Origin of the sequence: Chitinophaga sp. (genome assembly GCF_039596155.1) — a bacterium.
GTDB lineage: Bacteria > Bacteroidota > Bacteroidia > Chitinophagales > Chitinophagaceae > Chitinophaga.
In genome coordinates this window covers 1-57,671 of record NZ_JBCNKF010000032.1, presented here as the reverse complement: position 1 = coordinate 57,671, position 57,671 = coordinate 1, and the positions used below count along the sequence as shown (strand labels likewise).

At 46.0% G+C, this 57,671-nt stretch carries 41 protein-coding genes (1 of these 41 running past the window's edge); 13 read left to right on the top strand and 28 right to left on the bottom strand.

The window, feature by feature from the left end; genetic code table 11:
- The 5 genes from ABDW33_RS25380 to ABDW33_RS25360 all read right to left on the bottom strand — a co-directional run.
- Window positions 1–915: the 5' portion of a FecR domain-containing protein gene (locus tag ABDW33_RS25380; RefSeq protein WP_343692907.1), read on the bottom strand. The gene continues 240 nt to the left of window position 1, outside the view; the window shows 915 of its 1,155 coding nt (coding positions 1–915); the start codon lies at window positions 913–915; its stop codon lies beyond the left edge, outside the window.
- Window positions 916–991: 76 nt separating this feature from the next.
- Complete coding sequence (locus ABDW33_RS25375) at window positions 992–1,582, bottom strand: sigma-70 family RNA polymerase sigma factor (RefSeq protein WP_343692906.1); 591 nt, start codon at window positions 1,580–1,582, stop codon at window positions 992–994.
- Window positions 1,583–1,758: 176 nt separating this feature from the next.
- Window positions 1,759–2,295 (bottom strand): carboxymuconolactone decarboxylase family protein, encoded by a 537-nt coding sequence (locus ABDW33_RS25370; protein WP_343692905.1) that lies wholly within the window; start codon window positions 2,293–2,295, stop codon window positions 1,759–1,761.
- A gap of 110 nt (window positions 2,296–2,405) precedes the next feature.
- Entirely contained in the window at window positions 2,406–3,257 is an 852-nt protein-coding gene (locus ABDW33_RS25365; protein WP_343692904.1) for a helix-turn-helix domain-containing protein, read from the bottom strand.
- 50 nt (window positions 3,258–3,307) lie between these two features.
- Window positions 3,308–4,237 (bottom strand): hypothetical protein, encoded by a 930-nt coding sequence (locus ABDW33_RS25360; protein ID WP_343692903.1) that lies wholly within the window; start codon window positions 4,235–4,237, stop codon window positions 3,308–3,310.
- Window positions 4,238–4,382: 145 nt separating this feature from the next.
- Here ABDW33_RS25360 and ABDW33_RS25355 point away from each other — a divergent pair, with 145 nt between their 5' ends.
- From ABDW33_RS25355 to ABDW33_RS25345, 3 genes are all read left to right on the top strand, one after another.
- Entirely contained in the window at window positions 4,383–4,817 is a 435-nt protein-coding gene (locus ABDW33_RS25355; RefSeq protein WP_343692902.1) for a hypothetical protein, read from the top strand.
- A 156-nt stretch (window positions 4,818–4,973) separates the two neighbouring features.
- Entirely contained in the window at window positions 4,974–5,996 is a 1,023-nt protein-coding gene (locus ABDW33_RS25350) for an LLM class flavin-dependent oxidoreductase (protein WP_343692935.1), read from the top strand.
- Window positions 5,997–6,189: 193 nt separating this feature from the next.
- Entirely contained in the window at window positions 6,190–7,368 is a 1,179-nt protein-coding gene (locus ABDW33_RS25345; RefSeq protein WP_343692901.1) for a heparan-alpha-glucosaminide N-acetyltransferase domain-containing protein, read from the top strand.
- Window positions 7,369–7,404: 36 nt separating this feature from the next.
- Here the strand turns inward: ABDW33_RS25345 and ABDW33_RS25340 are convergent, their stop codons facing one another.
- The 9 genes from ABDW33_RS25340 to ABDW33_RS25300 are packed head-to-tail and all read right to left on the bottom strand — an operon-like array spanning window position 7,405 to window position 22,746.
- Window positions 7,405–9,273, bottom strand: coding sequence for a hypothetical protein (locus ABDW33_RS25340; RefSeq protein WP_343692900.1), 1,869 nt, complete (start codon window positions 9,271–9,273; stop codon window positions 7,405–7,407).
- Window positions 9,270–10,049, bottom strand: a complete 780-nt coding sequence (locus ABDW33_RS25335) for an SDR family oxidoreductase (protein WP_343692899.1) — start codon at window positions 10,047–10,049, stop codon at window positions 9,270–9,272. Before ABDW33_RS25335 ends, ABDW33_RS25340 begins: the two co-directional genes overlap by 4 nt.
- Before the next feature lie 5 nt (window positions 10,050–10,054).
- A complete protein-coding gene (locus ABDW33_RS25330) occupies window positions 10,055–11,632 on the bottom strand; it encodes a sodium:solute symporter (RefSeq protein ID WP_343692898.1) in 1,578 nt (525 codons plus the stop codon).
- A complete protein-coding gene (locus ABDW33_RS25325; protein WP_343692897.1) occupies window positions 11,629–12,852 on the bottom strand; it encodes an enolase C-terminal domain-like protein in 1,224 nt (407 codons plus the stop codon). The genes ABDW33_RS25330 and ABDW33_RS25325 overlap by 4 nt, the downstream gene beginning before the upstream one ends.
- A gap of 3 nt (window positions 12,853–12,855) precedes the next feature.
- Window positions 12,856–15,147 carry a glycoside hydrolase family 95 protein gene (locus ABDW33_RS25320; RefSeq protein WP_343692896.1) on the bottom strand — a complete coding sequence of 764 codons (2,292 nt, stop codon included), beginning with the start codon at window positions 15,145–15,147 and terminating at the stop codon, window positions 12,856–12,858.
- Between the two features lie 6 nt (window positions 15,148–15,153).
- On the bottom strand, window positions 15,154–16,350 hold the full coding sequence (locus ABDW33_RS25315) for a DUF4998 domain-containing protein (RefSeq protein WP_343692895.1): 1,197 nt from the start codon (window positions 16,348–16,350) through the stop codon (window positions 15,154–15,156).
- 18 nt (window positions 16,351–16,368) lie between these two features.
- A complete protein-coding gene (locus ABDW33_RS25310) occupies window positions 16,369–17,601 on the bottom strand; it encodes a DUF4959 domain-containing protein (RefSeq protein WP_343692894.1) in 1,233 nt (410 codons plus the stop codon).
- An 11-nt stretch (window positions 17,602–17,612) separates the two neighbouring features.
- Window positions 17,613–19,511: a RagB/SusD family nutrient uptake outer membrane protein gene (locus ABDW33_RS25305; protein ID WP_343692893.1), complete on the bottom strand. Its 1,899-nt coding sequence runs from the start codon at window positions 19,509–19,511 to the stop codon at window positions 17,613–17,615.
- 10 nt (window positions 19,512–19,521) lie between these two features.
- Window positions 19,522–22,746 carry a TonB-dependent receptor gene (locus tag ABDW33_RS25300; protein ID WP_343692892.1) on the bottom strand — a complete coding sequence of 1,075 codons (3,225 nt, stop codon included), beginning with the start codon at window positions 22,744–22,746 and terminating at the stop codon, window positions 19,522–19,524.
- Window positions 22,747–22,899: 153 nt separating this feature from the next.
- Here ABDW33_RS25300 and ABDW33_RS25295 point away from each other — a divergent pair, with 153 nt between their 5' ends.
- Window positions 22,900–23,802 carry an AraC family transcriptional regulator gene (locus tag ABDW33_RS25295; protein WP_343692891.1) on the top strand — a complete coding sequence of 301 codons (903 nt, stop codon included), beginning with the start codon at window positions 22,900–22,902 and terminating at the stop codon, window positions 23,800–23,802.
- 9 nt (window positions 23,803–23,811) lie between these two features.
- Window positions 23,812–24,237 carry a hypothetical protein gene (locus ABDW33_RS25290; RefSeq protein WP_343692890.1) on the top strand — a complete coding sequence of 142 codons (426 nt, stop codon included), beginning with the start codon at window positions 23,812–23,814 and terminating at the stop codon, window positions 24,235–24,237.
- 173 nt (window positions 24,238–24,410) lie between these two features.
- Here the strand turns inward: ABDW33_RS25290 and ABDW33_RS25285 are convergent, their stop codons facing one another.
- The 4 genes from ABDW33_RS25285 to ABDW33_RS25270 form a co-directional block, all read right to left on the bottom strand.
- Window positions 24,411–26,207: an OmpA family protein gene (locus tag ABDW33_RS25285; protein WP_343692889.1), complete on the bottom strand. Its 1,797-nt coding sequence runs from the start codon at window positions 26,205–26,207 to the stop codon at window positions 24,411–24,413.
- Between the two features lie 11 nt (window positions 26,208–26,218).
- A complete protein-coding gene (locus ABDW33_RS25280) occupies window positions 26,219–27,208 on the bottom strand; it encodes a type IX secretion system membrane protein PorP/SprF (protein WP_343692888.1) in 990 nt (329 codons plus the stop codon).
- Window positions 27,209–27,210: 2 nt separating this feature from the next.
- Window positions 27,211–30,801 (bottom strand): gliding motility-associated C-terminal domain-containing protein, encoded by a 3,591-nt coding sequence (locus ABDW33_RS25275; RefSeq protein ID WP_343692887.1) that lies wholly within the window; start codon window positions 30,799–30,801, stop codon window positions 27,211–27,213.
- 203 nt (window positions 30,802–31,004) lie between these two features.
- Window positions 31,005–40,997 carry a T9SS type A sorting domain-containing protein gene (locus ABDW33_RS25270; RefSeq protein WP_343692886.1) on the bottom strand — a complete coding sequence of 3,331 codons (9,993 nt, stop codon included), beginning with the start codon at window positions 40,995–40,997 and terminating at the stop codon, window positions 31,005–31,007.
- Between the two features lie 517 nt (window positions 40,998–41,514).
- Here ABDW33_RS25270 and ABDW33_RS25265 point away from each other — a divergent pair.
- Window positions 41,515–42,486 (top strand): NADP-dependent oxidoreductase, encoded by a 972-nt coding sequence (locus tag ABDW33_RS25265; RefSeq protein ID WP_343692885.1) that lies wholly within the window; start codon window positions 41,515–41,517, stop codon window positions 42,484–42,486.
- Window positions 42,486–43,409 carry a helix-turn-helix transcriptional regulator gene (locus ABDW33_RS25260; protein ID WP_343692884.1) on the top strand — a complete coding sequence of 308 codons (924 nt, stop codon included), beginning with the start codon at window positions 42,486–42,488 and terminating at the stop codon, window positions 43,407–43,409. Before ABDW33_RS25265 ends, ABDW33_RS25260 begins: the two co-directional genes overlap by 1 nt.
- A 3-nt stretch (window positions 43,410–43,412) precedes the next feature.
- Here the strand turns inward: ABDW33_RS25260 and ABDW33_RS25255 are convergent, their stop codons facing one another.
- Entirely contained in the window at window positions 43,413–43,952 is a 540-nt protein-coding gene (locus tag ABDW33_RS25255; protein ID WP_343692883.1) for a hypothetical protein, read from the bottom strand.
- Between the two features lie 278 nt (window positions 43,953–44,230).
- Between ABDW33_RS25255 and ABDW33_RS25250 the strand changes: the two genes are divergently transcribed.
- The gene (locus ABDW33_RS25250) at window positions 44,231–44,770 is read left to right on the top strand and encodes a hypothetical protein (RefSeq protein ID WP_343692882.1); all 540 of its coding nucleotides are present in this window, start codon (window positions 44,231–44,233) and stop codon (window positions 44,768–44,770) included.
- 77 nt (window positions 44,771–44,847) lie between these two features.
- Here ABDW33_RS25250 and ABDW33_RS25245 read toward each other — a convergent pair whose 3' ends face one another.
- Window positions 44,848–45,192, bottom strand: coding sequence for an EthD domain-containing protein (locus tag ABDW33_RS25245; protein ID WP_343692881.1), 345 nt, complete (start codon window positions 45,190–45,192; stop codon window positions 44,848–44,850).
- 107 nt (window positions 45,193–45,299) lie between these two features.
- On the opposite strand from ABDW33_RS25245, the gene ABDW33_RS25240 reads away from it, so the two are divergent.
- Complete coding sequence (locus ABDW33_RS25240) at window positions 45,300–45,671, top strand: helix-turn-helix domain-containing protein (RefSeq protein ID WP_343692880.1); 372 nt, start codon at window positions 45,300–45,302, stop codon at window positions 45,669–45,671.
- A 38-nt stretch (window positions 45,672–45,709) separates the two neighbouring features.
- Entirely contained in the window at window positions 45,710–47,569 is a 1,860-nt protein-coding gene (locus tag ABDW33_RS25235; RefSeq protein WP_343692879.1) for a M1 family metallopeptidase, read from the top strand.
- 106 nt (window positions 47,570–47,675) lie between these two features.
- Here ABDW33_RS25235 and ABDW33_RS25230 read toward each other — a convergent pair whose 3' ends face one another.
- From ABDW33_RS25230 to ABDW33_RS25205, 6 genes are all read right to left on the bottom strand, one after another.
- A complete protein-coding gene (locus tag ABDW33_RS25230) occupies window positions 47,676–48,941 on the bottom strand; it encodes a tetratricopeptide repeat protein (protein WP_343692878.1) in 1,266 nt (421 codons plus the stop codon).
- A gap of 135 nt (window positions 48,942–49,076) precedes the next feature.
- Window positions 49,077–49,670 carry a pentapeptide repeat-containing protein gene (locus ABDW33_RS25225; protein ID WP_343692877.1) on the bottom strand — a complete coding sequence of 198 codons (594 nt, stop codon included), beginning with the start codon at window positions 49,668–49,670 and terminating at the stop codon, window positions 49,077–49,079.
- A gap of 400 nt (window positions 49,671–50,070) precedes the next feature.
- A complete protein-coding gene (locus tag ABDW33_RS25220; RefSeq protein ID WP_343692876.1) occupies window positions 50,071–50,817 on the bottom strand; it encodes an SDR family oxidoreductase in 747 nt (248 codons plus the stop codon).
- A gap of 92 nt (window positions 50,818–50,909) precedes the next feature.
- Window positions 50,910–51,488, bottom strand: a complete 579-nt coding sequence (locus tag ABDW33_RS25215) for a TetR/AcrR family transcriptional regulator (protein WP_343692875.1) — start codon at window positions 51,486–51,488, stop codon at window positions 50,910–50,912.
- A gap of 153 nt (window positions 51,489–51,641) precedes the next feature.
- Window positions 51,642–52,304, bottom strand: a complete 663-nt coding sequence (locus ABDW33_RS25210; RefSeq protein WP_343692874.1) for a LytTR family DNA-binding domain-containing protein — start codon at window positions 52,302–52,304, stop codon at window positions 51,642–51,644.
- Window positions 52,297–53,463, bottom strand: a complete 1,167-nt coding sequence (locus tag ABDW33_RS25205) for a histidine kinase (protein WP_343692873.1) — start codon at window positions 53,461–53,463, stop codon at window positions 52,297–52,299. Before ABDW33_RS25205 ends, ABDW33_RS25210 begins: the two co-directional genes overlap by 8 nt.
- On the opposite strand from ABDW33_RS25205, the gene ABDW33_RS25200 reads away from it, so the two are divergent.
- Complete coding sequence (locus tag ABDW33_RS25200; protein WP_343692872.1) at window positions 53,454–54,083, top strand: DUF4395 domain-containing protein; 630 nt, start codon at window positions 53,454–53,456, stop codon at window positions 54,081–54,083. The genes ABDW33_RS25205 and ABDW33_RS25200 overlap by 10 nt on opposite strands.
- Complete coding sequence (locus tag ABDW33_RS25195; protein WP_343692871.1) at window positions 54,058–55,461, top strand: aminotransferase class V-fold PLP-dependent enzyme; 1,404 nt, start codon at window positions 54,058–54,060, stop codon at window positions 55,459–55,461. The genes ABDW33_RS25200 and ABDW33_RS25195 overlap by 26 nt, the downstream gene beginning before the upstream one ends.
- Window positions 55,462–55,596: 135 nt before the next feature.
- Here ABDW33_RS25195 and ABDW33_RS25190 read toward each other — a convergent pair whose 3' ends face one another.
- Both ABDW33_RS25190 and ABDW33_RS25185 read right to left on the bottom strand, forming a co-directional pair.
- A complete protein-coding gene (locus ABDW33_RS25190) occupies window positions 55,597–56,385 on the bottom strand; it encodes a type II CAAX endopeptidase family protein (protein ID WP_343692870.1) in 789 nt (262 codons plus the stop codon).
- Window positions 56,386–56,455: 70 nt separating this feature from the next.
- Complete coding sequence (locus tag ABDW33_RS25185) at window positions 56,456–56,743, bottom strand: putative quinol monooxygenase (protein WP_343692869.1); 288 nt, start codon at window positions 56,741–56,743, stop codon at window positions 56,456–56,458.
- A gap of 161 nt (window positions 56,744–56,904) precedes the next feature.
- On the opposite strand from ABDW33_RS25185, the gene modA reads away from it, so the two are divergent.
- Complete coding sequence (modA, locus tag ABDW33_RS25180) at window positions 56,905–57,666, top strand: molybdate ABC transporter substrate-binding protein (RefSeq protein ID WP_343692868.1); 762 nt, start codon at window positions 56,905–56,907, stop codon at window positions 57,664–57,666.
- The last annotated feature ends 5 nt before the right edge of the window (window positions 57,667–57,671 follow it).

Sequence of the window (57,671 nt, the reverse complement as noted above, 5' to 3'; positions counted from 1 at the left end):
TGAAACGTCGACGGCTGCTACGTTAAATGTTGTATTATTCAGTACAGCCTGCTCCCCGGGATGTAATTCCGTCGTCTGAACGGCGCCCCTGCTGTCAAGGCGAACACTGCCGGTGGCCAGGGTAGTCACCGTCCCGCTTTCATCATTATAACAGTTTACATTGAAACTGGTGCCCAGCACCTTCACATCCTCATCTGGTGTATGTACGATAAATGGCTGCGAAGCGTTGTGCGCTACTTCGAAATACGCTTCACCCTTCAGTGTTACACTCCGCTCCTTTCCTGTGAACGCAGTCGGGTATGACAGTGAAGATGCTGCATTCAGCCAGACCCTCGTACCATCACTTAATGTAACCCGGTATTGCCCCCCTCTCGGAATGTTTAATGTTACATGCTGAACGGAATCTTTTACAGGCAGGATATCACCATCTTTGTAATGAATACTTCCCTTGTCTACCACAATTTCCTCCTTCGCTCCATTCAACTGATAGACCGTTCCATTGGATGCGACCAGGGTCGCACGGTTAGTACCAGGCGGAATATCCAGATTTGCATACTGGGAACCGGATGAACGGGAAAATTCTCTGTAAAAATAAAATCCGCATGACAATACCAGCAGTACGCCTGCCGCTGCTGCAACCCCTTTCCACCAATACATTCTCCTATATTTTGGTGCAGGTCGCATGCCCAGTTGCTGCTCAATACCCTTCCAGGCTGCGTCTTTCACAATCACCGCTCTGGCAGCCAGTGATGGTGACGCGACTGCTTCCTCCGAAAAATAAGCGGTGAGCAAGGCATCCAGTTCTTCCTGATTTTCGTTAAGCTGGAAAAATTCATAGAGCTGCGACAATTCCTTTTCAGTAATTGTCTCCTCATTATACTTTTTAAATAATTCTTCTATTTTAATGTTTTCCATCTTAGCAAACAGTCCTGTTTATGCCTAATTACAGATATATACACACGAGAAATAAAAAATAGCACCCCCAAAACAATTATTTTTCAAAAAAAATAGGGATTAATACCGCAAATAGATAAATGTAATTAGATCTTAATATATTTCTTAATTGCTTATTAGCCTCTTGTATGTGGTGATTGATAGCGGATGCACTAATATTTAACCGGCTGCTTATTTCCTGATAGCTGAGGCCATCTATCTTATGCATAATATATACTTCCCGTTGCCTGGGGGTAAGTTTGTTTAATGCAGCGTCCAGTAATTGTTTGGCTTCTGATTGGTCCAGGGATTCTTCTATGGGGTTATGACTTTGATCAGTATTGATCTCCTTCCGCATTAACTGATCATATACATTTCTTCTATATACGTTCTTCGAGAGATTGGCCGCCATCTTATATAATAATGCGCCAAAGCTTAGATCCGGGTTGATGGTATGACGGACCTCCCATATCTTAATAAACAGGTCCTGCAGAATATCCTCCGCTATTTCTTCCGACCGCAGCAATTGTAATAGTCGCGCAGCCAGCCGCGGGGCATAGATGTCGTAAAGGTCTTTAAAAGCAAACTCATCCCCATCCCGCAACCTGCGCAATAGCTCCTTCTCATCCGTGATGTGTAGAATGTTCACTTACCTGAATAATATTTCTGTTGAAATTATAAAAAGTAAAAAATAAAACGTAAAATATTTATAAAGATGCTAAAGAAAGATGGATTTTTTTTGAAATTACATGAGCATATATGCTATTTCCCCCGACTGAGCGATCCCCGCGGCAGCACCAGCCGCCACGGGGAATAAGGAATGTATTAATTCAACGCCGGCGCCAGGGGCCAGTCAACAGGAACCTCCGTTAAAGCATGGAGGTAATTAGTAATGATCTTATCACCTATCACAAGCACTGTATCTATCAGATTGGCTGCTGTGTAGCCGGCAGCAAAAAATGCTTCCAGTACGTCCGTCGTCACCTGCCCCCGGTTTTCTGTAGTCGCCTTCACCAACTTCGCCAACGCGGCTAATTTAGGATCAAAATCAATATCCGCCCTGCGGATAGCCAGTATCTGCTCGTCCGTAAACCCATTCATTTTGGCAAATTGGGTATGTGCACTCAGGCAATAGCTACAGTTATTTACCTGGCTTACAACCAGGTTGATGACCTCACGCTCCTTTGCACGGATGGAAGATTTTCCGTTCTGAAAGCTGAGGTAATTTCCCAGCGCATTTTCTGAATGCGCGAAAATAGCATACAGGTTCGGTACAAAACCAACCATACCTTTCAGGTTATCAAATATTGCCTGGTTAGCTGGTGATACTTGTTCTCTGGTTGGAATTGGGAAAGTTTTCATGGCTGTAATTTTTTATTTTGTATTGTTTGTATTGAACAGTACAAAGGTGCGACAGCTGGCGCGGCCCGCGAATAGAGAGAATTCCCGGCGGCTTGTAATTATTTCCCTGGTCAGGTCGGTAAGGTAGATTTTCTGAAATCGCCTGGGGATAACCCTGTTTGCTTTTTAAAGAAGTTGCTGAAATAAGCGGCATCCTCATACCCCAGGTCATAAGCGATCTCCTTGGCAGATTTATCTGTATACCTCAGCAACCGTTTACTTTCTAATATGATGCGTTCCTGTATCACCGTCAGCGGAGACTTATTGTTATACATCGCAAAGTAATTTGCGAGCGTTTTAGGAGACTTGTTTAACTGATCGGCGTAAAATTGTACAGTATGCTCTTTCCGGTAATTATGCTCCACCATGATATTAAACTTTCTCAGAATATCCAGTTTATCATGGGTGAGCACCTCGTTGTGTAAATATTGTTTCTTAGCCAGCCGGGTAACAATGATAATCAACCGCTTTAATATCATTTGCAACATATCGCGCTGAATCACGTCCTGATCTGCAAATTCGTCGATAAATACCTGCAATAACAGGTTTAATTTCCGCTGCTGCTCTTCGTCCAGCAGAATGAACATCGTATCAGCTGATCCATAAAAAAGAAAGCCGACACAACTCACTTCTTTATCATGATCCAGGATGCAATAAAAATTCCGGTTATACTGCCAGGCTACAATCTGATCCGGTTTTTCAAAAGTAAAGCTTTGATTGACCATCAAAGGCAACACCGACTGCGAAGGGAATGTACTGGCAATTCCGTCGATTGTTACGGTTTGATCCTGCCCGTTATTCCAGGCAATTGTTAAAAATTTATCACTGCGGTCGCGATAAAAAAACAACCGGTCAAAACTACTTTCATGCACCACCAGGTGTAACTCACCACCAGAAAAAGGATCGATATATTGAAGCTTCATGTATTCCACGATGTTAATAGGTTCAAATATACGGTAACACGCCCTGCCACCTATTGCCAGTTGTTCACTGAAGATATAAGGCTCCGCATATCCTGGGCAACTGTTCTGACACTCGCCTGCAACTCATTGTGCATATCTGACAAATGTTGAATATCCTCCTCTGAAAAATACCCACCCTTACCAAAGTAAAGTTGCTCCTCTTTCGGATCAATCTTACCGTCAAAAACAAAAAGCAACCATCTCTTCTTTAATGTCTGAATAAGCGACAACTTCCCTTCATTACTAAAAGTCTTATCCGTCATCATTTGCCACAAAGCAGGAGGAAATGCATTATCTGCATTCTGCTCATGCCACACGTTACTCAACAAACTCCTGTAAATTGGTAACTTCAATTGCCTGCCTTTCGGATTGAGCAACATAAAACCCAATGCAGTTCCCGTAATACCACCGCCGATATTAATCCCCTTATTTAAATCATCATTCTTAATAAGTGCTGTAGATAATGTGATGGCTGCAGCAGCCACTATAGAAGCGACTGTTAACCGTGTATTTCTTTTGCTGTTCTTTGCAGCTAAATACCGGGCCAGTTGGTCATACCGCTCGCCATTGCAATCAAGTTCAGCTACCACCGCCTCAATCTCTGTATTTAGCAGTAATATCCTGTCCGTTATCTTTTGTTTGGCTGCCAGCTGCGCTGTTGGCGTCACACTCCGGAGATATTGGGCAAGCAGGGGCACTAAACCAAGATCTGCCGCTAATGTATAATCATGGGCACTCAGATGACGGGCAACTAACGTATCTGTATCCTTATTCGGCTGAATGAAAGCATCCTGCCTATAGGCAATACCCGGGGCACAGTAATCATTACTCAAGGCCGTCAACCTGGAACTCTCCAGTACCGGCGCGCATGAAAACAATGATCCTGCCAGTGATAATACCAGCAGGTAATGCCATCGCGATGCCCATTTTCTTCTGTGCATTATAATTTTTTGTATTTACTGTAATTACAAAAACCTGTTCTGCAAATTTGTCGAATAATAATTACTTTAAAAATAGTGCCCCCCAGATCTTCATGCTGCCACAAAATATTTTCCCCTTCTCAAAAAACCACCTTACCTTAAAGGTATGATAGTACCTCAGGAAACCCAGCAACAAGTCCGAACCCTGTTGTCACAAAACAAAAAAGTAAAAGCGGTCGCTTTAGTAAAGCAGGCCACAAAATGCTCATTACGGGAAGCCAAAGACTACGTTGACCAACTGGACCAACTGCATCCACCTAAAACAGCCCTTGCCGGGAATATAGACGACCAGTTACGCGCACTATTATTCCAGGGCAACAAAATTCAGGCGATCAAGATATACAAGGATCATTCCGGGGCCAACCTTGCAGACAGCAAACGGTATGTTGAAAGCTTAGAAAAAAACGACGGTAAATACACCCACTCCAGCATAGACAGACTATTGCAGGAACAGCCAAAACCCAAACCCAATTACACCTGGATGATTATATTGCTGATAGCTGCCGCCATCATCGCCTGGGCACTCCTCCGCAATCAATAACCAGCATACACACAAAGGTTCCCCCGCTACAGAAACCTGAAAAGCTCACCTGATCTCCTCCATTCAACTAAGCAGGCACGTCGTTTCCTCTGGTATACTGCTCGATATATCCCGAACACCACGGGAATGTCTATCTTTGCACCCGAAAAGAGACGTATGAAGAAAATAGGATTTTTATCGTTCGGACACTGGTCCAACCATCCTGCCTATCAAGCCCGTACTGCTGCCGATACCCTCCTTCAATCTATTGATCTGGCGGTCGCTGCAGAAGAAATCGGCCTGGATGGCGCATATTTTCGGGTCCATCATTTCGCTGCCCAATTAGCCTCTCCTTTTCCTTTGCTCTCTGCTATCGGCGCCAAAACGAGCAAAATTGAGATCGGAACAGGTGTCATTGACATGCGCTATGAAAATCCCCTCTATATGGTGGAAGACGCGGGCGCTGCCGACCTGATTTCAGGCGGACGACTACAATTGGGTATCAGCAGAGGCTCGCCGGAACAAGTGATTGACGGCTGGCGTTATTTTGGATACGAACCCGGCGAGGGAGAAACTGACGCAGACATGGGCCGTAAAAAAGCGCTACAGTTCCTCGAACAGTTAAAAGGCGTCGGATTCGCTCAACCCAATCCGTACCCGATGTTTCCTAACCCACCAGGGTTATTAAGACTGGAACCTTACTCCAAAGGACTACGGGAACGCATCTGGTGGGGAGCCTCTTCCAATGCGACCGCTATCTGGGCTGCTGAAAACGGCATGTTCCTACAAAGCTCCACCCTGAAAGAAGACGAAAGTGGTAAACCCTTTCATATTCAACAGGCTGAACAGATCAGACTGTACAAAGATGCCTGGAAAAAAGCAGGTCACAAACGCGAACCCAGGGTTTCTGTCAGCCGGTCTATCTTTGCACTCATGAATGACCAGGACAGGGCTTACTTTGGACGGGATACCAACGGAGGCGACAAAATTGGTAATATCGAAAAAAATAAACGCGCCATCTTCGGCAGAAGCTATGCAGGCGAACCTGATCAACTCATCAAAGAATTAGCGAAGGACGAAGCTATCCAGGAAGCCGATACCCTCCTCCTCACAATACCTAATACCCTGGGAGTTGATTACAATATTCACGTCCTCTCATCTATACTGGAGCACGTTGCCCCTGGTTTAGGCTGGCGTTAACGAATACTTTAATCACTTTAAAAGCCTTCAGATCTTTTCGACCTGAAGGCTTTTATGTAAATAATCGATGCAAGACAACTTCAGAAATCATACCTTCCACAGATCCCCGAAAAAAGAATAATTTTACCTCCCACCACCAGGACCACTTTTACCTGCAACCAGATTTAAAATAGCAACGCGCAAATACGCACTAATGGAAATCAACAAACCTACACGTATAGTATCCATCGATCTCGTACGCGGCATCATCATCATTCTGATGGCCTTAGATCATACCAGGGACTACTTCCACCAGTATTCCTACCTGCATGATCCTACCGACCTCGCCTATACATCCGTTCCTATCTTTTTTACCAGGTGGATCACTCACTTCTGTGCACCCGCATTTATGTTCCTTTCAGGTATCTCTGCATTTCTATACCAGACTAAAAACGGTAAAAGTGCGCTTTCAACATTTTTAATTACCAGGGGCATCTGGCTCCTCTTCCTGGAGTTATTCTATGTGAGCCTGATGTGGACATTCAATCCCACTTATCCCGCTTTCTTCCTGCAAGCCATCTGGGGATTTGGTGCCAGCATGATCACTTTAGCAATACTGATACACCTGCCCAAACCAGTGCTGACCTCCATTGGTTTAATACTGGTGCTGGGGCATAATATGCTGGATCCTGTCAGGAACACATCCTTTATCTGGTCTTTACTGCACCAGCCCAATTTCTCCGACTTCCATTTCGGTCATTCACAGTTCTTCATAGCCTACCCGGTTATTCCCTACATCGGCATTATCGTTCTGGGATATTCAATCGGGAATATTTACCTGCCCACAGTAACACCGGAACAAAGAAAGAAATGGCTCCGAAATTTTGGCCTGGCTGCTATGCTGCTCTTTATTATGCTAAGGGGAATAAATGTTTACGGAGATCCTGCTCCCTGGGGCAAACAGCCAGGCGGATGGCTGACCCTCCTTTCCTTTCTTAATACCACCAAATATCCACCCTCCTTGTTATACACATTAATGACACTTGGCCCGATCTTACTGTTACTTGCTTACCTGGAACGTCCCCTCAACAGCATCACAGCCAGGATCATTGTCTTCGGCCGCGTGCCCATGTTCTTCTACCTGGTACATATTCCTTTTATTCATGGCCTGGGTATTATAGCTGCCATGCTATCAGGCTACCCCGCCGCTGTAATGGTCAACCTGAAGGTATGGGTTACATCCAATGCGCAACTAAAAGGATATGGATTCTCTTTACCAGTCGTTTACGGTATATGGATGCTGGTAATACTTATATTATACCCTGTATGTAAGTGGTTTGGTAAATACAAGCAAACACACCAGCAGGAACAAAAATGGCTCAGTTATATCTGACAAAGAAGCCCGTGCTGTTTCACAGCACGGGCTTCTTTAACGTCCTTCCCGCCTGTATATCACCGCACTTCCCGCCGCTACCCGCACCTCCAGCGTATCCTTCACCATCTTCACCTCCTTACTGAACAACTCTACCATTCTTCCCCCTTTCACCAACGGCACGCTATACATCGCGTCTTTGTCATCATAATTAAAGATGGCAATATATTGATCCCCTTTCATAAACACCCTGTTTCCATCCACTGGCCGGAAACTCTTCCCGCTTTTCGCAATCGCCAGTAAATCGGGGTCCTGCAACAACGATAATGCTACCTCCCGCCAGGGGCCTACCTCGCCATAATCATCCCCCGTCACTACACTCCCCGTCACCAAAGCCGATGCCAACCGTGCCTGGTTAGCATGCAAAGACGCATCCTTAAACACCACATGATCTGCATCCATATACCCATACATCAACGATTGCCACCAACCATAAGCCGTACTGTTCAGGGTATACTCTGTATGCGCTACTGTATTAAAAGCATCACATGCTATACGACGCATATGTACATATCGTGACGTAGCCAGGTTGGGCGAAATAGCCGCATACAGCAGCATCTTATCACCCGCTGTACTATCTATCCACTCCATACCTTTCCGGAAAGCCTGCATGCCCGTCGTCACGCCAGGATCATAAAAATGATCGCCCTCGATCGCGCCATGCGACAGGAAATCGATCTTCACCATCTCATATCCCCATTCTTTAAACAATCCGAAAAAATGCACTATCCGCTCCCGCGTTGCAGGATGCGTAGGATCCATGGCTCGTCCGCCGTCGGTATCTGCATACCGGCCATCCTGTGTGGTCCAGGTTGCTTTATAACTGTATTTACTCCCTTCCACAGCACGGTCATATTTCCCCCAGTCTACAAAAGGTGCCCAGTAAATACCCGGCTTAAAACCCTTCTCTTTACAATAGGCAGCAAACGCTTTCAGCTGCGCAGGACTCATATTGTCCCAATAAGAATCGAGGTCTATGTACAGGGTATGATCCGCTGTACGGAACTCCGTACAGGAATCATGAAAAAAATCCACTACTCCTTTCGCCCTGGTAAAATCCACCTTTGTCTGCATGACGCCCCAGCTATTCCAGCAAAAGGGTGTACTGCCTTTCCACTTAGCTACATGTGCAGGATGAAACGACATATTCGTCTGTGCATATGTTTCCATCGCCTGCCGCCAATCTTTATCATACCCGACAAAAACAGGCGCTGAACTGCAATACCCATCTACCGGCTGTACCATGCCATGCGATTTCCCATCATGCGTACGCAGGGAATCGGTATATCCGCAAAATACTTTCAATGCCTGATCCTTTACCTGCACACCCGTCTTCCACACATCCTGCTCCAGCGATCCAACCACAACCCCACCTTTTTCATTGTAAATAGCCGTCACCTCACTCCCTGTAAAATCCGCCTTATCAAATACCGGCGCATCATACCTGAACCACATATCATTGTCAAAAGGTACATTCAACGCCCTTCCCGCTGTAGCGATATGCCCTGTATTCATGGGTGCAATATAATTACACGCCATCCCGGCCACTTTTACTGCGATCACACAGTATTCCCTGCCGGGGTATGTATAGAACAACTGTTGCAAACCACCACTGCTGACAATATACACCATCGACGTACCTGTTCTCTTCACCGCATATCCCCGCTTCACGTCTGCCCGTGAATCCAGTTGCTGCCCCACGGCATATACATTTTCAAAAACGACCTGACCATTCAGCGTCACGTTATATGTGCCTTTCTTCAGGTCGTATACGATCCTGTTGTTTTTCCCGAAAGGTATGTTCACCTGTGCATAACTACACAACTGCAATAGCAACACACCCAGTAATATCTTTAATTGTTTCATGCCTGATAGTTAAGCGCTCTGTAACCTAATTCCGCACCGCCACTCACGTGCATTACATGACCTGTTATAAAGCGGGCTTTCTCCGATATCAGGAACACACATGCGTCCGCAATCACATCACCCTCCGGGCAATATCCCAATGGATGAATCGCGTTCATGTAGGCAGATATCCCCTTTCCTTCGTTCTGATACTTTCCCCACTCACGTAACATCGGCGTCCATACACCCGCTGGCGCCACTGCATTCACCCGGATGTGATAAGGCGCATAATCCAGCGCCATTGATTTCGTCAATGCATTCACAGCACCCTTTGTAGCGGTATATGCCGCATGATTCTCCTGCCCGATCTCGCCTACCAGGCTGCTTGTATTGACTATACATCCCCTGCTATCCTTGAGTGCTGCTATACCATAACGTGTGGTCAGATAGAGACTCTTCAGGTTCACATTCATCAGGTCATCCCACTCTGTTTCCGACGTTTCATGTAATGGCTTCGAGGGATGGGCAATTGCCGCATTGTTATGAATCACATCTATTCTTCCAAATTTCTCCAGCGTCTCTGCGATGATACGTTGCACATCTGCTGCCTGCGAAATATCTGCAAAGATGCTGTAATGAGGTGCACCCAATGTTTGAATCGCCGTCGTCAATGTAGCCTGATCATTCGATACGATCACGACAACAGCGCCCGCTTCGGCATATTTTAATGCACATTCGAATCCTATGCCAGTGGATCCTCCTGTTAATAAGATTATTTTACCGGTCAAAAGTTGCATGTCTCTTATTTAAAAATTAAATATAGTATGGTCATTACGAGTAGTAAAAGCGCCGACAAGATTTTATAACTGCCTTTGTTCTTCAATGGTTCCATCGGTGATCTCCAGTACAGTGTGGCACTCACACCCGTATGCTGCATAGGATAAACTAAAGAAAATGATACCTGTATAATTAAACAGATGACGAACAGGTAAAATGCCATCATCATAAACGGAATATGTGCGAATGTAGTAGCCGGGTATAACTTATTCACCGTATACACCAGTGCCCCCAACAGTGAGCCGATCAGTAATGTCAGCTGTGCTGCTTTTGCAGATGCCCGCGACCAGAAGATCCCTAACAGGAATACACAGGTAATAGGCGGCGCAATATGTGAAATAATATCATTCACTCCATTGAAAATGCTATTGTAACTATTCAGCAACGGCAATAACAGGATCGATAACAACAAAGCAACTGCTGCCGATATACGACCCATCATGACCAGCTGTTTATCACTCGCTGTCGGCTTCAACCGCTTGTACAGATCAAAACTCACCAATGTTGAGATCGAATTCAATGCTCCTGACACCTGGCTCATCAAGCCCGATAATAATGCCGCTACGATGATACCCGCCAGCCCCGAAGGCACCAGCTGTGTGATCATCACTGTATAGATACCTTTACTATCTTTTGGTGCCTGCAATAAACCTTTCTGGGCGAGTGTAGCTGCAAACAACCCCGGTAGTATAAATATAAACACGGGCAGTATTTTGATAAACCCGCAAAACAAAGGCCCTAGCCGGGCATTGTTCTCATCCTTCGCACCCAATATGCGTTGTACGATCGTCTGATCGGCACACCAATACCAGATGCCAATTACAGGATAGCCGAGAAATACCGCGTACCAGGGCAGACTCCCATCATTACGCAGCATTGATAATTTATACAGCGCTCCCTGCTCCTGCAGCACATCCGTCATCGCATACCATCCACCCATTTTATGAAAACATGCCACTGTGATAATTACCGCGCCAGCTACCAGTACTACTGTCTGTATACTCTCTGTCACCACAACTGCTCTTAATCCGCCGATGATCGTATACACGGCTGTAATACAGGCGATCACCGTCACACTGGTGTACATGTCTATTCCAAACAATGTTTCCAATACAATTCCTCCTGTCAGTAATGAAAATGCGATATGTATCGTTATCGCAGATACGATAGAGATCAATGTCAGCCAATCCCGGCAGGCCCGGTTATAACGCTTTTCCAGGAAATCGGGCAACGTACTGATGCCGCTGCGAATATAAAAAGGTGCGAAAAACAATGCCAGCAGGATCAGTGTAAATGCCGCCATCCATTCAAAATTTCCACTCAGCAATCCATCATCATACCCGCTTTGCGCCAGGCTTACCAGGTGCAAACAGGATATGTTGGTTGCAAACAATGCCAACCCGATCATCGGCCAGCGCAATGATTTACCTGCCAGGAAATAATCTTTTGATCCCTTGTCCTTTTTAAGACCTGCCCATAAACCAATGGCCACTATCGCCATGATGTACAGGATCACGATGATTATATCCGTCGTCTGTATCATAGGATCTGTTTAAGGTCACAGCTACTGCCCGGCTCCTGTGGGGTGAGATATACACCATCCCTGATCTGTACCGGGTGTACAAAATGCTCCTGCAAATGCGGAATATGCTCAAGGAAAAGGGCCTCATGCCCCAGTGAAATATGATTGAAGAGTACCAGGTGCTGGTGCAGCTGCCCCATATCCCCTACATGCGGCACTACCGGCACACCATACTTCCGGGCCAGCAAACTCACCGTGATAAACTCACTCACACCCCCTACCCTTACAGCATCTACCTGTATAAAATCAGCACATTTCAACTGCAGGTAATTTTTAAAAATGATCCGGTTAGGTACATGCTCGCCCAATGCTATTTTCATGGGAGCAATGGCTTTAGCCAGTTGTTGATGCGCGATCACATCGTCAGGATGTGTCGGCTCTTCTATCCAGTAAGGGCGCATTTGTTGTAACCTTCCGCATATATGTAATGCCTGTGGCAATGTCCATTGCTGATTGGCATCCAGCATGATCTTTACTGCATCGCCAGTCACTTCCCGTACCAGATTCGCCCTCCTGATGTCCCGATCAGGATCAGCAGATCCTACTTTCAGTTTCATCGCGGTAAACCCTTCTGCTATAGCCTTCTTCACATTTTCCCTGATCTGCTCATCCGGGTAGTTAAACCAGCCTATAGAAGTGTCATATCCCGGATATCCTCTACCCGTGATAGTTTCACGTGTCACATCCCTGTTAACCCGCACCAGGTCTATCGCTTGCGCCCTTGTCAATTCATCTTCCAGGTAGGACAGGTCCAGGGTATTGACCACTTCCTCCGGTGAAAGATCAATCAACAGTTTCCACAAAGGCACCCCCCTTTTCTTTGCCCACAGATCATAACAGGCATTGGTAACCGAAGCCAGCCCCAGGTGCACCACGCCTTTATGAGGGCCCAACCAGCGAAACTGCTGTTCATTCGATACACGGTTAAAAAACTCCCCAAAACCGGCCATTATCTCTTCTATATCCTTTCCCTTCAATTGGGCAGCGTAAAAGTCAGCCGCCTTACAAACCAGGTCATTCCCTTCCCCCAGCGTAAATGCCAGCCCCATACCTGTCAGCCCGCTATCATCCTTTAAAACAGTCACCGCATAGGAATAAACCGGGTCACGATGTATAGCATCACTACCAGCGCCATGCCCAAGCGGATAACGTACGTCTTTTGTATATGTCTGTTGTATCATTCGTTATATTTTGCCGGCGACGATCTCTCTGATCTCTCCGTTAACTTTAACCTTTACCTTTTGCACCACAGGCGATGTTATTTTATAACTCGTCACACGCCCGTTCTTCCAGGCAAAATCCACGGTGAAATTGCCCCTCGCCTTCAATCCCTTTACAGCGCCTTCCGCTTTCCAGTGATCCGGAATTGCTGGCAGCAAATTGATATATCCTGCATGACTCTGTAACAACATCTCTGCAATACCTGCAGTAGCGCCGAAGTTGCCATCTATCTGGAACGGCGGTCCTGCGGACAACATGTTGGGATACACACCGCCACCGGCACCATAATTTATATCGGTTCTGAACGTTGGCTTCAGGATCTCCTTCAGTAGTTTGAACGAACGATTACCATCCTGCAATCTCGCCCAGAACAGGAGCTTGTAGGCGATCGTCCAGCTTGGACCATCATCCCCCCGCACTTCCAGTGTTTTCTTCGCAGCGGCTGCCAGATCAGGTGTGTGCTCCGCTGTGATCAATGAAGCAGGATATAACCCCCACAAGTGTGAGATATGCCTGTGTTGCGGGTCCGTCTCTTTATAATCGGTCAGCCATTCCATGATCCTGCCGTCTTTTGAAATCACACCTGCAGGAGGCAGTTGTTTGATCTTCTCAGCCAGCTCCTTCTTCAGGGAAGCATCTTTACCCAATATGGTTGCAGCAGTAATGACATTGTTAAATAAATCACGCACGATCTGGTTATCGATCGTTGCACCTATACAAATACTTGCATGATGCCCATTGGGCAGAAAGAATGAATTCTCAGGAGAAGAAGAGGGTGACATTACCAACCAGCCTGTTTGCGCATCCTTTATCAGGAGGCTATTGTAGAACACCGCTGCTCCTTTGATCACCGGATAAATGTCTTTCAGGTACTGCTTATCATTTGTAAATGCATAATGCTCCCACAGGTTATTACACAACCAGCCGGATCCTGATTTCGTGGCCCCCCAGGAGGCACTCTCCCCGGGCTCTGTAAACCCCCATATATTCGTGATCACATGCGCTACCCATCCCGGTGCATTGTAGTAAGCTTTTGCCGTACGGGCGCCCGGTGTGATCAGGCCTTTCACCAACTCTGCTAATGGCAGGTTCAATTCTGATAAATTCGATACTTCCACCGGCCAGTGATTCATCTGTACATTTACGTCCAGGTGATAATCACCATTCCAGGGCGTCTGCACCTGGTTGGCCCATAACCCCTGCAAATTAGGTGGTAATAAACCCGGTCTTGTACTACAGATAGATAAATAACGGCCAAACTGGTAAAACAATACCGCCAGCTCATTGTCCGCCGCAGGATTGTTGTAAAATGCAGCCAGCCGTTTATCAGTTGTTTCCTCCAGGCCCTTACCCAGGTATAGTTGTACCCGGTTAAACAAACGCCCGTATTTACTGATATGGCGCTGCCTTTCGGTCGCATAAGGTGTCGCCATCGCCTTCTTCATTATACCGGCAATTCTTTCCCTGAATCCGGCATCTTTATAAGATGTGCCGGCAGAGATGTACAAAACGACTTCCGTAGCATGCTTCACCACCAGTGCACCCTCTTCAGTCGTCAATGTCCCGCCTTTCAGCAATGCTTTTACAGACGCCTCATACGCCATTCCCTTTCCATCAATACCGTTATCCAGTTGCCCGGACAATACCAATGCATCTCCCGCTATATGCGTCGCCCCTCTTTCCGGACGACTCATCGTTACCCGGAATGACAACTTCCCCGGCTGATCTGCTGTCAACCGGACCATGCTGATATCATCATCAAAACTTGTAAAATATTCCCTGTGATAAGTCACCCCATCCATTGTATACGTACAGGTCGCCAATCCCTGTTGCAGGGAGAGCTTCCTTTCATACTTCACAGGTGCTCCGCCCTGATCAAACCGGATCTGCAATTCACCCATTGTCTGGTAACAACCAAAAGGTACACTACCGGAACCCTTGCCGGTGCAGATAAAATCTTTATCCATCAGGGCCTGCGCTTCGTCATTTCTGCCCTCCTGCAGCAGTTGCCTGATAGCAGGCAACTGTTTATACGCTTCATAATTATTCGCATCCTGCGGTGCACCTGACCACAGCGTAATATCATTCAGCACAATCTTCTCTGTCTGCACACCACCGTCAGGCATCATGCCCAATCGTCCGTTACCCAGCGGCAATGTTTCTTCCCACATCTTTGCCGGTTGATCATATCGTAAAGTCTGTCCGCAAATAAAAACGGGAATGATCCCGATGATGGCTGTTAAAATATACTTCATCAATACTTATTCTTTATTCCAGAAGGTGATTTCTGACATGTTTACATAACTATTCTCACCATTCGCATCATGCAATACCCTGATTCGGATATACCTTACCGGCGGAGGATTGTCAATCAGGTTTGTCTTGAAAGCTGCATTTCCATTATCGGTCCTGGTCACCTCTTTCAGCAGTGTCCAGCCTTTACTTTGCATCGCTGTCTTCCAGCCCGCATCATTTGAATTTACTTCAGGCACCGCATTGGTCAGATCTGCAATCCCCCATACCTCAAAGTGATCGGGGTTATTACAACATCCCCTGCCGGTTTCTTCTACTGCAGCCAGGTGATTGTATACCTTACCCATATCAAAGCTCAATACCCTTGGCAGCGACCCGTTCCCATCACTATGATAGATATTCGGATAATCCTGTGGACCTACTGAACCATCCCATAATTTACTCACACGGGTATCTGACTGGTATATGCCCATGTCTCCCCAGAGGTTATGTTCCTGGAACAGGCTCTTATCACATTGTACCAGTCGCAGGATAGCCGGAAAGGTATCATACCGTGCCGTATAAAATGTATCCAGGGCGCCGGTTACAGGAATATAAGAAGATTGATAGAGAACAGGCGTACCAAATTTATAATCGGTCAGTTTCACTGAATCGGCTACTGGCGACAATGCCACCGTTGTCTCTGTACCGCCCTGGTTCGTATATTTCACCGCCGTGTTAATATTCACGGTATCAGGTGTTGTGAAACGAAGTATGACCGTGTTATCATCATTGATCGTATAAGGTTCCACATCCGGCAACCTGTTGTGCAGGGATGCTTTGTACACACTACCATATACTCTCGCATTATTAATCTCTGTTGCTACAGACCGGTTTCCCTTATCATCATAGGAGTAGACGATAAATGTATACACATATTCAGACAACCCGGGTATTGTACACCGAACAGTATCCGAAGTATTATGTGTAGTTGATTGAATCGTCAAAGAATCAGCCCCGTTATTCCAGAAAATAGTGTATTTCACAATGCTCTGATCCGGACTTGGTTGCCATATTAACTGCAGACGACCATCGCCTGGCAGCGCCATCGCATTGGCCACCTTACCCGGGTATACCAGTTCAGTCCCATTCAGAAATTCACGGTAGTCTGTCGGTTTTTTATTGCATGCTACCAGCAATAGCACGCATACAAGCAGATATCTCATTGTATGCTATTTTATAGATTATCTGGGATCGCCCCAGAATGTCAGCTCAGTGATGTTAAAAAATGTGTTCGTTTGCGCCATGTTGGAGATACACTCAAAACGGAGATATCTTACTTTCGGCAGACTCAGTGAGAAATTATAACTGAATCCCGTATTCCAAAAAGCCAGGTCTGCATTCGTGTACTGTGGATTAGGTAATCCTGAAGGCTTCTTAGGCGCGGTAAAGAAACCCAGGTTGATCCATCCCTTCGGACTCATGCCACCCACAGGAGGCAGGTGATCGGCATCGGGCATCGTTTCATCTACAGGCGTATCTTCACGCCCCCACAGCACCCAGGTATGTGGCGCACCTGCCTGCCAGAGCCAGTTACCACTACCATCAATGCCCCTGTCCCAGATAGTATACCTGCTCAGACGTGCGGCCTTCCCCATATCAAATGTGATCACTGCAGGCCATACCAAAGGTTGTATAGGTTGCTCTGTATGATAACCCGGTGAACCCGTATTATTATTCCAGAGGTTTTCTATCACCCATCCAAAACCCGTTCTTGCATCGGTACCCAATGAATAATTGCGGAAAAGTGATTTATCCATCTGCGCTTCATATACGGGAGTGATGGTAGAGAATAAAGTATCTGAAATATTCCCCCATTGGTCCGTCACATATACACCAAATTGCTGGGGAATGGTATCATATCCATGCAGACTAAATGAGATCGTATCATCATTGGTATAGTTTTGTGAAATGATCTGGTATTTTTTGGTCTGATCCGGGGCGATCGTGATAATTCCCAGGTTAGCCTTTGCTTTGTTCAGCACAGAAATAGCCACACCGCCAAAATCCTGCTGCATGGCGACGGTAGGCCTTGCTAACAGATACGGTGGGGTATCCGGATGCACCTTTACCGTCACAGGGTCTGACACCACCTGTGCACGACTTACCGTATGCAGCACCACCTCGTACTCCTGGCTTTCTGCAAAACCGCTTACCGTAATACTATCAGAGTAATAGGATGATTTTGTCTGCCTGCTGGTCTTATCATTAATTTTGTAATCTGCCTGTACATACAGGATATTGGAAGAATTCGGGAGTGTATAGGTGATGTACGCCCCTCCGTTGAAGTTCACCACATTTACATTAGTGACTACACCCGGTTTTGTCATATCGGTAGATACGACCTCATTGTAACCATCCAGCTTTTTACAGGAGGCGATCACCAATAACAAAAGGAAGTATTTCAAATGTTTCATACGTGTAATTTTTACCAGTAAAGGGTTTGTACAAGATTAGGGTTGGTCAGCAAATCATAATCCTGTATCGGGTACAGGTAGTTCCTGATACTAAAGGATGTCTGCTGTACAAGTCTTAACTGGTAATAGCCATCTGTCGTTCTGTTAAATACATTCCAGCCCTGCACCGGTGTGCTCAGTACATTCTGCAGTTCCTTCCATCTTCTGAGGTCCCAGCCTGCCTGTCCTTCAAAAGCGGTTTCAATTCTCCGCTCCTGGTGTATAATAGCACGTAAACCATCTTTAGAACCGTATTTTTGCGGGTTGATGGAATATTGAGACCAGGAGGCCACCACCCCATCAAGGCCCGCTTTTGCCCTTACCTTGTCGATCCATTGATACACTTCTGCACCAGGTCCGTTCACTTCATTCAGACATTCAGCATACAACAACCAGAGGCCGGTCAACTGTATAAAAGGCCAGGAGTAACCCTGCTGTACGCTTGTCTGTCCGAAAGTCGTCTGGTACGGTACAAGTTTCTTTGCCCAGTAACCGGTTGCGTTGTAACGCAACTGATCTGGTGGCGCTGCCGGACCATTTACAGCATTGATATAGTTCGGGTTATTGTCGTCCAGGTTACCGGAGCCAAACCACACACTTCCATCAAAAGCGACATCAGCATAATAACGGGGCTCCCTGTAAAAGTTACCCTTTGCACAGGTATAGCCTTTCTTAATGTAATAAGCATGTGCATCATCTCCTGTCTGTAACTTATAGCGGTTATTGTAGTCGAAGGTTCTGTCTTCATTAATGGGCACCCCGTGATTAGAGTAGAAGATCTCAGATTGTCCGACAGGCACTGAGAAATTGGAATACACGGCAAACACGTTGGCTGCCGCTTCCGCCGTTACCCTTGGAGATGCCATGTACTGCCAGCCAAACTGAGGATTCAATGTCCAGATCTGTTCAGGATTCCAGCTATCCACAAATGCGCCTTGTATGGTAAGCAGGCGACGGGTCGTATCTGACATATGTACAATACCGCCGCTTAATCTCAACTGGTACAGTGCCGCATTCCCTGCATTATCAATCGCATCCTTACAGGCATCCAGCGCACGTTGCCATTTACCGGCATCATAGGTGGCGGGGAATAATGACACCCCATCCTTATTTTTCCAGGATGCATAATCCGGGTTACCATTGAATAAAGGACTTGCTGCTGTAACCAGTACTTCTGCCTTTACAGCCTTTGCCACCGCAATACTGATCCGGCCCTGTTCTGCTGCAAGATTCTGGATCACCGGCGGCAGATCTGCAATCGCTTCGTCCAGTAGTTTTACCACATAGTTAAAACAGGAATCCAGCGGTTGTTGCTTAATCCTCACCTGGTCGATAGATGCATTCACCGGCAGGTTGACGTCCACAATAGGAATCGGGCCATACATCCTGATCAGCCAGTAATGGAAATAGGCTTTCAGGAATTTCGCTTCCGCTGTCCAGCGTTTACGCTGATAATCCGGTAAATCAGGGGGGATATGCACATTCTCCAGGAAGATATTACACTTCCTGATGGCCTGCCACATGTTCAATCCCTGGTTATAACCATCCCAATAGTTTAACAGTGGGTTAGCACTGTTCTGTACACCACGGATAATGCTGAAACCCGCATCTCCACCTGCTCCGCCCAATGTTGTCTGGTCCTGCAACGGGTAAGGGAAGATCACCTCACCGGAGGTAGTAAACCCCGGGTTACGGCGTACATCTGCGAGGTTCTGCAAAGTTGAATAACACCCAAACAGGTAAGCCTGCGTTTCATTTGCATTGGCAAAAGCACTTTCCAATGTAGCTACATCGTCAGGTACTACATCCAGGTATTTTTTACAGGATGAAAAGAGAATGATAACTATTAGTATTCTGAGTATCGTTTGCATCTGAGATCATTTAAAGGTTTACGTTAATACCACAGTTGAAAACCTTCTGTATCGGATAACTAAAGCCCTGACCTGCCTGTTCGGGATCCCACAATTTAAAGTGACTGAACGTGAGCAGGTTCAAGCCGCTGAAATAAATGCGCATGCTTCTGATGTACATTCTCCTGGTAAGCGACTTTGGCAGGCTATACCCAACCTCTACTGACTTCAGGCGCATAAAGCTGCCATCTCTCAGCCACCAGGTGCTTTGCTGCTGATTGTTCAGGATGTCTGTAGTAGCGAGTCTGGGCCATAATGCGTAGAGGTTCTGGTTCTCTTCTGACCAGTGATTCTCTGCATATGCCTGCAGGATCTGTGCATTGTTGACAAATGGTGCGGTGCCATATTTTGCATAATACCTGTCATCCTGTGAAGTGGCATTGATAAAGAACGATTCCCTGGCAAGCCCCTGGAAGAAAGCATTGAGATCAAAGTTTTTATAGCCCAGTGAAAATCCGAAGCCATAGATCACCTGCGGTGTTGTGGGCAGACCGATAGGTACCTGGTCATCCTGGTTGATCACCCCATCTTTATTCACATCTCTGTATTTGATATCACCTCCGGCAGGCAACGGCGAAGAACCGAATAACTGCGTGGGTGAATTAGCGGCTTCCTTGTCATCGACAAATAACCGCTCTGCGATATATCCGAATGGCTGGTTAATAGGTCTGCCATTCTGGAAACGATAGGAATACTGGTACTGTGGTTCTTCAAAACGTGCATACCGGTTAGACGTTACTGTCAGGTTGGCCAGTACAGATGCCCAAAGCGTTTTATTAAATGTTTGCTTATAGTTAATATTCAGGTCTATCCCTTTTGCATAGGCTTCGCCCACGTTCGATTTCACAGCAGCTTCCAATCCTGTGGTCACAGGGATGTAACCCCGCTGTTGCAAAATGTTATACCTGAACTCATGATAGACCTCTGCCGTGATATTCAGTTTGTCAAAGAAGGTCAGTTCAGCTGCCAGGTTCGATTTCCGGGCAGTCTCCCAGGTCACCCCGGGATTGGGATAGTTCTGTATAGTCGTACCATGCAGGGTCACGCCATTGTTCGTGCCGAATGAGGCAGAAGGGCCGTTCGGATCGTCAGGCGTCACATTGGAGAGGTAATAGAAGCGTGTATTATCAATGTTGTCATTACCAACCAATCCATAGCTTCCCCTTATTTTCAGCCTGGTAAGAATCGTGGATACCGGGCCTTTCCAGAACTTTTCGTTAGACACTACCCATCCTGCACCGATAGTAGGAAAGAAACCCCAGCGATACTGGGTGGAGAAACGTTCTGATCCGTTATACCCAAAGTTGAACTCCATGTAATATTTACTGGCGAATGAATAGGTAGCTCTACCTGCCAGGCCGAGGTTACGATAAGGCAATGAATACTGCAGGGAGGGCTGATGCGTGTTAGGATCGTTGGCATCTGCATTCAGTTTTTGCTGCCGCGTACCAATCAATGCACCACTCAGACTATGTTTTCCAAAGCTGCGCGCATAATCCAGTGATCCCTGTAAATAAAGGAAGGTATTTACATCCTTTGTACCAGGATAATAACTCAGGAACTCCTGTGCAGCACCTGGTTGATTGTTTAACCAGGTCAGGCTGTAGGTATTGCTCGCCTGGTCATAGTTATTCACATCATAATAGAATGGCTTATAAGACCGGGTCAGATCAAAATAGGCGTACCTGTTGGTACTGAATAATCCATGAAATGCCAATCCCTTTGTAATGAAATCGAAGTTCTGGTTCAGCTCAAACTGGGCTGACAGTCTTGATTCAGAAAAGCTCTTATATCCATACATCAGGTCGGCATAAGGGTTGGACTGCAAAGAACCGGAAGAGCTCAGTGAGTTACCGAACAGGATGTGGTGGGTGAGCAGGTTCGCACTGTCCGCGGGAAAATAAGCCGGGAAGGAAACCGGGCTTGTATGCAGTGCCCTGTCATACAGATCACTGGCTAATCCTGACTGATCGCCGGTAATAGGACCCGTATATTCATTGAAATTACCCCAAAGTCTGACAACTGCTTCTGTCGTTTTGGTAAGTTTCACATTCACGTTGGAGCGTAACTGGTAGTTCTCAAACTTCATGGCAGAGTTGAAGTTATTCACAGGGTTTACCTGTAGTATACCATTATCCCTGTCATAAGAGCCGGCGATGTAATATTTGGTCACATCGTTTCCTCCCTGTACGCTGAAGTTGGCGCGCTGGGTAGTTGCCTGATCTTTGAACAAAGTCTTCATCCAGTCTACCGCCGGGTACACATAAGGATTATACCCCGGTGTTTTGTTCATGGTAGCCTGTGTATTGATGATCTGGTTAGGCGTATACAGCGGTGTCGCCAGCGGATTCCTGGTGGTCAGGGCTTCGTTGTATAATTTCATGTAGGTTACGGGATCTGCCAGTTTCACGGTCTGTGTAGGCCGGGATACAGAACGTTCATAGCGCACGTTCATATTGGCTTTACCTGCCTTACCTTCTTTGGTAGTCACGAGAATAACACCGTTAGCGCCTCTTGCGCCATACAATGCAGCAGCACTGGCATCTTTCAGGATAGAGAAGCTCGCGATATCATCTACCTGTAAGCGGGCCAGATCATTGGCACTGAGTTCTACGTTGTCCACCAGTATCAGCGGACTGGCACTATATCCGAAGGTAGTGACCCCCCTGATAAAGAAAGATGAATTATCCAGACCGGGTTGTCCTCCACGCTGAAAGGAGATCATACCTGCAATCTGCCCTGCAAGGGCATTGGTAAGGTTGCTGGATGGAATTTTTAAGGCACCGGGATCTACAGTGGTCACAGAACCTACTACTGCTTCTTTGCGTTGCTTCCTGCCATAGGCAACCACCACCACTTCTTCCACATTGGCAGAAGCATGTTTTAGTACAGGATTGATTACCCTGGAATTGGCAGATACAGTAATGTACTGTTGTTCGTACCCTATGTAAGAGAATCGCAACAAAGTACCTGGTTCTGCATCCAGGATAAATTTACCGGTGGAATTTGTAATGGTGGCAACGTTCTTTTTGTTTTCCGCCACGACACTCACCCCTTCCAGTTTCTGGCCGGAAGAATCGGTAACTGTACCAGTAACAGTGATCTTTGTAGGTTGTTGTGCAGAAACGCTGATGCTGACGAACATGAAAATAGTGAACAGTATCCCTGAAAGAGATACAAACGGGAATTTTGGCATAAACCAACTTTTTGGAAAAATTGAGAATTATTTCATAACTGGAATTGTGGAACAAATGTATCTATTCAGCAAACTGTAATAAATGGAGGATTCATTTATTTTCATGAATTATACTACGATTTAGTAATTTGTATACAAATCTATGGGGGCGTTATGAAAACTGTAAAAAGGAGAGATGGCTTTGCAGGACAGCAGCTGATCAGCCTTCCGGATGCGGTCTGGAAGAATGCCATCAAAGCAAACCAGGTACTGGGTCAACTATATATTACGCATATAGGGTATTTCCCTAAAGCGGCTTTCCATTACCGGGACAGAAAGAACGGATGTACAGATAATATACTGATCTATTGCACCGGCGGAAAAGGCTGGTATATAATCGGGAACAGGCGTTTTGAGGTGGGTGTCAATGAATTCGTGATCATTCCGGCTACGAGCTCCCACCTGCGTTACGGATCTGACGACGTCAATCCATGGACTATTTACTGGGTACATTTCAGCGGAAAAGACATGCACACCTTTAACCGGAATTTCAATATCGGTCCATTTGATGGTCCCCGGCATATTCATACCAATGAAAAGGGAATAGAGCTGTGGAATGCCATGTTCCAAAGCCTGAAGATGGGGTTCGGGAAAGACAACCTGAGTAAGGCGAGCTTATACCTGTATCATTTTATTGCCACGTTTTTATATCCTGACAAAGCATCCGGTGAACCAGGTGCCATACATGACCGGATCAATGATATCATCAGGTATATGCAGACACAGTTAGCTGTTACCCTGACAGTAGAAGACCTGGCAAAAAAAATAGACTTATCCCCTTCTCATTTTTCCAGCCTGTTCAAAAAAGCAACGGGCATGTCTCCCCTTAATTATTTCATTCATCTGAAATTGCAGAAAGCCTGTTTACTGTTGTACACAACAGATATGAAGATTAAGCAGGTAGCCGCCGCTATCGGGTATGACGATCCCTTCCATTTTTCGAGGTTGTTTAAGAAGAGTATGGAGGTGAGCCCCGAGCAATACAGGGGGCTGAGAAGAAAGGAAAATATTGGTTAGATTAGCGATATGAAAAAAGTATTTGCATTCATTGTCATTTTAGCCGGGCTGGTACAATCCGGCTTTGCGCAGGATAAGCGCCAATTGAGAGAAGGGACTCATAACTTCACGCTGCAGTGGATCAGCTGGGATCAGCCCGGTAAAGTGCAGATAAAGAAGAATAGTGATGGAACATATAAAGTGAGCGGGAAGCAGACAGGGAAAGGGGGTGATTTTGTGACGATCGATGGGACGTTGACGGTAGTGACGTTTAGTGAGATGACATTTAATGGCAGGATAGAGACCAGGTATTCAGGCGTGAATAACGGGGAGGTATGCAGGAAAGAGGGCACCTATCATTTTTTAGCAAAAGGAGCGAGAAAGTATTGGAGACTGCAGGAAATGGATAATTGTGAGGGGAATCATGTGGTGGATTATGTGGATATCTTCTTTTAAATAGCTATAATTTACCAGATCCCTTCAAAGGCTCAATTTCCTTTGAAGGGATTTTTTATTGTGACTATCCGGATGTTACAAATAATGTTTCCAACATTTTTTTAGTAAACAACCATATTCAGGTAAATACTACATCCAATAACCCGGTTTAATTTTCAATAGTTTTTTAACCATCAATAAAATACCTTCAACATAGACCGCCTGTTCTTTCTATGCTCATCTTCATTGCAGGGTACCCCATCTGCACAGGGATTCACCAATCCCTTTTCCCCCAGATTTTCATAATAAAGATTCCTGGGCGAAACACCCTGTTTAATGAGGTAATCAATTACTGCATAGCACCGTAAAGCCGACAAGTCGACATTATAACTATCAGAACCACGGCTATCTGTATATGACCGTACCATCAGCTTCCAATGTGGATAACCTTTCAGTACCGTGGCGACTCTGTCCAGCATTTCTTTAGATGCCGTCAACAGCACGGCGCTATTATAATCATAATAAAAGCACAAGTGCTCTAACTTATCCACAACGGCACTATCTTCGGCGGTAAGTCCGCTTTTATCTATTGCAGGAACAGTAGGTGGCGTAACAGGAGGCGTAGCAGTGACAGGAGGCGTAACAGTGACAGGCGGTTTATTCTCCACCTTTTCAGTAAAATGCGTCTCCATGAAATGATACACATCATCTCCCCCGCTACCGCCATTCCTGTTAGAAGCAAAATACCCTTCATAAAAGTTATCCTTCATAATAAATCCCAAATCATCTCCTCCCGAATTCACCGGCACCTTCAAATTCACAGGAACACTCCATTGGTCTCCACTACCCACTGCACGGAAAATATCGAATCCACCTATCCCGATATGTCCTTTACTTGAAAAATAGAGCACGCCCGGTTCATTGACAGTAGGAAAGGTCTCTTCAAAAGGTGTATTGATCACATTCCCGCAGTTCACAGGCGTCCCCCATGAACCATCCGATTGGCGCATGCTATACCAGAGATCGGTTTTACCTATACTACCCGGTCTGTCAGAAACAAGGTAGAGGAATCTCCCGCTTAGCACAACATTCCCCGTATAACTACCCGCCATATTCAATGAAGTGATCGGCACCAATGGTGACCAGGAATCTCCCTTTTTAAAAGACCAGTAAAGTGACATGCCTCGCGTTCCATTCACAGGGCCTTTCTTCGTTTTATTAAATACATCCGCGTTTAGGGTGATGTAAGCGGTATCCTCCCGGCTATTAAAACAAACAGGTCCCACATGGTACGGCAGCTTACCCAATAACTTTGGCAGCACTTCTTCTAAATAGGTATTTGCATTACTCCCTTTTTGATATTGTTTAAAGACGTACGGCTTAAAATAAGGTTGGTCCACGCGAGGATCAATAGCCGGGTTCCTTTCTGAGCCGGTAGTCAGCGCCATCCTGCGATAACCATTGGACACTAACAACAAGCCATCCCTGACGACTCCACTGATCCAGTCTGCTCCGGGTGAACTCAACTCCTTGATATTCTCCAGCGCCATCGTCTGCCGTTCCTTCTTCCACGCCAATGCACTATCACAACCTGCCAGCAACCGGTTCTTCCATTGGCTGCTGTCTGCATTGGTAGTCGTATAAAGTGAAATGTACTTCCTGGCAGTGTCATATTGTTCCACGTTCATTTGCACCTCACCATATAATACATTCACGGTAGCAGGACAACCCGGCCTTAGCAGCATTTTGTAATACCACCTGGCCGCTTCATCAAATCGTCCCATTTCAATATAACACCTGGCTGTTTTTTCAAGAACAGTAAAAGGCGCTTTCCGTTTCTCCCCCAGCTCTCCGTACAGCTTAGCCGCTTCGGCATACTCTTGTCTTGCAAATGCTTCATCCCCCAATTCAGTCAGGCTTTTATCTTCCTGTCCGTAAAGAAAGTCCGAAATAAACAATGGGAAAAGTAATAGAATAAGTTTACGCAACATCTTAACTGATTTTAAAAATACCTTGGACTTGATACGCTATACTTCTTAGAATGGAATAAAATGCCTATTGAAATTTCGTGAGAACCGCTCTGTGCATTAGCGAGTTCATTAATGTTGATATCATATGCATAGCCGATCCTGTAAGTATCATTTAAGTAATATTCCACTATTGCACTGGCTGCATTTTTGGAGTCAAGACCAGATGGCAGTGCTTTGCGCCATACGGGTAAGGCTGTGCGGTACGACCCTCCTATCCAGAAAACACGTTCTATCAGCAGCATGGCATTCAGGTCTATATCTGTTGGCCCTTTCAGATCATCTTTCATCATAATGGAGGGCTTCAGTTTTACCTGGTCAGAAAGCGATACCATACATCCGGCAGATAAATACAGGTGCATGGTTTTCCGGATATTCTTATAATCGTATCCATTCCATTTGTAGTCAGAGGTAAGATACTTACTGAATAAATTCAGGGCTGATACGCTGACGAAAACCCCAGGCGAATGGTAATAAATGCCAAAGCGGGCATCTGGTGTAATTGTGTTCACACCACCGCCCGGGAAAACAGCATCCTCAGTATCGAAGTATTGCAGGTTGTTGCCATCCAGGTGATACTGTGATGCACCTACTCCTAATCCGAAACTCAAATGTTTTGTACGATTTGTATTCAGCGGAATACTATAAGCATAAGAAGCATAGATTGAATACGCCTGCTGAGGGCCCAGCATATCAGCCATTACCTGTACGCCAAGGCCCATGTCTGCTTTGTCTTTATCATCCCGCAGTGGCCCGTCGAATGAAACGCCAAATGTACGCGGGGCCCCGGGTAACCCCGTCCATTGTTGTCTGGCAATAGTATTGAGGTACCAGGTGCCTTTATACCCTGCGTAGGCTGGATTTATACTCAGTCCATTGAAGATGTACTGGCTGAATTGCACGTTCTGTTGCCCAGCTGCATGTAATGCTGCTGTTAAGAATAAGAATAGTATCAGTGCACGCATGATCAGTTGATTTTTAAAATGACCCATCCTGTATATTGTTTTATTCCGTCTCCTTCGTCCACCTCCAGTTTATAGTAATAGACGCCCTCACTCAGCCCGGCGCCGTTCCATTCATTGTGATAAGCTTTTGACCGGAAGACCATATCGCCCCAGCGATTGAAGACAGACAACGTAGCAGGAGGATATTTTTCCAAACCTTTGATAACGAAGTAATCGTTCTTGCCATCCCCGTTTGGACTCATAGCATTGGCAAATACAAGTGATGATTTACCAGGGGTAGTGGCTGTGACCGTACCGGGGTCACCACTACAACCTGCAACAGCCGGGTCGCAGCCGGCAGTAGGTTTTGTGTGGGTACCATCGGTAACGGTAGCTGTATTCGTGATGACAGGGATGCTGTCCAGGTTATCGATGGTCTTTACGATCATAGACACGTCTGCAGTGCTGCCTACAGGAATTTTATCAATATGCCAGGTCACGCTTCCGTTGCCTTCATTATAGTTACCATTGTTGCCGGCAAGTACAAATGTGGTGTATTGTGGTACGGGATCAGTGATAGTGATATTCTCTGCCGCAGCATTGCCGGTGTTGCGGATGAAGATCTGGTAGGTCAGCTCCTCCCCCGGTTTTACTTTGTCGTTCTTACTGGCAGTGGTGGCTACTTTCCAGGTAACCCAGTTTACAAGTTGATCTACCGATATATTAGTGGCAGGGCCTGGAGGAGGATTGGGAGCAGGATTATCCGGGTTGCCAGGATCGGAGGCGGTGGTGGGTTGATTCCCTTTTCCATTGCCATTATCCACGCCTGCAGTGTTGGTGATGAAGGTAGCGCCGGTAAGGTCTGTGGTGACTTTTACTTTAAAGGAGCGGATCACATCGGGGGCACCTACAGCTATAGCAGGAATATTCCAGTTGAGTTGATCATTATTGGGAGTGATATTTTCATCTGCGCTGATGAAGTCAGTGTAAGCAGGGATGGTATCGGTGATCTTTACGTCAGTCAGTTGAATGCTGCCGGTGTTACGGATATGAATGGTGTAGGTGATTTCGTCTCCTGTAGTGACACCGCCATTGGGGCCGGTAGGAGTATACGCCGCACTTTTCCAGATGGCAGCACGCTTACCATTATCTACGGGTACCTGTGTAGATGGATCATTGGGATTGGGGTTGGTAAGTGGTTCGTTGGGATTATCCGGATCAGGCGGAGTAGTGGGATGATTCCCGGTACCATCACCGTTGTCTACGTAACCGGTGTTGGTAATAAAACCTGCATGGGTGAGGTCCCTGGCTACTTTTACTTTAAAGCTGCGGGTCATGTCCGGAGCTCCTACAGGGATATTGCCGATTGTCCAGGTCAATTTTCCGTTTACAGGGGTGATACTTTCATCTGCACTTTCAAAAACAGTATAGGCAGGTATTGTATCTGTGATGATCACCTGGCTCAATGCTACGTTTCCTGTGTTTCTGATATGAATAGTGTAGGTGATTACATCATCTGTCCGCACCATGCCACCGGTGCCAGTGCCGGTATAGGATGCACTTTTCCAGTTGAGTGATCGTGGAGAGTTATCAACCGGCACATTGGTAGATGGATCGTTTGGATCGGGATGAGGGTTTGGTTGATGATGATCGTTGGGATCAGGTGGGATGGTGGGATGATCTCCTGTACCATCGCCATTGTCTACAGCCGCTGTATTGGTAATGCTGGAGGCACCGGTAAGGTCCCTGACAACTTTCACGGTAAAAGACCTGGTTACATCGGGGGCGCCTACGGGAATGCTGGCGATGGCCCATGTCAATTTTCCGCCTACAGGAGTAATGCCTTCATCTGCATTGACAAATGTGGTGTATGCAGGGATCAGGTCGGAAACGATCACGTTGGTGAGGGCCACATGTCCTGTATTGCGCACATGGATCTGGTAGGTGATCTCATCTCCCGGTTTTGCGGTATCGGCAAATTCAGTGCTTTTCCAGCTGATAGATTGTTTGCCTCCATCGTCTACGGGGACATTGGTAGATGGATCGTTCGGATCAGGGTTCGCTTGGGGTTCGTTGGGGTTATTCGGATCAGGCGGTGTGGTGGGATGATCACCGGTGCCATCGCCGTTGTTGACGCTGCCGGTGTTAGTAATGTTAGTGACACCGGTGAGATCGTTGGCTACAGTTACAGCAAAATTTCTTGTGATGGTGGCACCGGCAGCAATACCTGGAATAGTCCAGGTAAGTTTGTTGGTGGCATCGGGCGTAATGTTTTCATCGGCGTTACTGAACACGGTATTTGCAGGAATGAAGTCGGAGATCTTGGCATTGCTGATGACGACGTTACCTGTATTACGCAGGTGAATGGTATAGGTGATGGTTTGACCGGCGGTGACTTTAGCGCCGGTATAGCTGGCAGACTTCCATTGTTTGGAAGACAGGAAATCGTTGTCAAGGATGTTGACAGTGCCACTGCTGGCACCGGTGGTAAGGGTGGGCACGCCGGTGGCTACGGAGAAGCCCGTGATGGTAAGGATGACAGTTTCAGTGCCTTCGATGAGGTTATCGTCTTTTACGGTAACGGGGATTTGCACGTTGCTGGTACCGGCGGGAATATTTTTAGTAAGGGTGATGGTGTTATAGTCGGTGCCGTTAGTAGCGGTACCGGTGATGGTATATCTGACCAGGACAAAACCGGTAGCATAGGTGCCGTTGGGCCAGCCGATGGTAAAGCTGCCGTCGTTTCCGGTGCCACCGGGTTCTTTGCCGTCGGTAGTAGATTGGATGCCGATGGGGATGTTCACGTCATCGTCTTCGATGTTGACAATAGCGGAGGTGTAGGAAGGGTCGGGCGCAAAGTTCATGGTACCGGAGGAGGAAAGGCTCACGGATTGTAGGGTAAGCTGGACGGTTTCGGTGGGTTCGATAATGGGATCGTCATTTACGTTTACGGGCAGGAGAACGCTATTGGTATTTGCAGGCAGGATGATTTCTCCGGTCATATTGGAGTTGTTGTAGTCGAAGGTGGTACCTGCACCGCCGGTAGCGGAGCTGGCGCCATCAACGGTATATTTTACAAGAATGTCTTCGCTGTAGGTGAGTGTGCCGGGAAGGCTGATCCTGAATTGGCCGGGGCTGGCGTTGCCATTGCCCAGTTCCTTGCCATCAGAGGTTTTGGTGATTGTAAGGCGGTTGTCGTTGTCGATCAGTTTGGCAGTGAGGGTGCGTTGGGTGCCGAGGTAACTGGTACCGCCGGCATCGGTGGCGGTGAGGAGGCCGATTTCGATGCTTTCGTCGCCTTCGATGAGGAGGTCGTCGATGACGTTGATGGGAAGTTGGACTTCGGAGTCCCCGGCTTTTAGGGTGATAGTGCCGGAGAGGGTGGAGTAATCCACGCCGTTTTGTGCCGGGTCGGTGACGGTGGCGTTGACAGAGTAGGTGATGGTGATGTCGCTGGGGGCGGTGGTGCCGTTGAGGAGGTGGAAGGAGATGAGGCCGTTGGGACCACCTTCTTCGGCTCTGATCAGTTCGTCCATGACGAGGGTGTCGGCTCGCTGGGCGGGTTTGCCGCTGAAGAAGCAGAGGAAAATTAAGAGTAGGATGGTACGTTTCATCGTATAGGGTTTTAGGTGGAATGTAAGCACCCTGCATTGCTGCAGGGTGCTGGTCTATGGGTACCGGGTGTTGTTCACTTCACCGGCTTGCTGTACTTATTTGAGATGTTTACCTGACTGGTTTATTCGATTTGATTGAATCATGTACTTTCATGTCACTACTGTTATGTCGTTTTTCAACTGCAAGCCTTTGACTATTCACTTTATCGAACCAGTATCAGTTTCTTAGTATACACTTTGCCATTAGCGCGGATGACGCAATAGTGTAGCCCTGTCGGCAGATGTCCGGATCTGAATACTACTTTATAAGTCTGTCCGGCTTTTGCATTGTCATTGAAAAGGGTGCCTTCCCTGTTACCGAGCAGATTGTTATAGATTTCTACAGAGACATTCCCGTTGACTGGTGATTTGAAAGTAACGGAAAGCTGATCAGTAAACGGATTTGGATAGGCATTGAATTCCATCGATGCTGATTTCAATGCAAGCGAAGCGGTATTTAACATATAAGTAGCGGTGTTCTGGCAACCATTGGTTTTATCAGTTACCAACAAAGTGAATAAACCATTGATCCCGCTGTTTCCTGACTGATATAACACAGTAGCTGTTTGCGCACCGTCAAGGATGGCCCAGCTGTTATCAGTAGATGTTAAGGTCCACTGATAGTTGGCATTCGTCACACTTTGTGCACTGAGCAGGTCTACAGATAAAGGATCAGGAGCACTGGCCGGCGGCAGAATAACGGCTGTCGGCAGTGTGATGTTTTGAACAACCGGTGTATTGGTAGTGGCAACGCAACCATTGTTAGGATTGGTAACTGACAAAGTGTAGGTACCTGGTACGGTAACAATCGCGGATGCGTTGGCAGCGGTGAAATTGTTTGGCCCTGTCCATTTGAAGGTCGAACCGTTTGTAGAGGATGTACCATTGATGATCACATTCGTCTTCAGGCAGGTCAACGGGCCATCATTGGATGCCTGGATATTTGCAGGCGGCGTGATGTTTTGAGTTACGGGTGTGTTGGTGGTGGCGGTACATCCGTTTTGTGTATTAGTAACGACAAGGGTATAGGTACCCGGAGTAGTTACATTTGCCACTGCTGTAGTAGCGGTAAAATTGGACGGACCGGACCATGTGTAGGTTACACCGGTTGATGTAGAAGAGCCGGTGATTTGAGCGGTTGTCTTTGTACAGGTCAATGGGCCATTGTTAGTCGCCTGCACATTGGCTGCCGGGATGATGTTTTGAGTTACGGTCACACTATCGGCAGTTGTACAACCATTAGCGCCTTTCGATGTCACATAATATTTACCCGGTGAGGTTACAGAGATCGGGTTCACACCTGCGTTATTACCACTCCATGTAATAGTACCATTGGAGGTAGCACTTAGATTGATGGACGTAATCGTACAGGTCAGAACTGATGGCGTTGAAATTGATAATGTAGGCTTGGTGATATCCTGCGTCACTGTCACGCTATCATTAATAGTACAACCATTAGCACCTTTCGCTGTAACGTAATACTTACCCGGTGTGGTTATAGAGATTGGGTTCACACCTGCATTATTACCACTCCATGTAATCGTGCCATTGGAGGTAGCATTCAGATTGATGGAGGTAGTCGTACAGGTCAGAACTGACGGCGTTGCAATTGACAATGTAGGCTTGGTGATATCCTGCGTAACTGTCGCACTATCATTAATAGTACAACCATTAGCGCCTTTCGCTGTAACATAATATTTACCCGGTGTGGTTACAGAAATAGGATTCACACCTGCATTATTACCACTCCATGTAATAGTACCGTTTGAAGTAGCATTCAGATTAATGGAGGTAGTCGTACAGGTCAGAACTGATGGCGTTGCAATTGACAATGTAGGCTTACTAACATCCTGACTCACCGTCACACTATCATTAATAGTACAACCATTAGCACCTTTCGCTGTAACATAATATTTACCCAGTGTGGTTACAGAAATAGGATTCACACCTGCATTATTGCCACTCCATGTAATCGTACCATTGGAGGTAGCATTCAGATTGATGGAGGTAGTCGTACAGGTCAGAACTGATGGCGTTGCAATTGACAATGTAGGCTTGGTGATATCCTGCGTGACTGTCACACTATCATTAATAGTACAACCATTAGCACCTTTCGATGTCACATAATATTTACCCGGTGTGGTTACAGAGATCGGGTTCACACCTGCGTTATTACCACTCCATGTAATTGTACCGTTTGAAGTAGCATTCAGATTAACGGATGTAGTCGTACAGGTCAGAACTGATGGCGTTGCAATTGACAATGTAGGCTTGGTGATATCCTGCGTGACTGTTACACTATCATTAATAGTACAACCATTAGCAGCTTTCGCTGTAACATAATACTTACCCGGTGTGGTTACAGAGATCGGATTCACACCTGCATTATAACCAGTCCATGTAATAGTACCATTGGAGGTAGCATTCAGATTGATGGAGGTAGTCGTACAGGTCAGAACTGATGGTGTTGCAATTGATAACGTCGGCTTGGTGATATCCTGATTGACCGTCACACTATCATTAATAGTACAACCATTAGCGCCTTTCGCTGTAACATAGTATTTACCCGGTGTGGTTACAGAGATCGGATTAACACCTGCGTTATTACCACTCCATGTAATCGTACCATTGGAGGTAGCGTTCAGATTGATGGAGGTAGTCGTACAGGTCAAAATTCCCGGTGCGGTTACTGACAACGTCGGCTTGGTGATATCCTGCGTAACTGTCACACTATCATTAATAGTACAACCATTAGCACCTTTCGATGTCACATAATATTTACCCGGTGTGGTTACAGAGATCGGGTTCACACCTGCATTATTACCTGTCCATGTAATTGTACCATTGGAGGTAGCACTTAGATTGACGGACGTAGTCGTACAGGTCAGAACTGATGGCGTTGCAATTGACAACGTCGGTTTACTAACATCCTGACTCACTGTTACACTGTCATTAATAGTACAGCCATTAGCGCCTTTCGCTGTAACATAATATTTACCCGGTGTGGTCACAGAGATCGGATTCACGCCTGCATTATAACCAGTCCATGTAATTGTACCTTTTGAAGTAGCATTCAGATTAATAGAGGTAGTATTACAGGTCAGAACTGACGGCGTTGCAATTGACAATGTAGGCTTGGTGATATCCTGTGTGACTGTTACGCTATCATTAATAGTACAACCATTAGCACTTCTCGATGTCACATAATATTTACCCGGTGTGGTTACAGAGATCGGATTCACACCTGCGTTATTACCACTCCATGTAATCGTACCATTGGAGGTAGCGTTCAGATTGATGGAGGTAGTCGTGCAGGTCAGAACTGATGGCGTTGTAATTGATAACGTCGGCTTGGTGATATCCTGATTGACCGTCACACTATCATTAATAGTACAACCATTAGCGCCTTTCGCTGTAACATAGTATTTACCCGGTGTGGTTACAGAGATCGGATTCACACCTGCATTAAACCCTGTCCATGTAATCGAACCATTAGATGTAGCAATAAGATTAACAGAATTGGTAGTACAAGTCAAAGTACCGGGTGCGGTTGCTGACAACGTCGGCTTACTAACATCCTGACTTACCGTCACGCTGTCTGTCCTTGTACAACCATTCGCTCCTAAGGCAGTCACATAATATTTACCCGGTGCAGTTACCGTAATCGGATTCACACCTGCATTATAACCGGTCCATGTAATCGAACCATTAGATGTAGCAATAAGATTAACAGAGTTGGTAGTACAAGTCAAAATTCCCGGTGCGGTTACTGACAACGTCGGCTTACTAACATCCTGACTTACCGTCACGCTATCTATCCTCGTACAACCATTCGCTCCTAAGGCAGTCACATAATATTTACCCGGTGCACTAACCGTAATTGGATTCACACCTGCATTAAACCCGGTCCATGTAATTGTACCGTTAGATACAGCCGTAAGATTAACAGCACTTGTCGTACAAGTCAAAGTGCCTGGTGCGGTTACTGACAATGTCGGCTTACTAACATCCTGACTCACGGTTACACTATCCGTCCTCGTACAACCATTCGCTGCTAAGGCAGTTACATAGTACTTACCGGCAGCAGTTACTGTAATCGGATTTACGCCTGCATTATACCCGCTCCATGTAATCGTACCATTAGATGTAGCATTCAGATTGATAGATGTAGTAGCACAGGTAAGAACTGATGGTGTTGTAATGGATAATGTTGGCTTCGTTACATCCTGGGTTACTATCACACTATCAGAAATTGTACAACCATTGGTACCTTTCGCTGTAATATAATACTTACCCGGTGTTGTAACTGAAACCGGATTTACACCTGCGTTATATCCTGTCCATGTAATTGTACCATTAGATGTAGCACTAAGATTAACAGAATTGTTAGTACAAGTCAAAATTCCCGGTACAGTTACTGACAAAGTTGGTTTACTAACATCCTGAGTAACTGTCACACTATCTGTACTTGTACAACCATTCGTACCGCGGGCAGTCACGTAGTACTTACCAGCAGCAGTTACTGCAATCGGATTCACGCCTGCATTATACCCGCTCCATGTAATCGTGCCGTTGCTTGCCGCACTTAGATTAACGGAAGTAGTTGAACAGGTTAAAGTTCCCAATACCGTTACTGATAAAGTTGGTCTGCTGCCATCCTGCGTAACCATCACACTATCGGTGCTTGTGCAACCATTCGTACCGCGGGCAGTCACGTAGTACTTACCAGCGGCAGTTACTGTAATCGGATTCACGCCTGCATTATACCCACTCCATGTAATCGTACCATTAGATGTAGCACTAAGGTTAACAGAAGTAGTGGTACAGGTCAGAACTGATGGTGTTGCAATTGACAACGTCGGTTTACTAACATCCTGACTCACTGTTACACTATCTGTCCTTGTACAACCATTCGCTCCCAGGGCTGTTACATAATACTTACCGGCGGCAGTTACTGTAATCGGATTCACGCCTGCATTATACCCACTCCATGTAATCGTACCATTAGATGTAGCACTAAGATTGACTGATGTAGTGGTACAGGTCAGAACTGATGGCGTTGCAATTAACAACGTCGGTTTACTAACATCCTGACTCACTGTTACACTGTCTATCCTTGTACAACCATTCGCTCCCAGGGCTGTTACATAATACTTACCGGCAGCAGTTACTGTAATCGGATTCACCCCAGCACTATACCCGCTCCATGTAATCGTACCATTAGATGTAGCACTAAGATTAACAGAAGTAGTGGTACAGGTCAGAACTGATGGTATTGCAAGTGACAACGTCGGTTTACTAACATCTTGACTCACTGTTACACTGTCTATCCTTGTACAACCATTCGTTCCCAGGGCTGTTACATAATACTTACCGGCAGCCGTTACTGTAATCGGATTCACGCCTGCATTATACCCGCTCCATGTAATCGTACCATTAGATGTAGCACTAAGATTAACAGAAGTAGTGGTACAGGTCAGAACTGATGGTGTTGCAATTGACAACGTCGGTTTACTAACATCCTGACTCACTGTTACACTGTCTATCCTTGTACAACCGTTGCCACCTTTAGCAGTTACATAATATTTACCCGGTGCACTAACCGTAATTGGATTCACCCCAGCACTATACCCGCTCCATGTAATCGTACCATTAGATGTAGCACTAAGATTAACAGAAGTAGTGGTACATGTCAGAACTGATGGTGTTGCAATTGACAACGTCGGTTTACTAACATCCTGACTCACTGTCACACTATCTGTCCTTGTACAACCATTCGCTCCCAGGGCAGTTACATAATACTTACTGGTAGCCGTTACTGTAATCGGATTTACACCTGCATTATACCCGCTCCATGTAATTGTACCATTAGATGTAGCACTAAGATTAACAGAAGTAGTGGTACATGTCAGAACTGATGGTGTTGCAATTGACAACGTCGGTTTACTAACATCCTGAGTCACTGTTACACTGTCTGTCCTGGTACAACCATTAGCCCCTAAGGCAGTTACATAATATTTATCCGGTGCACTGACCGTAATTGGATTCACACCTGCGTTAAACCCGCTCCATGTAATTGTACCGTTAGATACAGCCGTAAGATTAACAGCACTTGTCGTACAAGTCAAAGTGCCCGGTGCAGCCAACGTCAACGTCGGCTTACTAACATCCTGACTCACCGTTACACTATCTGTCCTCGTACAACCGTTGCCACCTTTAACAGTCACGTAATATTTACCCGGTGCACTAACCGTAATTGGATTCACACCTGCATTAAACCCGGTCCATGTAATTGTACCACTAGATGTAGCACTAAGATTAACAGCATTGGTAGTACAAGTCAATGTGCCCGGTGCAGCTAACGTCAATGTTGGTTTACTAACATCCTGACTCACCGTCACACTGTCTGTCCTTGTACAACCATTCGCTCCCAGGGCTGTTACATAATACTTACCGGCAGCCGTTACTGTAATCGGATTTACGCCTGCATTATACCCACTCCATGTAATTGTACCATTAGATGTAGCACTAAGATTAACAGAAGTAGTGGTACAGGTCAGAACTGATGGGGTTGCAATTGACAACGTCGGCTTACTAACATCCTGGCTCACTGTCACACTATCTGTCCTTGTACAACCGTTGCCACCTTTAGCAGTTACATAATATTTACCCGGTGCACTAACCGTAATTGGATTCACACCTGCATTAAACCCGCTCCATGTCACTGTCCCATTAGATGTAGCACTAAGATTAACAGCATTGTTAGTACAAGTCAATGTGCCCGGTGCAGCCAACGTCAATGTTGGTTTACTAACATCCTGGCTCACTGTCACACTATCGGTCCTTGTACAACCATTCGCTCCCAAGGCTGTTACATAATACTTACCGGCAGCAGTTACTGTAATCGGATTTACGCCTGCATTATACCCACTCCATGTAATTGTACCATTAGATGTGGCATTCAGATTGACAGATGTAGTGGTACAGGTCAGAACTGATGGTGTTGCAATTGACAACGTCGGCTTACTAACATCCTGACTCACCGTCACACTATCTGTACTTATACAGCCATTAGCCCCACGGGCAGTTACATAATACTTCCCGGCGGCCGTTACCGTTACCTGATTCACCCCAGCACTATACCCGCTCCATGTCACTGTCCCATTAGATGTAGCACTAAGAACTACCGAAGTATTTAAACAAGACAATACACCCGGTACTCCTACTGACAACGTCGGCTTACTAACATCCTGCATCACGTCCACCTGCGCACTCCCCGTACACCCGGTAACCGGGTGCGTCACCGTTAAAGTGTACCTTCCCGCTACACTCACCACCGGATTCTGCACCGCTGACGTAAACCCGCCAGGCCCCGCCCAGCTATATGTAACGCCCGTTGCCGTAGCAGTTCCAGACAACGTTACTGTAGAAGTAGCACAGGAAAGCACCCCGCTCACCGCCGCCGTTACCGCTAGTTGATTCGAACCTTGCCTCACCGTAACTGTATCCATTCCCATACACCCCGTCGCCGGATTCGTTACCGTCAGGATATAATCTCCCGGCACTGATACCGTAGGATTCTGCGCCGTCGATGTAAACCCACCAGGACCACTCCATTTATAAGTCACCCCTGACACGGAAGATGATCCCGATAACGTAACTGCTGTTACCGTACATGTTAACGAATCTTTCACCGATGCCACCGCATTGGGATAACTCACTAAGTTCGCCCCCGTCAGACCTACATTATCAAAGAAATACCGCTCCGTAGGATCTGAATTCCTCGCTCTTATGATCACCTGCAAAGTACTCCCATTCAACGCCGCAGAGCTAACCGTCACCCTCGCAGTTCCTGTCGTCGTATTCCCTATCCCTGAATAATCTTCATACACCAATACCTCAGCCCCATTATTCAATTTATAATATACCTTCATGTAGTCGTCATTCTCAAACGCATCATTTGTACTCGCTGTCTCGCTTCTCAAATCTGCTGATATCACGACATTACTTTTCCCGGAAATATCCACCACACCAGAAGACCACGTTGTCTCCCCTGCACCCGTATAAGACACCTTGAACTCATTCGCCTGCACAGATGCCGTTCCCGTTCCGGTACTCACGATCGTCCATGGCGTAGATCCGTTATCAGACGTTGTTCCATCCGCAAATGTGAAATCTTCCAACCAGAAATTCGCCGGCGTGGCTGATGCAGACTCCACCACTACCGACTTCGACGCCGTACAACCATTCGCCGGATTCTTCACCGTCACAGTATATGTACCCGCCACACTCACCGTCGGACTTTTCAATGTACTGGTAAATCCTCCTGGCCCGGTCCAGCTGTACACCGCATTTGCGACAGATGAATTCGCACTGATTCCCACACTGGTCAAACAACCCAATACTGCACCACTCGCATCCAGATCCGGCACCACTTTATTTTCCGTCACCGTCGCTGTTGCTGACACGGTACAACCGGCGGGCAATGTAGCCGTTACTGTATATACCCCTCCCGCTGTAACAGTAGGATTCTGGGTTGTAGACGTAAACCCGTTCGGCCCCGTCCAGGCATAGGAAGAAACCGTTCCGGTGGGTGTGACTGTAATCTGTGCATTGCTCACACAAGTCACCGGCCCACTGACTGCGGTTGCCAAAGTAACGGCAGGATCTACCGCCGCCACTTTTATGTTATCAAAGTAGTAGAACTCATCGGTTCCCGTCGCCCTTGCCCGCACAACAATTTGCAATGTATTCCCGGTGGGTACAGACACTGAAAAAGTCGTATTTGTCGTACTGTGGTTATTAATGGTCGACGTCTTCTCATAAAACAATACTTCCGTCCCACCGTTTATTTTATAATAGAACCGAAGATAATCTGCATAAGTTCCCGTGTCATTCATGACTGCCCCTCCCGTTACAGCGCTCCTGACGGCGCCTGAAATGGTCACACCCGTTTTCCCGGTCATCGTCATGCTCCCCGAAGTCCACACCCCTTCTCCCGTCGTTCCTATTCCACTTATTCTAAACTCATTATTATTCACTGAGAACATACTCCCCGAAGGAGCAGCGACACTCCATGCCGTTGTTCCATTATCTGACGTCGTTCCATTCGATAATGTAAAGTTCTCTTCCCAGGTCGTCGCCACACTTCCTGCCGTTACTGTCACCGTTTGCGATGTCTTACATCCATTGGCTGGATTTGTTACCGTTACTGTATAACTGCCCGCTACACTCACCGTAGGATTCTGCGTTGTAGCCGTAAATCCATTCGGCCCGGTCCAGCTATAGGTGGCATTTGATACAGCAGATGTTGCGGACAGCGTTACACTCGTTGCACACGCCAGCGACCCACCCGTTGCAGCCAGATCAGGTGCTGCTTTATTTTCCGTCACCGTGACACTCGCCGTTCCTGTACCTGCACTACTTGTACCTGTTACCGTATAAGTGCCCGCTGTACTTACAGTAGGATTCTGAGCGGTTGATGTAAAACTATTGGGGCCTGTCCAGCTATACGTCGTTCCACTGGCAGATGATGTGGCTGATAGTGTCAATGATGGCGACGTGCACGTCAGCACACCACCATTCGCAGCTGTTGCCGTCACCTTCACACCACTGCCCGCACAGGGGCCTTTCTCTTTAAACACCCTGTATTGTTCTATATAATATTTCGAGGTCTGGGTACCTCCATTGTTGTAATTATAGATCCGTACAACCAACTGCACATTATTTCCATTCAGCAACCCGGACGTAAAATCCAGCGTACCGAAATTCCCTGTTCTGGAATCTAACAGTATTTCACTACCACCATTGATCTTATAATACACCTTCACATATTCAGAACTATTCATATCCCCCTCCGAAGTCACTTTCACAGCTACCTGCCAGTCTGTATACCCGGCAGTAGAAAAAACCTGCGAATACCATACGCCTTCCCCGCCCAGCTCCTGGGCATGTAGGCGATTCGATTTCACAGCAAAATAACCAGTACTTAATACTTTTGAAGCATCCAGGTACCAACCCGTAGACGAATTGTCTACCGTAGTACCATTGGCACCAGAAAAAGTCCCGGAGATGATCGGACATTCAGGTGTTGCAAATACAGATGTTCGTACACATAAAAAAATGACTGCAAAGAAAAGCATGAAATGCTTTTGCATTAGAACGTGTTGGAATTTCAAGGTGTCGATTTTTAAGGGATAAATAGGAATTATACTTCGATGGCCACAATATCTATAATGACAATATGTAATATTATAGAATATCCTAACTATTTATACTAATAAAAGTGAAGCTGACACTTAAAAAATTGACATAGGCTATTAATAAGAATGAGTAAGCAGGTTACAAGTAAAAGAGTATCACCGGGCAGAAATAATGAGTACCATTTATTGAGTAGTTGGGGCACATTACTGAGTATTGTCGTATTAAACGGGTAAACCCCATTGCATGAGAATGCCTCTTCATGCATATGGCTCCGCATACAGGCCGGCTTGCTGATAATCGCTGAATCAATATCAGGCTATACATATGATACAGGCAGTAATTTTCTCACCGTATGAAGACGGCGGTTTAAATTGTCCTAACGTTATCACCACTTTATGCCTTTCGGCTAAATCAAAGCGTATTTCAGCTAAACCACGCTGACTGATTTCAGGCACTTTTGTAAAAAAAAACATGAAAGCTATCAGAATTCACAAGTTCGGCGGGCCGGAAGTAATGCAACTGGAAGAAGTACCTACTCCTATTCCTGCTGCAGACGAAATCCTTTTAAAAGTCTATGCCAGCAGCGTTAACCCTGCTGATTACATCATCCGTCAGGGCGGAAATGAACTATTAAGACCGCTTTTAAAACTCCCCATGGGCCTGGGCCTGGATGCAGCCGGCATTGTTGAAGCGACCGGTAGTGACGTCACTCACCTGAAAAAAGGGGATAAAGTATATGGTGTGCCGAACTTTCCCGGCGACGGTGCCTATGGTGAATACCTCGCCGCCAAAGCCACCCAGTTTGCCCCCATGCCAGCAAACATGACGTTCAACGAAGCCGCTGCTATTGCCTCCTGTGCGCTCATCGCCTGGAACGGGATCGTTGATCTGGGTAACGTGCAGCCCGGACAGCGGGTACTTATACATGGTGCTGCCGGTGGCGTGGGTAGCCTCGCAGTTCAGTTTGCCAGGGCTAAAGGTGCGTATGTGATCGGTACTGCCTCTGCTCACAATATCAGTTTCCTGAAAACACTGGGCGCAGATGAAGTGATCGACTACAATACACAGGACTTTGCACAAATACTAAAAGACATCGACCTTATATTCAATGCCTCCCCGGTACGTGATGAAAGCGTTCGGTTCAGGTCTGCGGAGATCATCAAAGAAGGTGGTATCTTTGTTTGTTCTCAATTAGATGTTCCATTGAGTGAAGCCTTGTTAAACGCTTTTAAAGCCAGGCACGCCACCGGTACCCTGGTAGGTGGTGGCAGCATCAGTTATACATCCTCACTAAACGGAACGACAGCACTTGTAGAAGCAGGCAAAGTAAAAGCAATCATCAGCAAAGTCTATCCTTTGACCGACGTTGCCGATGCTCACAGGGAATGTGAAACCAAACATGTACGTGGAAAATTAGTCATTGAAATCAGAAAAGAAATCTAATGCAGGTAAAACGTTTCAGAACAATCAGTGAATTTCAGCAGTTCAGGCAGCTACCCAAACCCGATCACCCACTGATCAGTGTGTTCGAGGTGACAACTGCGAAGCATATTGACCTCCTTGAGAATATAAGCTGGCTGTATGAGTTCTATTGTATTGGCCTGAAAAAAGTGGTGACAGCACAAAGCCGGAAGCTGAAATACGGTCAGCAGGAATACGACTTTGACGATGGCATCATGTCTTTTATCGCACCCAACCAGGTATTGAGTTTCACCGCTGAAGACAACAGTAAAGGTATTCAGCAGTCGGGATGGCTATTAGTACTCCATCCCGATTTCTTATGGAATACCTCTTTGGCCAGCAGCATTAAACAATATGACTTCTGGGACTATTCTGTGCATGAAGCCCTCTTCCTTTCTGAAAAAGAAGAAGATACCCTCGTTGGGATCATGAAGCATATACAACAAGAGTGTAAATCCAACATTGACCAGTTCAGTAAAAGTATTATCATCGCGCACCTGGAGACCCTGCTGAGTTATGCCGACCGCTTTTATCACCGGCAGTTCATCACCCGGGAAAAAGCAAACCACCAGTTGCTGGCGCGACTGGAAACAGTCTTAGACGATTACTTCAACGATGGTGATCTCATTTCCAAAGGACTCCCCAGTGTCGCCTATGTTGCGCAAACTTTACACCTGTCTCCCAAGTACCTAAGCAGTCTGCTCAGGATACTCACCGGACAAAATACCCAGCAGCACATCCACGAAAAGCTCATCGAAAAGGCAAAGGAAAAGCTGTCGACCACCAACCTGTCAGTCAGCGAGATCGCTTATGAACTGGGATTTGAGCACCTCCAGTCATTCAGTAAGTTATTTAAGACAAAAACAAACCAATCGCCGCTGGAATTCAGGGCGTCGTTCAACTAACATTTATTCCAGTTTCACTTCCCGCAGGGTGCCATTTCCGGGCAAATCCACTACTAACACTTTTACAATGCCGCCGGGTGGTAACCCTGCCGTCTTATAATACCAGTCTACCCCGTTCCGCCCTAAAACAGCCTTCCCTCGTTCCTGTAACTGACCTGCCGCGTCGAATACCCGTATTTCGACTTCTGCTACCCTAAATTCATCTTTTGCGGTCACTACCACACTCGTATCCTCAAAACGGATTTGCTGCACCTCAGGGGAGTTATAAGCGTCTTTTACGGCCATATTATAGGCATTCTGCCCCGGACCGGCCTGGGACTTATAGTAGGCCACGAGTTCAGGATCTTCCAAAATCACCTTGGCATAAGCGGCGGCCACCTTCATCTTGTACCGGGCCTCCAATTGCCTGGGAGTAGGCTTATGCTTCGATGGCCCGCGTTTCTGGGCGATGATAATCTGACCGTTCCTTTCGTAAATGGTAAACTGCTTTCCGATGGTTCCACGGATTACCTGCAGTAGCATGTTATCTTTCACAAGGGCCATAAACAAACAATTTTGAGGTTATACAATCAATATAAAAACTACACCCTGAATATACTACTAATTCGACATTAAATGTTCAGTAAAAGATCATCAATAGGTCACCTCAATATCGATTTGATATACAGATGCCCTTTTAATGCCCTTTTAGCGACCTTAAGATGTACTTATGGATATATGTCGTCTCTATAGTATAATGGATCAAACCGGGGATTAACATTTTTCCATGCCATCCTATGCATGGACCTTCCGGATCATGATTTTAATGACTATATTCAATTATGGCGGGAGAACCATTGACAAAGGCCAGGCAGCTGGCCGCCCGATACAACCTGTTGGTAAGTTTGCTCTGGACCCTGGTATGCCTGGGCCCTGTTGCAGGTTATTTTTACCGGTATATGCCTGTCAACTGGCTATGGGTCATTGTGCCAACGGCGCTCTTTCCATACTTCCTGCCGGCCAGCTGGCTGGATCGTTATGCCGTGAGTACTTCCCGGCATTTTTATGAACGGATGGGCGTGCAGGCGGTGTTAGGTGTTGTACAACACGGGCGGTACGTCAACCGGCGGATAAAAAGCAGGTTCCCTGGTTACAGGATTGTTTATGACCGGGAGACCATTCGCAGGAAGATAAAAGAGACGTATCAGTTCGAACGGTTTCATTATGGTTTGCTGCTGGCGTTTATTATTCCCATTAGCCATGCGTGGAGTGTATACTGGTACCGGGGGGTGATATTGGTCGTGTGCAATATGGTATATAATGTGTATCCCATTCTGATGCAGCAATATGTAAGGCTGAGGTTGAAGAGAATGGTAAAATAATTGTATTCTTTGATACACCGGTAATGATAAGAGATGAAATCTGAAAGCCTTCAGCACTCGTCTGAAGGCTTTTACTATTATATCTTATCCGCCACTATCCTCTCCTCACACACCAAAGTCACCACTTCATCCAGTTTAAAAAAGTTTGGCTCATCCGGATGTACCTTCAACCGGTAATTCTCACTGGCAAAAAAGGCATTAAAATCATCCATCGAGGAAAAATAGATATCCGTAACACTATCATAAGGAGCAGCAGGAAATCCAGCCATTTCAACAGGATGGGAAATAACATACTTCTTAACATACTTCCCGGATTCCGGAATCGACATAAACAACGGCGCATGATGATTCCTGTGATAGTCAACAAACGCCTCGTGACTCATTCCATCCACCCGGCGAATTAAAAATGTAAATTTCAACATAACTTTATTTTGCCTGCAAAGCTATTTTTCAATATACCGGCTAACAATACCGCACAATTTTATCCACATCTTTGCAGTACCAACACTTTTGTTTTATTTTATCGCTTATGTACAAGAAGAAGACACCTGTTCAAACTCATTGCGGATTACATTTCTTCAAAGAATTACTGAACGGGAAGTGGAAACTGATGCTGATCTATTATATCTCCCAGGGACACCAACGTCCCAGCCAGTTGCAAAAGGTCATACCCAATGGTGACCGGCGGGTATTAGATAAACAACTGGGAGAACTCGTGACACATGGCTTTCTGCAGAAGCAGGTATTTAACACGAAGATCCCTAAAGTAGTATATGAACTAACTGAATTAGGAAAAGACCTGCTCCCCCTGATCATCACTATTGAACAATGGGGTGAGGCACATAGAAAAGACATGGAGAAGGTGCTAAAAACAGATCCTAAATTTATGGATGTAATATAATTTTCATCGGCCAACGGAAAACAATGTACATTGTCGTTATGTCAAAAATCTGCCGGACTTTAGCCGTGATGCTATCCCTCCTTGGAAGCCTTCATGCACAGCAACTACCTGTAGCTGTCAATTTTAAAAAATCTTATCAGCAACAAACCAGGCATACCGATGGTACGCCCGGGAAAAATTACTGGCAAAACGGTGGTAAATATACCATACAGGTGCAATACAACCCGGCTAACAGAGAACTGTCTGGCACCGAAGGAATTGACTACTACAATAACAGTCCGGATACTTTAAAACGGATGGTATTTAAGTTATATCCTAACTTATACCAGGCGCAGGCCATGCGGAATGTACCTCTATCCCCTGACGATCTCACACAGGGGATGACCATTAGTCGTATGCAACTGGATAGCGTAACCATTGCAGAGAAGAAAAGAATAATAAGGGGAACAAATATGTACGTGAACGGTGTCCATATCCTGCCCGGTCAGCATGTGCATGTGGATGTGGATTTCAATTATACACTTAATAAGACTTCTTTTATACGTACCGGTCAGATAGACACCGGTGCCTGTATGATTGCTTACTTCTTTCCACGTATTGCTGTGTATGATGATATTGATGGATGGAATGAATATCCTTACGCCGGGAAAGAAGAGTTTTACAATGATTACTGTGATTTTTCAGTGGACATCGCTGTTCCAGGTAATTACGCGGTATGGGCAACTGGTGAATTACAAAACAGGAATATGGTGTATCAACCTGCCATACTACACAATATTGATAAGGCGCTGACAGGTGACAGCATTGTAGATATTATCCGGGCAACTGACTGGGAAAAGCATGCTGTGCTACTGCCTGCCACTACCCATCACTGGCAGTTTGAAGCAAAGGATGTCACCGACTTTGCCTTTGCCCTGAGCAATCATTATGTATGGAAAGCCGGTGGTGTACAGGTATCGCCTACAGGAAGAGTACTGGCCAATGCTGTATTTAACCCGGCACATCAAAGTTATGAGCCGGTAGCAGGCTATGTGAGAAAAACGATTGACCTCATCAGTCACCAGGCGCCGGGTATTCCTTTCCCCTACCCCCACGAAACGATCTTCGATGGTCTGGATGCCATGGAATATCCTATGATGGTGAATAACCTGCCTTTTGAGGGATTAGAGGCAGTGCAGTTTACGATTCATGAAGTATTTCATACACTTTTTCCATTCTATGTAGGCTCTAATGAAACAAAGTATTCGTTCATGGACGAAGGTTGGGCGACCTATGCCGAGTTTATGCTGCTGAAAGGCATGCAGACTACATTTAAAGATGAATATGACATGCGGGCTATCAACGAGAGCGCGGGCACAGATATAGACGTACCGGTCATGACACCGACGCCACAATTGTACGGAGCGGCCAGGTTCTCTGATAAAGACCTGAAACCGGCTTTAGGATTCAGGTACCTGCAGGAATGGCTGGGAGATACCGTGTTGTACAAAGCCCTCAGGTATTATATCAGCCAGTGGAAGGGAAAGCATCCTACGCCATATGACTTCTTTGCATGTATGAATAAGGGAGCTGGGGTGAACCTGGACTGGTTCTGGCAGAACTGGTATTTTGAAAAGCATGTACCCGATCTGGGCATTGGACAGGTGACGAATAAAAACGGGCAGTATCATGTAGTGGTGGAACGAGTAGGTGCAGGTATGGTGCCGGTGCATGTGGAGATTTCATACGCAGATGGCAGTAAGGAATGGATGTCCCGGACAGTTGATTGCTGGAAAGATGGGCAACGTAAGTTGACCCTGGCCTTCAAGACCCGCAAAACAGTGACCGCTATTCAACTGGGGGATAATTATGATGCAGATGTGGACAAGCGTAACAATAAATGGGTATACAAAAAATAAGCAGAGAGGTTGTCTGAATATAACCGGAAAGCTTTGGACATCGTCTTTAAGATATTAGTACCGCCAGCCATCCGGGTAAAATTTACATACAGACAACCTCCTTTTATCAGGAGAACAATTTCTTCCAGAATCCACCGTCTCCTGACGACGGCTTATTCCGCAATTCTTCCAGCAATTGTACGGCCCGCTCATATCCCTGGTCAGCCGATAACTGCAACCAGTGCTTCGCATGTTCGATGTCTCTGGGCATGCCACCACGTTGTTCTATATAATACCGGCCTACATTGCATTGTGCCACTGCATACCCTTCTTCGCCCGCCCGGTAAAAATAATTGAGTGCGGTCGCGTAATCCTGTTCCACACCAAAACCGTTTTCATACATCCATCCCAGGTTATTGATGGCAATCACATCATTCTCTTCTGCAGCCTGTTCAAACCAGTAAAAGGCTTTTTCATAATCCAGGTATTCGCTTTCTTCGTCAGACAATATATTCCCTAACTCCCTTTGGGCAGCCGTTACACCTCCCGCTGCTCCCTGTTCCAGCAATTCCATGGCCAGCTCGGGATCATAATCAGTATATATGCCATCGTTATAGTACCTGTGCAAGGCAAACATTGCATTGGCAGAACCTTTGGATGCGGCTTTAGTAAACCAGAAGAATGCGGCTGCCTGATCTTCTTCCACCCCGATACCATTGTCATACATAGAGCCCAGGTTATACATACCATGGCTGTTGTGCATATAGGCCGACTGCCTGAAGTACGCAAACGCCTTCTCATCTGCATGTTCTGAATTTACCACACCATTCCTGTACATAAATCCCAGATTGGTGGCAGCACCGGATGATCCGTTATTCGCAGCCTGCTGGTACCATTCAAATGCCCGTGCATAATCCTCTCCCAACCTGCCATTGTCGAAAAACCCTGCATAAGCGAACTGGGCAAAATGATTGCCACTTTCAGCAGCCTTCTTCACCAGTGCAATCCCCTCCTCTTCCTGTTCACTGCCTTTTTCGGCATTGACAAGTATATGTATGCCAATATTGAATGTAGCTGCGGCATTACCCATCTGGTGGGCATATTGTAAAAGCTGTAGTCCCTGTTCTTTGTTTTGCTCCACATACATACCATTGTAGTACATAGTGCCCAGGACGTTTGCAGCCAATGGATTCTGATCCGTATCGTAGGATTGTAGCACGAGGTTATAAGCTCTTTCAGGATCTTTATGAACACCGAGACCATCTTTAAATATCAGTGCCAGCTTGTAGGCAGCTTCCGCATCATTGGGTTCCTGTGCTAATCGCTGTTCATATCGGGTTACCTCTTCGTTGACTTTCCGGAGAATGTCGTCATAAACCAAATCTCTATACATTATTACCTATTGATTTTTCAAAAAAGATATGAGCAAATCTAATGAAAATAGCCCATGCCTGCTACCCTCACCGGGTGTAACAAAAGGGCATAGCAGACAGTTCTGCTTTATACCAACACGAACGCAGGAAAAGCACTATTCGATGTCCAACTGGTATTTATACAGCAACCCTTCTAACTGGTACATATTAAACTTTGCTTTCTTCATTTTATTAAACTCCGGTTCAATAGAAAAATTCACTGCACCTCTGAAGTCAGCCTGTTCGAGGTTAGTATTAGAAAACCTCGTGAGTGTTAAATCAGACTGGGTAAATTTACACCCGGTGAGATCAGCCTCTGAAAAATCTGCTTCCTTAAGCGTACAATCGAGAAAGGGCGTTTTCTTCAGGTTCCTGCCCAGGAAGACGGCATAGTTCAGATTGCACTTTTCGAAATGAAAAGAAAACATGAGCTTACTGCACGGAGAGAAGTTCACACCAAGGAGTTTGCATTCAGTCAATACAGCATTCCGGAAACCGGTATTCTTTACAACAGCCATCGAAAAATCACACCCATCAAAAGTGCAGTCTTCAAAAGTTGTGTTGGAAAGATCACTGTTACTAAATACACATTTTTCAAATTTGCACTTATAGAACTCCCAGTTTTTTAATGGCTTTTCCGTAAAATCGATTGCCGTAAATACCTCTCTTTCGTAGAATTTTTCTTCTTTGTCGTCCCAGTTATTTTTCATGCCGTTAAGATAAAACAAAAAAGCGCCGCTCCGGCCAGGAACGACGCTTTTTAACACTTACTACAGGATAGCCGCAGATGATAGGAGCTGTTGAATGAAGTTAGCTGCAACCGGATCGTCAATGGTTGTCACCTTTCATGATCAGGCAATACAGTTGTACGACCGATTATATCCTCTATCCTATTGCCCCGACATTATCATATAGCCATGCGTTGAGCAGTTCCCTGCATGAAATGCAGCGACAAAGGCATTGATATGATTGATCCGGGTTGTTGTTTTGCTGTGAGAGGATAGAAAGTGGTTCATGGTTAGTGCAGCCAGTCATGCATTGAATAGTACCCTGCATGAAGCAGAGATAAAGGCACTGCACTGGTTGATCCGGGTGTCTCATTTGCTGTGTTTATCGTACTACCGGCGTAGCACCTCCATCCAGCACGTAATTGGCGCCTGTTATATAAGAAGCTTTCGGTGATACGAGGAAACTAACCAGTTCCGCTACTTCAGCTGGTTCTGCCATTCTGCCGAATGGTACACCTCCTATCCTGGCACTGATTGCCTGGAATGCCTGGTCAAAAGTAATACCGGAGGCTGCCGCGATATCATTTACGAAACTTTCCATAGGTGCAGTTTTCGTCATACCCGGAGAAACGGTGACCACTCTCACACCTTTAGGGGCTACTTCTGTAGCCAGTGTTTTACTATACGCATTCAGTGCGGCTTTGGAGATGCCATAAGTCATATTCAGATCCCAGAAAGGTTGTAAGGCACTCACAGAGGAAATATGTATGATCACGCCGTGTTTACGTTCGATCATACCGGGCAACAATGCCCTGTCTAAGCTTACAGAGGTCAGCAAATTCAGTTGCAGGGCATCCAGCCAATGTTGATCTGTCAGCACACTGAAACCTCCACCGGGCGTATTGACACCGCCGATATTATTAATAAGAACGTCTACATCTTTCACTTCATTCACAAGCCGGCTAATGTCTTCCGGTTTGGAGAGATCTGCTGCAATAAAGCGATGCTGTTTGTTCATGTCAGGAGCAGCATTTCTGGCTGTTACAATAACTTCAGCGCCTTCCTGTGAGAATTTGTCGGCGATGGCTTTCCCGATTCCCTTGGTACCACCTGTTACGAGTACTTTCATGTTATTATATATTAATTATGAAATGATTGTTTCAAAATAAACCACCCCTTCTTTCTGAAGTGATCGTTTCAGAATTAGATAAAAAAAATGCGCTACTGTGAGAGTTGTTTGATAACGAATTGGGCCATCTGCCTGAGTCTTTGAGGATCCTGGTGTAGGATGTAGGATTCATGCCAGCCGGTAATCAGACTGAGTAAATAATCAGTAAGGATGGCAGGATCAGCATTGTCTGCCAGTTCGCCTTGTTTTTTAGCTTCTTGCAGCAAGGAGTCTAATAACTGATAGGTATTATCTCCGTTATATTTTAGGATCCCCAGTATTTCTTCATCATCGTTGGCAATTTCAAATGTTGTTTTGATGATCATACAACTATTGGATTTGTTGATGATATCATTCACGGAATCATTGAGCAGGTTGATGATGGCATTGAGTGGCGAACGGGCAGCCCGTGCACGTTTCCTGGCCTGTTCCATGTGTGACTCTGTGTAGTGTTTAATACATTTTACAAAGAGTGCGTGTTTATCGCCGATGGTGTTGTACAGACTGCTGCTATTGATCTGCATGGCAGTGGTGAGGTCACGCATAGAGGCCGCACTGTAGCCTTTTTCCCAAAAGACTTCCATTGCTTTTTCAATTGCCTCTTCTTCGTTAAACTCAACGTTTCTTGCCATTACATTTTCAATTACGTCACAAATGTAGTGCTTTTTCTGAAACAATCATTCCAGAATGAAAAAATTTACTTCCAGGCGTGTGGTGATTGTGAGCGGTTGTGTTTTGTCATGTATAATAACAGGATTTTTGCCCGGCAACGATCCGCAAACTAACTACAGTTTATCAATGACATCCCTATACCCTCTGCCTATAGGAATTGAGATCCCTTTTATTTCCACCATATCAGCCGTATAAGCATCTATCTGTTGCACTGCAACGATGAAAGACCTGTGGATACGTTTAAACAACTGAGCGGGCAACATCTCTTCTATCTCCCCCGTACCCATTTTGGACAGGTATTCATGTTGTGTAGTCACGATCTTTATATACTCACGCTGGCTTTCTATATACAGGATCTCACCGAAGGGGATCTTGACCTTTCGCTTTTGCACGCTTACAAAAATGGCATTACTGTTCCTGCTTGCAATATTCACTTTATTCACCGCTGTCAGGAACCTTTCGAATTCAACAGGCTTGAGCAGGTAATCTGTGACATTCAGTTCAAACCCTTCCACTGCATATTGGTGATAAGCAGTCGTCACTATAACCGCAGGACGGTTTGCGAGGGTTCTGAGGAAATCCATTCCCTTCAGTTTAGGCAGGTGAAGGTCCAGGAAGATCAGGTCTACCTGGTGATCCAATAAAAATGAAGCAGCCAGGATCGCATCTTTAAAACTGCCCATTAATTCAAGGAAAGGCACAGCTGAAACATATTCTTTCAATACCTTGGCGGCCAGTGGTTCGTCTTCTATGATTATGCACCTTATTTTAGACATGACTGCTGAGATTTATTTTCAGGGTAGCGGCAAATTTATAGTCGGATGGCTGTAGCTCCAGGCTATAATCGGTATACAATAAGGTTAGTTGCCTGCGTAAATTGGAGAGCCCGATATTTTCTTTTATAGGCATAGTAGCTGCCGGATCGCCGGTAGAATTCACTACCGTAAAAGTCAGTTGCCTGTTTTTGACTGCCAGATGAATATTCACCAACGGATGTTCTCTCGTTTCAGATACACCATGCTTAAATGCATTTTCTACCAGTGGGATCAGCAATAGTGGGGGAATGCCCTGCCTGGGATCTTCGAGGTCATGACTAAAACCTACTGACAACGTATCATCATAACGGAGTTGTTCCAGTGCAATATAATCTGCTATGATTTTAACTTCCTGCTCAATAGCCGCATGGGTTGCACTGGTTTCATACAGCATATATCGCAGAATTTTTGACAACCGCAATATAGACTCCGGTGCAAGGTCAGATTTTTCCCTGGCAAGGGCATAGATATTATTCAGGGTATTAAATAAAAAATGCGGGTTGGTTTGGGACTTGAGGTAGTTGAGTTCCGCCTGCTGGCTCTCAATGCGTAATTGTTGGGATAACTGTTGCAGGCGGATATAGTTAAAGATATGCCTGACTATTCCAAAGACTACAACAGCTCCTATGCCGTAGCCAAAGAGACTACCTATTCTTTCGCGAACAGTTATTTTGAAATTTAACACAGTGAAGATGCCGATGGTAATACCCAATGCTCTCCACAGATAAAACCCTATGGAGAAAGCAAAGATATAGAGCAATATCCAGAGCAATGACCTGACAATCCGCTTCCAACCCATACCGGGAATGACATATTCAAACAGGTAATAGTTCAGTACAGACAGGTAGCTTACCAGCCATAGTTCATTGACAGCCCTTGCAGCGAAGTGGCTGTTATCACTTATTACATCTGTCAACACGTTTACGAAATAGAAGACAGGCACTAACCAGCTATATAACTTATACCGCCTCATAGCCGCAAAGGTCGATAAAATTGCCGAATTGCCCTTGACGGGGTTCTGCTGTTCGTATACCAGGAATCGTCGTTTGTTGACCCTGCTTACCGGGGGCAAAGGCGATGCACTATCCTTGTATTCAAAAAGAACACACCATGATCCCATTTGGAGAAAAAGTAGCAGGGTATGACATACCTGTACTAAACGAAAGAGAGATAAGGGCGGCAGCCGGCATCCTGTTTCTCGCCACCTATACTTCACTGATGTTTATTTTGTTCGACGGGAATTTTATTCCTGTAAAGTTTGTCCTTACTTTCTTTTTACTGGATCTGTTGATCCGGGTATTGATCAGTCCACGTTACGCCCCTATGCTGATTGCGGGTCGCCTGATTGTCAGGAAACAGCATCCTGAATATGTCGGTGCCCCACAAAAACGTTTCGCATGGAGTATCGGGATCGTACTGTCTTCCGTTATGTTCTACCTGTTTATCGTTGTGAATGTGTACGGTCCGGTCACAGGCGTGATATGCCTCGTTTGTTTGCTGTTCCTCTTCTTTGAAGCGGCGTTTGGTATTTGTCTCGGTTGTGTATTTTATCCGTGGTTCTTTAAGAAGAAAATACAGTATTGTCCGGGGGAAGTATGTGAAAAGCAGCATTACCAGCATGTGTCAGGGCGGCAGGTACTGGTACTGGCATTGTTTGTAGCAGCCATACTTCCTGCGGTGTATATATTGAAACAACATTATAGTAAACCTCCTCATGCTATGTTTCGCCATGCTCAGTAATTTTTTTCAACCATTCAGGCAACATATTATTGGCCTCCGGCAACATTTTGACTCACCTTATGGGCTGCAACGGATCATCTATGCTGACTGGACGGCTACGGGTCGCGGGTACTATCCCATAGAGCAATACCTGTTGCAGGAGATATTGCCTTTTATCGGGAACACGCATACAGGCACGACAATTACGGGTAGTAAGATGTCGGATGCCTACATGGCGGCAAAAGAAACGATTAAAGCACATGTACATGCGAATGAGGAAGATGTGCTATTGTTTTGCGGAAGTGGGATGACGGCAGCGGTGAATAAATTGCAACGAATGCTGCAGCTGCAGGAGGCTGTAGTATTTGTAACAGCCATGGAGCATCACAGCAATCATATCAGCTGGCTGGAGACAGGGGCCGTTGTAGAGGTGATTGGCCTGACAGCGGAGGGATTGGTAGACCTGTGGCACTTTGAGCAGTTGCTGGTTAAGTATAAGAACCGGAGGTTTAAAATTGCTGCTGTTACAGCCTGTTCAAATGTAACGGGGATCTATACTCCTTATTATCAGATAGCGGGATTGGTGCATGCATATGGAGGTTACTGCTTTGTAGATTTTGCCTGTGCAGCGCCTTACTGTAAGATAGACATGCACCCGGAGAATGACAGCACCTGCCTGGATGCGATTTACTATTCTTCGCATAAATTCCTGGGAGGACCAGGCACGCCGGGGGTATTGATCTTTAACAGGCAGTTATACAGCAAGGCTGTACCCGACCAACCGGGTGGAGGAACAGTGAGCTATACAAATCCCTGGGGAGAACGGGTATATATAGAGGACATTGAAGTACGGGAAGATGGCGGTACGCCACCATTCCTGATGGGGATAAAAGCGGCGATGTGTATAGCGTTAAAAGACGAGATGGGGGTTGAGCGGATACAAGGCAGGATAAAAGAAATGCTGGCAATTGTGTTTCGCAGGTTGGCAGGTATAAAGGAGATCCGCGTATTGCAGGAGAATATACAGGAACGATCGGGGGTAGTTTCTTTTATAGTGACGGGAGTGCATTATAACTTAGTAGCCCGCTTGCTGAATGACAGGTTTGGTATACAGGTACGTGGCGGGTGTTCCTGTGCGGGTACGTATGGACATATTCTATTGCAGGTGGATAAAGTACAATCCTATGGTATCCGGCAGGATATAGAGGCAGGTAAATTATCTTCCAAACCCGGTTGGGTCAGGTTATCCCTCCATCCTACAATGACGGATGAGGAGGTGAATTATATTATCGATGCGATTGAAATGACAATCTCGTATGCCAGCGAATGGGGAAAGGATTATCATTATGATTCGCGCAGTAATGAGTACTACTATCAGGGAGTTGTGCAGGCATGTTGAATTTAACCGGCTTAGATCCGCTTATATTAACGGGCTGCTTTTTATAAGCGATGAGGACCTGTACTTTGATACATGCGTTTCTTTTTGTGCAGTGGTGCTGGCGCTGTAGAGACAGGTTGCTTATGACCGCTGCTATTATTCATGCTTTATCTTTCTTTGTATGAGCATACAGCTGCCAGCAAACACAATTGCGGCCGCTATACACAACACGATGTACGCGGGCATTCCTAACCAGCTTAGATAGTCCTGTTCGCCTTTTGCCAGGAATGTTAACGCCACGGCGGTGCTGTTATTTACAAAATGAATGATCATGCCTGGTATCACAGACTTTGTTTTATAATAGATCCAGCCTATGAATAAAGCCGCGAAGAATGCAGGGATTGATTGCCATGGGTTCATATGAATTAATGCGAAGAAGATAGATGAATAGATGATGGCCTGGCGGGGGGAATAATTTTGCAACAGTCCCTTCAGGACAATACCCCTGCACAGTGTTTCTTCCAGCACGGGAGCGGCCACTGCGATCATGATAATGGAATAGAGATCAGTCTTAAACAGGTCTTCAAAAAAGCGGGCGACTTTATCCGGCATGGGGATCAGTGAGGAGAGGCGCTCCATTCCGACGGTCATCGCCAGTGTACAGACGATCAACACCGGGATCAGCCAAAGGGGGAAGCGGTTAACATCCAGCCTAAACGAATCGGGGTGTTGTTTTTTACTTTTCTGGAAAGCATACCAGATGGTGGCTGACAGGGAGAGTGTATAACCAATGAGGTTGAGGAGCGACTGTATGGAGGAAGTGATGATTACACCGGGTATCACCTGGTAGATGCCCATCAGCATTCCGAATCCCACCATGAAAAGCAGTAAAACGAGGAAGAGTTTAAGGAGGTCCTTTGCATTTGGGTATGCGTGATTGTCCATTATAAACAGGGATTTCCTGCTAAAATAGGAAATTTTTGAACCCTACGTTGGTCGCAGGGTTCAAGTGGACCTAATTGATCATGGTCAGGACATCGACAACTATATCGGCTTTTCCGGATACATTTTGTACCAGCTCTTTAAAATGGGGGGTCGTGTTGTGGAAATCGATGGCGGCTTGTGATTTCCATTCTTCGAGGATGACGATGACATCGGGATTGGTAACATGCTCAGTCACATCGTAGTAGATATTTCCTTCTTCGGCTCTTGACAGTTCGGCACATTTCAGGATGGCGGCAAGGACCTCTTTTCTGGTGCCGGGAGTTACGGTAACCCTGGCAACGATCTTTAATGTTTTCATTTGCGGATGTTTCTTTTGGGGTGGGTGACGCAAAATACGTGCTAAGATGAGAAGTGCTATGCGGTTATTTTCGATGGGTGGCAACGATTTTTAGGAATAGTCGTCAGGGTATCAAAGTGATATTTTAGCGGGAATAGCCGTAAGTATTTGTAAATTTAAGCATGAAACTGAGACTGCTTCTACTGATCAGTGCTTTCTTTGTTACCTTCTATACGAATGCACAGCATAAGATTACGGTGGCCGTTGCGGCCAATATGCAATATGCGATGGAGGCCCTGAAGGATGCCTTTAATAAGCAAAATAAGACGGATATATCGATTGTTTTAGGGGCGTCTGGCAAGTTGACCCAGCAGATCATTGCGGGGGCTCCTTTCGACGTGTTTATTTCGGCAGATACGGCCTTTCCGGCAAAGGTACAGGCTGCCGGGATGGCGGTTGCGGGACCGGCGAATTATGCGCAGGGTGTGTTGGTGCTGTGGAGTGCCAGGGGGGATATGAAACCGGATATACAGTTACTGACCAGTGACCGGGTAAGTCATATTGCTATTGCCAATCCGGCAACGGCGCCCTATGGCGCAGCGGCGGTATATGTCATGAAGAAGTACCAGGTGTATGATAAAGTGGCAGGAAAGCTGGTGACGGGTGAGAGTATTACACAGGCGAGTCAGTTTATTGCTTCGGGGAATGCAGAGGTGGGGTTTACGGCGAAGTCGATTGTGATTGCGGAAGTAATGAAGGGGAAAGGGCATTGGGTGGAGGTAAAGCGGGGGGATTATCCGGCGATTAAACAGGCGGCGGTGTTATTAAAGAATAATGTGGGGGCGAGGCAGTTTTATGAGTTTTTGTTTTCGGCGGAGGCGAAGAGGATATTTGAGCGGTTTGGCGCATGTGTGCAAGCCGCGAAATTTGTTGTTCGCGCATGATCTGA

Bases quoted from the DNA above. Each gene is read 5' to 3' on its own strand.
- ABDW33_RS25370 (WP_343692905.1), bottom strand. From the start codon at position 2,295: ATGAAAACTTTCCCAATTCCAACCAGAGAACAAGTATCACCAGCTAAC.
- ABDW33_RS25365 (WP_343692904.1), bottom strand. From the start codon at position 3,257: ATGAAGCTTCAATATATCGATCCTTTTTCTGGTGGTGAGTTACACCTG.
- ABDW33_RS25360 (WP_343692903.1), bottom strand. From the start codon at position 4,237: ATGCACAGAAGAAAATGGGCATCGCGATGGCATTACCTGCTGGTATTA.
- ABDW33_RS25355 (WP_343692902.1), top strand. From the start codon at position 4,383: ATGATAGTACCTCAGGAAACCCAGCAACAAGTCCGAACCCTGTTGTCA.
- ABDW33_RS25350 (WP_343692935.1), top strand. From the start codon at position 4,974: ATGAAGAAAATAGGATTTTTATCGTTCGGACACTGGTCCAACCATCCT.
- ABDW33_RS25345 (WP_343692901.1), top strand. From the start codon at position 6,190: ATGGAAATCAACAAACCTACACGTATAGTATCCATCGATCTCGTACGC.
- ABDW33_RS25340 (WP_343692900.1), bottom strand. From the start codon at position 9,273: ATGAAACAATTAAAGATATTACTGGGTGTGTTGCTATTGCAGTTGTGT.
- ABDW33_RS25335 (WP_343692899.1), bottom strand. From the start codon at position 10,049: ATGCAACTTTTGACCGGTAAAATAATCTTATTAACAGGAGGATCCACT.
- ABDW33_RS25330 (WP_343692898.1), bottom strand. From the start codon at position 11,632: ATGATACAGACGACGGATATAATCATCGTGATCCTGTACATCATGGCG.
- ABDW33_RS25325 (WP_343692897.1), bottom strand. From the start codon at position 12,852: ATGATACAACAGACATATACAAAAGACGTACGTTATCCGCTTGGGCAT.
- ABDW33_RS25320 (WP_343692896.1), bottom strand. From the start codon at position 15,147: ATGAAGTATATTTTAACAGCCATCATCGGGATCATTCCCGTTTTTATT.
- ABDW33_RS25315 (WP_343692895.1), bottom strand. From the start codon at position 16,350: ATGAGATATCTGCTTGTATGCGTGCTATTGCTGGTAGCATGCAATAAA.
- ABDW33_RS25310 (WP_343692894.1), bottom strand. From the start codon at position 17,601: ATGAAACATTTGAAATACTTCCTTTTGTTATTGGTGATCGCCTCCTGT.
- ABDW33_RS25305 (WP_343692893.1), bottom strand. From the start codon at position 19,511: ATGCAAACGATACTCAGAATACTAATAGTTATCATTCTCTTTTCATCC.
- ABDW33_RS25300 (WP_343692892.1), bottom strand. From the start codon at position 22,746: ATGCCAAAATTCCCGTTTGTATCTCTTTCAGGGATACTGTTCACTATT.
- ABDW33_RS25295 (WP_343692891.1), top strand. From the start codon at position 22,900: ATGAAAACTGTAAAAAGGAGAGATGGCTTTGCAGGACAGCAGCTGATC.
- ABDW33_RS25290 (WP_343692890.1), top strand. From the start codon at position 23,812: ATGAAAAAAGTATTTGCATTCATTGTCATTTTAGCCGGGCTGGTACAA.
- ABDW33_RS25285 (WP_343692889.1), bottom strand. From the start codon at position 26,207: ATGTTGCGTAAACTTATTCTATTACTTTTCCCATTGTTTATTTCGGAC.
- ABDW33_RS25280 (WP_343692888.1), bottom strand. From the start codon at position 27,208: ATGCGTGCACTGATACTATTCTTATTCTTAACAGCAGCATTACATGCA.
- ABDW33_RS25275 (WP_343692887.1), bottom strand. From the start codon at position 30,801: ATGAAACGTACCATCCTACTCTTAATTTTCCTCTGCTTCTTCAGCGGC.
- ABDW33_RS25270 (WP_343692886.1), bottom strand. From the start codon at position 40,997: ATGCAAAAGCATTTCATGCTTTTCTTTGCAGTCATTTTTTTATGTGTA.
- ABDW33_RS25265 (WP_343692885.1), top strand. From the start codon at position 41,515: ATGAAAGCTATCAGAATTCACAAGTTCGGCGGGCCGGAAGTAATGCAA.
- ABDW33_RS25260 (WP_343692884.1), top strand. From the start codon at position 42,486: ATGCAGGTAAAACGTTTCAGAACAATCAGTGAATTTCAGCAGTTCAGG.
- ABDW33_RS25255 (WP_343692883.1), bottom strand. From the start codon at position 43,952: ATGGCCCTTGTGAAAGATAACATGCTACTGCAGGTAATCCGTGGAACC.
- ABDW33_RS25250 (WP_343692882.1), top strand. From the start codon at position 44,231: ATGGCGGGAGAACCATTGACAAAGGCCAGGCAGCTGGCCGCCCGATAC.
- ABDW33_RS25245 (WP_343692881.1), bottom strand. From the start codon at position 45,192: ATGTTGAAATTTACATTTTTAATTCGCCGGGTGGATGGAATGAGTCAC.
- ABDW33_RS25240 (WP_343692880.1), top strand. From the start codon at position 45,300: ATGTACAAGAAGAAGACACCTGTTCAAACTCATTGCGGATTACATTTC.
- ABDW33_RS25235 (WP_343692879.1), top strand. From the start codon at position 45,710: ATGTCAAAAATCTGCCGGACTTTAGCCGTGATGCTATCCCTCCTTGGA.
- ABDW33_RS25230 (WP_343692878.1), bottom strand. From the start codon at position 48,941: ATGTATAGAGATTTGGTTTATGACGACATTCTCCGGAAAGTCAACGAA.
- ABDW33_RS25225 (WP_343692877.1), bottom strand. From the start codon at position 49,670: ATGAAAAATAACTGGGACGACAAAGAAGAAAAATTCTACGAAAGAGAG.
- ABDW33_RS25220 (WP_343692876.1), bottom strand. From the start codon at position 50,817: ATGAAAGTACTCGTAACAGGTGGTACCAAGGGAATCGGGAAAGCCATC.
- ABDW33_RS25215 (WP_343692875.1), bottom strand. From the start codon at position 51,488: ATGGCAAGAAACGTTGAGTTTAACGAAGAAGAGGCAATTGAAAAAGCA.
- ABDW33_RS25210 (WP_343692874.1), bottom strand. From the start codon at position 52,304: ATGTCTAAAATAAGGTGCATAATCATAGAAGACGAACCACTGGCCGCC.
- ABDW33_RS25200 (WP_343692872.1), top strand. From the start codon at position 53,454: ATGATCCCATTTGGAGAAAAAGTAGCAGGGTATGACATACCTGTACTA.
- ABDW33_RS25205 (WP_343692873.1), bottom strand. From the start codon at position 53,463: ATGGGATCATGGTGTGTTCTTTTTGAATACAAGGATAGTGCATCGCCT.
- ABDW33_RS25195 (WP_343692871.1), top strand. From the start codon at position 54,058: ATGCTATGTTTCGCCATGCTCAGTAATTTTTTTCAACCATTCAGGCAA.
- ABDW33_RS25190 (WP_343692870.1), bottom strand. From the start codon at position 56,385: ATGGACAATCACGCATACCCAAATGCAAAGGACCTCCTTAAACTCTTC.
- ABDW33_RS25185 (WP_343692869.1), bottom strand. From the start codon at position 56,743: ATGAAAACATTAAAGATCGTTGCCAGGGTTACCGTAACTCCCGGCACC.
- modA (WP_343692868.1), top strand. From the start codon at position 56,905: ATGAAACTGAGACTGCTTCTACTGATCAGTGCTTTCTTTGTTACCTTC.